This window comes from Citrobacter sp. Cpo148, assembly GCF_030332375.1.
Taxonomy (GTDB): Bacteria; Pseudomonadota; Gammaproteobacteria; order Enterobacterales; family Enterobacteriaceae; genus Citrobacter; species Citrobacter portucalensis.
Genome location: NZ_JAOWHY010000040.1, coordinates 288,357 through 346,027, shown reverse-complemented (window position 1 = coordinate 346,027; position 57,671 = coordinate 288,357). Strand labels below are relative to the sequence as shown.

The following is a 57,671-nucleotide window of genomic DNA, read 5'->3' as shown; positions in this document are numbered from 1 at the left end:
ATCCCTTTCTCGCTGGTAAACTAAACCACTTTTGTTTTGTGCCAGGCTCGTTTTGAGCCTGTTCGATCGTTCAACTGGAACCGTAACAACATGCGTACTAGCCAATATCTGCTCTCCACTCTGAAGGAGACACCTGCCGACGCCGAAGTCATCAGCCACCAGCTGATGCTGCGCGCCGGGATGATCCGCAAGCTGGCCTCCGGGTTATATACCTGGCTGCCGACCGGCGTGCGCGTCCTGAAAAAAGTCGAAAACATCGTGCGTGAAGAGATGAACAACGCCGGTGCGATCGAGGTGTTGATGCCGGTCGTTCAGCCTTCTGAACTGTGGGAAGAGAGCGGCCGTTGGGAACAATACGGCCCGGAACTGCTGCGTATTGCTGACCGTGGCGATCGTTCGTTCGTCCTCGGCCCAACGCATGAAGAAGTGATCACCGACCTGATCCGTAACGAGCTGAGCTCTTACAAACAGCTGCCGCTGAACTTCTATCAGATCCAGACCAAATTCCGTGACGAAGTCCGTCCGCGCTTCGGCGTGATGCGCTCCCGCGAATTCCTGATGAAAGATGCATACTCTTTCCACACCTCTCAGGAATCCCTGCAGGAAACCTACGACGCGATGTACGCTGCGTATAGCAAAATCTTCAGCCGTATGGGGCTGGATTTCCGTGCAGTACAAGCGGATACCGGTTCTATCGGCGGCAGCGCCTCTCACGAATTCCAGGTGCTGGCGCAGAGCGGCGAAGACGATGTGATCTTCTCCGACTCCTCTGACTATGCGGCGAACATCGAATTTGCCGAAGCCGTTGCGCCGAAAGAGCCGCGCGCGGCAGCAACCCAGGAAATGACGCTGGTAGATACGCCGAACGCTAAAACCATCGCCGAACTGGTTGAGCAGTTCAACCTGCCTATCGAAAAAACCGTGAAAACCCTGCTGGTGAAAGCGGTTGAAGGCAGCAGCTACCCGCTGGTCGCCCTGCTGGTTCGTGGCGATCACGAGCTGAACGAAGTCAAAGCGGAAAAACTGCCGCAGGTTGCCAGCCCGCTGACCTTTGCCACCGAAGAAGAAATTCGTGCGCTGGTAAAAGCAGGTCCTGGCTCGCTCGGTCCGGTGAATATGCCAATTCCGGTGGTTATCGACCGTACCGTTGCAGTAATGAGCGATTTCGCTGCCGGTGCCAACATCGACGGTAAACACTATTTCGGTATCAACTGGGATCGCGACGTGGCCACCCCGGAAGTTGCTGACATCCGTAACGTGGTCGCCGGCGACCCTAGCCCGGACGGCAAAGGTACGCTGATGATCAAACGCGGTATCGAAGTCGGCCATATCTTCCAGTTGGGTACCAAGTACTCTGAAGCGATGAAAGCCGCCGTTCAGGGCGAAGATGGCCGTAACCAGACGCTGACTATGGGCTGCTACGGTATCGGGGTCACTCGCGTAGTCGCTGCTGCTATTGAACAAAACTTTGACGATCGTGGCATCGTATGGCCAGATGCCATTGCCCCGTTCCAGGTCGCCATTCTGCCGATGAACATGCACAAATCCTACCGTGTGCAGGAGCTGGCTGAGAAGCTGTACGCTGAGCTGCGCGCGCAGGGTATTGAAGTGCTGATGGACGATCGTAAAGAACGTCCGGGCGTGATGTTTGCCGATATGGAACTGATCGGTATCCCGCACACCATCGTGCTGGGCGACCGTAACCTCGACAACGACGATATCGAATACAAATACCGTCGTAACGGCGAGAAAGAGCTGATTAAAACCGGCGACATCGTCGACTTCCTGGTCAAAGCCATTAAAGGCTAATACCAACAAAAAGGCCCTGATTATCAGGGCCTTTTTTCTATCGATTAATTACACGCTTTACCAGGGATAAATTTCGCGTCTTTATCCGCCATCAACGTTTTCACTTTCTCACCCGTATCCGGGTTTGACTCCAGCGTGAAATGTGCCTCAAGCGTCAGCAGTACGGACTGTCCGTTTTCCGCACGAGCGGCTAAATAGTCGCGTTCAAGCTGAGCGTTATTCGCCACCGGCATCCGTTTACCCGTTGCGCAGTCGGTAAAGATTGCCGCGTCAGCCATGTAGAAATACATGCCTCGCATCGGCATTGGCGTCACCGGTAAGCTGGCGGAAACCGGCTGGAGCGTGTAGTTAAACTGTGACTCAATCGGGTTACCTTCACGATCGAGCATTTCCAGCGCCTCGCCTTTAGCCCGGTAGTACGACTTTTCACCTTTGCTGTCGGTCAGCACCAGTTTGTCGGCTGTACGCGCCCATGTGCCATAAGAGGCAAACGAAGACGGTTCATCCCGCACGCCCTGATAGCGTTCGTTCATCACCCATGTGCCGTCTTTTTCCAGAAACAGAGAGGTTTCAATCCCTTCGCAGTCCGCGCAAGGTAAGATGCCACGCCAGCTTTGCTGCATCGGTTTTAATTCTGCCGCCCGCGTCGGCTGTAGTACTTCAACTTCAGTACGATTATTACAGCCAATCAAGGAAAAAAGCGTGCATGCAGCGACCACGGACAATATTGCTGTTTTCACTATCAATTCCTTATTAATTTTTATTCCCGCTCGTCAGTCTTGCGTTCGACGAACTCTCCCGCGCAGTGCTTTCACTGTGGATTTTTGCGCCTTCGATGACAACCTACGCTCTTTCGAGGCGCGCGTAGGGCGAGTTGCCTGTCGGCTTTTTTGCACCGCGGTTAATTCTTTTATCACCGCCACCAGTCGGGAGATTGCCGCTTCCCGATTGAGCTCTTGGCTACGGTATTCCTGCGCCTTAATGATAATAATGCCATCGCCGCTAATCAGATGATGGCTGGCGGCCAGCAGGCGTTCCTTGTAATACTCTGGCAGGCTCGAGGCCCGAATGTCAAAGCGCAAATGGATAGCCGTCGAGGTCTTGTTAACGTGCTGACCACCCGCGCCTTGTGCCCGAATCGCCGTGATTTCCAGCTCATTATCAGGGATAGAGACGTTTCGGGAGAGAACAATCATGAACGCGGCTGCCACGCGGTCAGATGAATTTCCAGATTGTTCTGAGAATCGGACAGCCAAATAGCGCCGTCCTGAATAGTCGCCTGCAGCGCCATTGTACGACCAGCAAAATCACTCAGTTGCGCCAGCTGTTCATCATCCAGATACCACACGGTGAGATTTTTAAACTGCGCACATTTGTTCTGGTTTTGCTGCCACCAGATCTGAGCCGCACGGCTGTTGTAGGCAAACAGAGCAACCTCACCAGACTGGGTACAGGCTTTCTTGATACGGCGCTCATCCGGCAGACCCAGCTCAATCCAAAGATCGATGCCCAGATGGTCGTTACGCAGCCATGCTTCAGGCTCGTCTTCCGCGCTCAGGCCACGCGTGAACTGCAGCCGTTCATCGGCATATTTAATCCAGGCCAGCAGGCGCAGCATCATGCGCTCCTGGGTTTCAGAGGGGTGACGCGCCAGCGTCAAGGCCGCGTCAAGAAACTGGTTGCGGTCAAGATCCGCTACGTTGACGACGGCTTTATAAATTGTCGCTTTAAGCGCCATGGGAGAACTCCTTTCGAATCAGGCGCACATTGTAGCGAAAACTGCGGCAAAAGGCTGCTAACTGCTCATCTATCAAGGCGCTGATATTGCTTGAATGAGTATGGTATAGTCACCTTGCTAAACAGAGTTTATCTTCGTAGGCTTAGACTTGCATCCACGGTTAAGTCAGAGTGCTGACAGGAGGGCATGTGGAAAAATATTGTGAGTTAATACGCAAGCGGTACGCGGAAATCGCCAGCGGAGACTTAGGGTATATCCCGGATGCGCTGGGTTGCGTATTGAAGGTGCTTAATGAAGTGGCGGCAGACAGCGCCCTTCCAGAGTCGGTCAGGGAAAAAGCGGCCTATGCTGCCGCGAACTTACTGGTGAGCGATTATGTCAATGAATGAAACGTATCAACCCATCAATTGCGATGATTACGACAATCTTGAACTCGCCTGCCAGCACCATTTGTTACTGACGCTGGCGTTAAAAGATGGCGAAGTTTTGCAGGCGAAAGCGAACGACCTGGTTTCACGCAAAAACGTGGAGTATCTGGTCGCAGATGTCGCAGGTGAAACCCGGGAGCTTCGCCTCGACAAAATTGCCAGCTTCAGCCACCCGCAGATCGGTACCGTGGTGGTCAGCGAATCCTGATTATTTTGGTGCCGGATGACGGTGCAAAGCACCTTATCCGGCCTACTTTCCACGCCAAACCAGACTCACGCCTTCTTCATCTTCCGCCGCTCCCTCACGCGTCACGAAAACACCCGCAGCCGCAATCAACGTTTCGCCGTAAAACAGCATCGGTGTGGTATCTCGTCGCCAGGGTGGAATCCCCTGCTCCTGCCAGATTTTCTTTAATTTCCGTCCACCGTTACGCCCGACAATATGCAATAACCCTGGTGCTTTGAAACGAATGCTGACAGCTTCATCCGCTTGCGGCATGCGCAATTCACCCGCAGAAATTAACTGAACCGAACCCAATCCGGCAGGCAGCGCCAACGGTGTTTTCCACTCTAACCATGGGATAACGGTTTCGCTTTGCCCATCGACTGACTTCACCCACCACAGCTGTGACTGATAACGACGGACCTCGTACTCCCCGAGGCGAAAACAGGGTGAGGCATCTTCCCGCGCCAGCGCCACTTCCTGCCAGATACGTTCCAGTCCATCACGAGAAGGCATCGGCGCATTTAACCCCGCCAGCCAGCGACGAAGCAGCGCGGCACGACGCACGTCGCTCATCATCATTAACGGTACCAGTAGCAGTGTGCCGTGGGCTGTGATGCAATCGGCTAAATCGCTGGCCAGCAGTTCATCCAGTAAACTCTCCTGCTCAGCACACAGCGCGGCGCTGCGGGCTACGGCTTGCGCGAAGTGCGGCCAGCGCTGTTGCAGCAATGGGGTAACGCGCAATCTGAGGAAATTGCGATCGTAGGTATCGTCCTGATTGCTTTCATCTTCAATCCAGCATAATTCATGCTGCCGCGCCCATGCTTCAAGCGCCTCACGCGTTTGCGCCAGCAGCGGTCGAATCAGCTGAGTTCCGGCGAACGGTGAACATTCCCCCATGGCGGAAAGTCCGGCAGGGCCGCTGCCGCGCTTAAGCGCCAGCAGAAAGGTTTCACACTGGTCATCGAGATGCTGGGCGGTCATTAGCACCTCGCCCGGTAGTAAGGTCTGCGCAAATGCCTGATAGCGCGCGCGTCGTGCCTGAGCTTCGATGCCCAGACCATCATCCTCAAGGTGTACCCGCTCAACCACCAGCGGCACCTGCCACTGCATACATACTGACTCACAGTGCTGCACCCAACTGTCTGCATGTGGGCTTAATCCGTGATGAATATGGATTGCGCGTAAAGCGACCTCAGGATGCTGCGCTCGCCACTGCACCAGCTGATGCAGGAGTACGGTTGAGTCCAGCCCGCCGCTAAAGGCGACCAAAATCGATTGAGAATTCAGCAGTGAAGTGTTCAGCGTGAGTGTCGTCATGATGGTTACTTACAATGGCATTGCCCGGCACGTTACCGGGCTAATGCCACAATGACAAGCCTTACATCTCGTACAGTTCGAGGGGCAATCCGTCCGGATCGTTGAAAAACGTAAAGCGTTTACCGGTAAATGGATCGATACGTATGGATTCACACTTCACGTGGTGTGCTTCCAGATGCGCGATCGACTTTTCCACATCCTCCACGCTGAACGCCAGATGACGCAAACCGCAGGCTTCCGGTCGGCTCGGACGGCAAGGTGGAAACGGGAAAGAAAAAAGCTCAATAACATACTGGCCGTTCAATGCCAGATCGCCTTTCCACGAGTCTCTCTCTTCCCGATAGGCTTCGCTCATCAGTGTAAAGCCAAGCACATCGCAGTAAAATGCCTTACTCGCCGCGTAGTCCGTCGCAATAATGGCAATATGGTGAACCTGTTTTAATCCCAGCATAGCGTCATCGCCTCTTTCATTTTTCTGTCAGCACGTTACTCGTACGTCTTAGGGTCAGGCAAGTCGTTATGCCATTTTTAAGACTCTCACGCGATACACACCATCCTCGCCCAGTTTAGCGCCATGGATATCGGTTTCAAATCCCGGGTAGCGCTGCCCCACTGAACACAGCATCAGAAGAAAATCGAGGACAGCCCGGCTTTTGGCAGTGATCATTTCCCCGGGCATCAAGAGCGGCACGCCTGGAGGATAAGGCAGGATCATATTGGCGGACACGCGTCCTACCAGTTGATCAAGCGCCACGGTTTCCACCTCACCTTTGATCTGCCGCTGCCAGGCCTGGTGCGGTGTCATTTTCATTTCCGGCAAGGTATCAAATGCCCGCAGCATCAGTCCGGAGAGATCGTGCTGGCGGATAAGCTTATGGATCCCCTGCGCCAGATCCTGAATACGCATATTGCGATAGAAATCGGGATCTTCAGCATACAGATCCGGCAGCATATTTTTCACGCGCAAATTCAGATCGTACGAGCGCTTAAATTCCGTCAAGCCACGTAGCAGCCCCATCGCCCGGGTTTTATCTATGCCAATACTGAACAGGAATAACAGGTTATACGGTCCCGTTTTTTCGACGACGACGCCGCGTTCATCAAGGAATTTCGCCACCAGCGCCGCGGGGATCCCCTCTTCGCTCATATTTCCCTGTTCATCCATTCCCGGCGTCAGAATCGTGACCTTCACAGGGTCGAGGAACATGTGGTCGGCATCAGCATCAACAAATCCGTGCCAGTCTTCACCTGGCGCTACCGGCCAACATTCTGCTTCATCGACCTTTTCCGGCTGCCAGATATCAAAGAACCAGCCATCCGACTCTTCGCGCAGACGCTGCACTTCTTTACGGAAATGCAACGCCCGTTCCACCGAACGATTGATTAACCGCTTGCCGGAATTGCCACGCAGCATTGCCGCCGCCGTTTCTATCGACGCCACAATCGGATAGCTCGGAGACGTGGAGGTGTGCATCATAAAGGCTTCGTTGAACGTGTCTTCATCATAGTCACCCTTAATGTGGATCAGCGAAGCCTGTGACAACGCCGCCAGCATCTTGTGGGTGGACTGGGTTTCAAATATCACCTTTCCCGGTACCCGTTCGCCGCTCATCCCGCTTTTCCCCTGATAGATCGGATGAAAATGGGTATACGGCACCCAGGCTGAATCAAAATGGATGGAGGGCACATCCAGGGTTTGCTTGATCCAGTTGGTGTTATAAAGCAGCCCGTCATAGGTGGAGTTGGTGATCACCGCGTGTACCGGCCATTGCGCCTGAGTCGTCTCTTCTACCTTGCGTTCAATACTTGCATGGGTAAATTCCCGACGGGGTATACCACCGAGGATCCCCAACGCGTTACGCGTAGGCTTCAACCAGATTGGCACCACATCGCTCATCATCAGCAAATGCGCCAGCGACTTATGGCAGTTGCGGTCAATCAGTAGCGTACTTCCTGCAGGCGCAGCATACATACCGACAATCTTGTTCGATGTCGAGGTGCCATTGGTCACCATGTAGCTCTGCTCAGCACCAAAGGTGCGAGCGATGTACTCCTCCGCTTCAAGGTGCGGACCGGTATGATCAAGCAATGAGCCCAGTTCGGTTACGGAAATGGACACGTCGGCTTTCAGCGTATTGCCGCCAAAGAAATCATAGAACAGGCAGCCGACCGGGCTTTTCTGGTACGCCGTACCCGCCATGTGCCCGGGCGTACAGAAGGTATACTTTCCTTCCTTCACATAGGTAAACAGCGCCTTGGTGAACGGAGGCGTGATGTTATCGAGGTATTCGCTGGTGTACTGGCGAATGCGGGTGGCAATGTCTTCAGACTGACCCAGCGCATACTCAAAAAACCACAGCGCCATGCGCAGGTCGTGCGCACTGACATCCATCGTCGAATGGGTATTAATAAAGGCATAGAGCGGGAGATACTCGTTGAGCTGGTTGATGTCACTGCACAGCTCCAGGCTATATTCATCCCAGTCAAAAATGACGCCGCAAATTCGCGGGTTGTGTTCGATAAACTTCAGCAGGTCGACACTATTCTGCGGCCAGATAATCTGAAATCCCTGCTGTTGCAGCGCACGCTCAAGTTCCTTGATGGGCTCATCTTTATAAAAGACGCCATGCGGTCCCATGATGGCAATGATATTCATGCGTTCCTCCTGGAAAAACCTTAGTTAATCATAGCCTGGTCAAACCGCAGGTAAAAAAAAGGGCCACAACGTAGTGGCCCTTTTCAGAATAAATGCAGTTTACGCGTAACCGTAGCTCATCAGACGCTGGTAACGACGGTTTTTCAGATCGTCTTTGCTTAACACGTCGAGATCGGCGAGATCGGCCAGCAGCTGTGCTTTCAGGGACGCAGCCATCACTTCCGGATTGCGGTGTGCACCGCCTAACGGTTCCGGAATGATAGAGTCGATAAGCTTCAGCTCTTTCAGACGCGGGGCAACAATTCCCATCGCTTCTGCGGCCAGCGGTGCTTTGTCGGCGCTTTTCCACAGAATGGAAGCACAACCTTCCGGGGAGATAACGGAATAGGTGCTGTATTGCAGCATATTCACTTTATCGCCTACACCGATCGCCAGCGCGCCACCGGAACCACCTTCACCGATAACGGTGCAGATTACCGGTACGCTCAGACGCGACATTTCACGCAGGTTGCGCGCGATCGCTTCTGACTGACCACGCTCTTCCGCGCCCACGCCCGGGTAAGCCCCTGGGGTGTCGATGAAGGTAATGATCGGCATGTTGAAACGCTCGGCCATTTCCATCAGACGCAGCGCTTTGCGATAGCCTTCCGGCGCTGGCATGCCGAAATTACGGCGAATCTTTTCTTTGGTCTCACGGCCTTTCTGATGACCAATGATCATCACCGGGCGGCCATCCAGACGCGCGATACCGCCAACAATAGCTTTATCATCCGCATAGGCACGATCGCCCGCCAGCTCATCAAATTCATCAAACGCCAGGCGGACATAATCCAGGGTGTACGGACGCTGTGGATGGCGCGCCAGTTGGGCTACCTGCCATGCGCCAAGATCGGCGAAGATTTTACGCGTCAGTTCTACGCTTTTTTCACGCAGGCGATGCACTTCTTCATCGATGTTAATATCCAGTTTCTCATCCTGACGGCTAACCGCAGTCAAAGAATCGATTTTTGCTTCCAGCTCTGCAATCGGCTGTTCAAAATCAAGGAAATTCAGACTCATAGTATTCCTGTATTAGTCAAACTCCAGTTCCACCTGCTCCGAACCAATAAGGCCACGGAGATCGTTTAGCAAACGATCGCTCGGAGAGACACGCCACGTCGCGCCAAAACGCAACCGCGCACGTGCATCCGCCCTCTGATAGTAGAGATGTACTGGAATTGTCCCCGAGCGGTGGGGTTCCAGAGACTGACGGAGTCGGTTTAAAAGCTGGTCATCAATTTGCCTGTCCGTCAGCGAGATAGCAAGCCCGCGAGCATATTTTTCCCGGGCTTCGTCAATATCCATGACTTCACGGGCCATCATTTTAAGCCCGCCGCTGAAGTCATCAAAGCTGACCTGTCCGCTGACGATAAGTATGCGGTCTTTTTCCAGCAATTGCTGGTATTTATCCAGAGCATCGGTAAACAACATAACTTCCAGACGTCCGGAACGGTCATCCAGTGTACAGATGCCGATACGATTGCCGCGCTTGGTGACCATTACCCGCGCAGCAATGACGAGCCCCGCAGCCGTGGTGACTTTACCACGTTCTGTCGGATGCATGTCTTTCAGCCTGTAGCCTCCGACATAGCGCTCAATTTCTTTTAAATACTGGTTGATGGGGTGTCCCGTCAGGTAAAGCCCCAACGTTTCACGCTCACCATCTAATACCACCTGCTCCGGCCACGGTTGGCAACTGGCATAGGATTGTTCAATTTGCTCCGGTTCTTCCGCCAGCACGCCAAACATATCGGCCTGACCGATGGCTTCGGCTTTTGCATGCTGATCGGCGGCTTTTAGCGCATCGTTGAGCGAATTCATCAACGCCGCCCGATGCGGGCCAAGGCGATCAAACGCCCCGGACATGATTAGCTTTTCCAGCACCCGGCGGTTAAGTTTTTTGATATCCGTGCGCGCACAGAGATCAAACAGCTCACGGAAGTAACCGCCTTCGTTACGCGCCTCAATAATAGCTTCAATTGGTCCTTCACCCACGCCTTTTATCGCGCCGATGCCATAAACAATCTCGCCATCATCATTCACGTGAAAATGGTAAAGCCCGGAGTTGATATCCGGCGGCAGGATTTTGAGCCCCATACGCCAGCATTCATCTACCAGCCCGACCACTTTTTCAGTGTTATCCATATCGGCGGTCATTACCGCCGCCATAAACTCAGCAGGATAATGCGCCTTCAGCCACAGCGTCTGGTAAGAGACGAGCGCATAGGCTGCGGAGTGCGATTTGTTAAATCCGTAACCGGCGAATTTCTCCACCAGGTCAAAGATTTTCATCGCCAGTTCGCCGTCTACGCCGCGCTTTTTCGCCCCTTCTTCAAAGGTGCCGCGCTGCTTAGCCATCTCTTCCGGCTTTTTCTTACCCATCGCACGACGCAGCATATCCGCGCCGCCAAGGGTGTACCCGGACAACTCCTGGGCAATCTGCATAACCTGTTCCTGATACAGGATAATGCCGTAGGTCGGCTCCAGTACCGGTTTCAGACACTCATGCTGCCATTGTACGTCCGGGTAGGAAATCTCTTCGCGACCATGCTTACGGTCGATAAAGTTATCTACCATCCCCGACTGTAGCGGACCTGGGCGGAACAGAGCCACCAGTGCGATCATGTCTTCGAAGCAGTCAGGCTGCAGACGTTTGATCAGGTCTTTCATACCGCGGGATTCAAGCTGGAAGACCGCCGTGGTCTCCGAGCGTTGCAGCATATCGAAGCTTTTCTTGTCATCCAGCGGTATAGCCGCAATATCCAGCGGTGGCTCACCGTTCTTTTCACGGCGCGCGTTGATCATTTCCAGCGCCCAGTTGATGATGGTGAGCGTACGCAGGCCGAGGAAGTCGAACTTCACAAGACCGGCATATTCCACGTCGTTCTTATCAAACTGAGTAACCGGGTGCAGCCCCTGCTCATCGCAGTACAGCGGCGCAAAATCAGTAATTTTTGTCGGTGCGATAACCACACCACCGGCGTGCTTACCAGCGTTACGCGTGACGCCTTCCAGTTTACGCGCCATATCAATCAGCGCTTTAACCTCTTCATCTGCCTCATAGATTTCTGGCAGTTGGGGTTCGGCTTCAAAGGCTTTTGCCAGCGTCATGCCCGGGTCGGGCGGCACCAGTTTCGAAATACGGTCAACGAAACCGTACGGATGCCCCAGCACGCGGCCCACGTCGCGGATAACCGCTTTTGCAGCCATCGTACCAAAGGTAATAATCTGCGAAACCGCATCACGACCGTACATTTCCGCCACGTGCTCGATAACCTGGTCGCGTTTCTCCATACAGAAGTCAACGTCGAAGTCGGGCATTGAGACACGTTCCGGGTTAAGGAAACGTTCGAACAGCAGGTCAAATTCCAGCGGATCGAGATCGGTAATTTTCAGCGCATAGGCGACAAGTGAGCCAGCGCCGGAACCACGTCCCGGGCCTACCGGTACGCCGTTATCTTTCGACCACTGGATAAATTCCATAACGATCAGGAAGTAGCCTGGGAATCCCATCTGGTTGATAACTTTAAGTTCAACTTCCAGACGTTCATCGTAAGGCGGGCGCTTCTGCGCACGAACTTCAGGGTCAGGGAACAAAAATTCGAGACGTTCTTCCAGCCCTTCGCGTGATTTCGCCACGAGGAAATCCTCGGTGGTCATATCGCCGGTCGGGAACTGCGGCAGGAAGTATTCGCCAAGACGCACCGTCACGTTGCAGCGTTTGGCTATCTCGACGGTGTTTTGCAGCGCTTCCGGAATATCGGAGAACAGCTCGCACATCTCATCTTCGCTGCGCATGTACTGCTGCGGCGAATAGTTACGCGGGCGTTTCGGGTCATCAAGGGTGAACCCGTCGTGGATCGCTACGCGGATTTCATGCGCATCGAAATCTCCGGTTTCCAGGAAGCGGACATCGTTAGTCGCCACCACCGGTAGACCACGCGTTTCGGCTAGCGCTACAGCTGCGTGCAGATAATTTTCTTCATCTTGCCTGCCGGTGCGAATCAGTTCGAGGAAATAGCAATTGGGAAAATGTTCTTCGTAAAACGCCACGCACTCGTCAACCAATGCGCTATTGCCGCGCAGCAGGCTGCGTCCGACATCGCCCATGCGACCGCCGGAGAGCAAAATCAAACCTTCTTTTAGCTCAACCAACCAGTCCCGGTCGATAACCGGTCCTTCTGCGCCATAGCCGCGCTGATAGGCTTTCGAAATCAACAACGTCAGGTTCTGATAGCCGGTATTATTTGCGGCCAGCACGGTGAGCTGCGTAAGTTCATCGCCCAACAGCTCACTGCGGACATGAAAATCTGCGCCAACTATCGGCTTGATACCCGCGCCGTGGCCCGCTCCGTAAAACTTCACCAGACCACACAGGTTGGTAAAATCGGTGATCGCCAGCGCAGGCATGCCTAACGCGGCCGCCTTTTTCACCAGCGGCCCGGTTTTCGCCAGCCCATCGATCATGGAGTAGTCGCTGTGCACCCGTAGGTGGACGAAACGTGGTTCAGACATCTTCAGATTCCTTCGACACAAGAATCAGGACGAGAGTCCCAGTGCGCGTTTGACGGGGCCAAAGCTGCGGCGATGGTGCTCAGTCGCACCATGCAGTGCCAATTTTTCCAGATGAAATGCGGTTGGATAGCCTTTGTGCTGTGCAAAACCATACTGTGGAAAAACCGTATCCAGCGCCGCCATTTCAGCGTCACGGGTCACTTTTGCCAGAATCGATGCGGCGCTGATCTCCGCCACGCGGCTATCACCTTTGACCACCGCCATCGACGGTACCGGTAATGCCGGGCAACGATTGCCGTCAATCAGCACGTATTCGGGCGCAATATGCAAACCCGCAACCGCACGCTGCATGGCCAGCATGGTGGCATGCAAAATGTTCAGCTCGTCGATTTCATGCGGTTCCGCCCGACCAAGGCTCCAGCTTAACGCTTTTTCTTTAATTTCATCAAACAGCGCCAGGCGACGTTTTTCTGACAGTTTTTTTGAGTCATTAAGACCGATAATAGGGCGAGTCGGATCCAGAATGACGGCAGCAGTGACGACCGCACCGACCAAAGGGCCGCGCCCGACTTCATCCACACCCGCCACTAAATGCGTATGCGGATACACAAATTCAATCATTGCGCTAACTCCAGGACCGCATCCGCCGCCTGCTCATCAGCATTGCAACGGATCTGCTGGTGCAGTTCACGGAATGTGTCGTGCATCGCATGGCTGGTTTTACCATTTGCCAGCAACGGCAACAGCGCTTGCGACAGCGCCTGCGGTTCACACTCTTCCTGCAACAGCTCTTTAACCAGTTCTCTTCCCGCCAGCAGGTTAGGTAGCGAAACGTAATCCGTTTTCACCAGGCGCTTCGCCAGCCAAAAGGTGAAGGGTTTCATACGGTAGCCAACCACCATCGGGCATTTTGCCAGCATACACTCCAGCGCGGCGGTACCTGAAGCCAGCAGTGCGGCATCGCTGGCCACCATTGCTTCACGTCCCATACCATTGAGCAGATGTACAGAAAGCTCCGGTGCAACTTCCGCTTTAATGCGTTCAAACTGCTCGCGACGTTTGGCATTCACCAACGGCACCACCACTTCGAGATCCGGATAATGCTGGCGTAATAGCTGCGCCGTTTTCAGAAAATCGGCGCTGAGCATCTCCACTTCTGCACCGCGGCTTCCTGGCAGTAGCGCCAGGCAGTGAGCGTCATGAGGAATACCCAGAACATCACGGGCCGCATTTTTATCCGGGTCCAACGGCATGGCATCTGCCATGGTATGACCGATAAAGCGGCACGGGACGTTAAATTTGTCATAAAACGCCTTTTCGAAAGGCAGAAAGGCCAGCACCATGTTGGTGGATCTGCCTATTTTGAAAACGCGTTTCTGTCGCCACGCCCAGACGGACGGACTGACATAATGAATGGTTTTAATGCCCTGTTTTTTCAAATTCCCTTCGAGGGTAATATTGAAATCAGGCGCATCAATGCCGACGAAAACATCCGGCTTTAAGTCGGTGAATCGGCGAGTGAGGTCGGCACGAATATGCAGTAAACGGCGCAGGCGTCCGAGCACTTCAACAATGCCCATGACCGCCAGCTCTTCCATTTCGTACCAGGCTTCACAGCCTTCGGCCTGCATCAGCGGACCCGCCACGCCAACAAAGCGCGCATTGGGAACGCGAGCCTTGAGTGCACGGATTAACCCTGCACCAAGAATATCGCCGGAGGTTTCTCCGGCGACGAGGGCAATCGTTAAAGGACGCTGTTCAGTCATTAACGAATCAGGCCACGCGTTGAGCGTTCAAAGAAGTCGCTGAAAGCCTGAACTTCGGGGTACTGTTTCGCCAGTTCCGCGATTTCTGGTTTCACTTCTTCCAGCGTTTTACCGCTACGGTACAACGCTTTGTAGGCGTTACGAATCGCGGTAATCGCTTCGCGGGTGAATCCACGACGCTTCAGACCTTCGATATTGACGCCAAACGGCGTCGCGTGGTTGCCCTGGGCGATAACGTACGGAGGCACGTCCTGGGCTACACCAGAACAGCCGCCAACCATCACATGAGCACCGATGATGCAGAACTGATGCACCGCAGTCATGCCGCCGATGATAACAAAATCATCAAGCGAAACATGTCCGGCAAGCGTGGCGTTATTCGCCAGAATACAGCGGTTGCCTACCGTACAATCATGCGCGACGTGCGCATTAATCATCAGTAAGTTATCGCTGCCCACCTTCGTCACTCCACCGCCCTGCACTGTGCCACGATGAATGGTGACGCTTTCGCGGATGCGGTTGCGATCGCCAATTTCCACACGGGTCGGTTCGCCAGCATATTTAAGATCCTGGTTAACTTCACCGATGGAGGCAAACTGATAGATCTCGTTATCGCGACCAATTTTTGTATGGCCATTCACGACAACGTGAGACTTCAGTACGGTACCCTCACCAATTTCAACATGGGGTCCAACAATACAAAATGGGCCAATGTGAGCATTGGCACCAATGCTGGCGCCCTCTTCTACAATGGCGGTCGGGTGAATAAAGGCGGATTTATCAATCACGTATCAGGCCTCCCGGCTACGGGCACACATCATCGTTGCTTCGCACACAACTTTACCGTCGACCAGCGCAACCCCTTTAAAACGGGTCAGGCCACGGCGCGTTTTCTCGAAAGTCACTTCCATGATCATCTGATCGCCAGGCACGACAGGACGCTTAAAGCGTGCTTCATCAATACCCGCGAAATAATACAGTTCGCCTGGTTCCAGTTTTCCTACGCTTTTAAACGCGAGGATACCGGTAGCCTGTGCCATCGCTTCCAGAATCAATACGCCAGGGAAAATAGGTTTACCCGGGAAGTGGCCCTGAAAGAAAGGCTCGTTAACGGATACATTTTTCACTGCGCGCAGAAAACGACCTTCTTCAAAATCCAGCACGCGGTCAACCAGCAGAAACGGAAAACGGTGCGGCAGAAGTTCTAAAATCTCTTCAATATGCAGAGTATGAGTGTTAGTAGTCAAAATACTCTTCCTGTCAAAATATACTAAAAGGCAATAATAACACGGCCTGTCGCAATCGTATGAATGGGACAGGCCGAAAAGTCAGACATGCAAAAACGGTGCTTTAGTCTTGTTGATTAACCTTGCGCTCAATCGCTTTGAGGCGCTTGCTCATATCATCAATATTCATCACCAGTGCAGCTGTTTTACGCCATACCTTGTTGGGTTGTAGCGGAATGCCTGAGGAGTAGACGCCAGGTTCAGTGATAGGACGCATCACCATACCCATGCCAGTTACCGTAACTTTGTCGCATATTTCCATATGCCCATTGATCACGCTGGCACCGCCAATCATGCAATAACGGCCAATCTTCAGGCTACCCGCCATAATGACGCCACCGGCTACCGCCGTATTGTCGCCAATCACAACGTTATGCGCAATCTGGCACTGGTTATCAATGATAACACCATTACCGATCACAGTATCGTCCAGAGCACCACGGTCAATGGTGGTACAAGCGCCGATCTCGACGCGATCGCCGATAATCACGCGACCAAGCTGGGGGATCTTCACCCAGTTACCACGATCGTTCGCGTAACCAAATCCATCAGATCCAACGACAGTGCTGGACTGGATCAGACAATTTTCACCGATCTGGATGTCGTGGTAAATCGTCACATTCGCCCACAAGCGTGAACCTGCACCGATTTTGGTATTTTTTCCGACGAAGCAACCTGCACCGATAACCACGTTATCGCCCAGTTCTACGCCAGACTCAATGACCGCATTTGCGCCCACAGAGACATTATTACCCAGCTTCGCCGTTGCATCGATCACTGCACTGGGTGCAATGTTCTGTGCAGGCTGAGGCGTGGTATCTAAAATTTGCGCCATACGTGCATAGGTCAGGTAGGGATTCTTCACTACCAGCGCCGCACTCTTAGCAAAAGGAAGATCGTCCTGCGTCATCACAACGGCAGACGCCTGGCATACGCCTAAATGTTCACGGTATTTAGGATTCACCATGAACGTGATATTGCCAGTTTGCGCAGATTGCATGGACGCTACGCCGGTGATGACGATATCGCCATCACCGTGTAATTCTGCATCCAACTGCTCTGCTAAATCAGCCAGTCGAATTGAAGGCATTACTTATTTAACCTGTTTCAGTACGTCAGCGGTGATGTCTTTTACATCGCTGCTGTTGTATGCAACGGTGTTTGCGTCAACGACCAGATCAATGCTCTGGCTGCTGGCAACAGATTTCACAGCTGTCTGGATACGAGTAACCAGTTTGCCACGTTCTTCGTTGGAACGACGTGCACGATCCTGCTCGAAAGCCTGAGCTTTCTGAGAGAAAGTCTGGCGCTGAGCCATGACGTCTTTTTCCAGCTTGGTACGATCGCTACCTGCTTTCATTGATTGCAGACGCTGCATTTTAGATTGCAGATCGGATTCCATACGCTGCAGTTCGCTGGCACGGCCTTTGAACTCGTTTTCCAGCGTAGCAGAAACACCCGTCTTCTGTGCAACCTGTTGGAACAGGCTACCCATATTGACGATTGCAATTTTGTCAGCAGCCTGTGCGGACGTTGCCATCGCTAAACCGAGACCTGCAGCTAATAACCACTTTTTCACAATTAACTCCTTACCATCCCATTTGCACCCGAAGGTGCAGTTCTTTGCGTGGCCAGGCGATCCCATGCAAGATCGCCTAAAGTCATCGCTACACTACCACTACATTCCTTTGCGAAGAACAGTTACCAGGTTTTACCAATGTTAAACTGGAACTGTTCCGCTTTGTCTCCATCGTACTTCTTGAACGGCTGGGCGTAGGAGAAAACCAACGGCCCCAATGGGGACATCCATTGTAACGCGATACCTGCAGACATACGGATATTGCTCGGATCACCGTAATCTGGAACCCCAATAGCGCGAGTTTGATCGCTATCCTGCCAGTTAGTATCCCAAACGGTACCCATATCCCAGAAGAAGGAGGTACGGACCGAGTTAGCATACTTATCGCTGATAAACGGCGTCGGGGTAATAAATTCCAGGCTGGCTACGGCCATGGCGTTACCACCGACCGCATCGTCTGATTTACAGTACGAACCGTCTTTATTGGTACACTCTTCGTAGCTGTCAGTATCGCCGGCGTAAGCCCCAGGTTTATAGACCGCTTTCGGACCGATGGTATTAGACTGGAAACCACGCACGGTGCTGGAGCCACCCGCATAGAAGTTCTCGTAGAACGGCAACTCTTTGCTGCCTATACCGTCTCCATAACCTACCTTGGTACGACCCAGGACGACCCATTTATGATCGTCATCGATCGGCACATAGGTCGCGGTATCCATCGACAGCTTGTAGTATTCGTTGTCTGAACCCGGAATGGTGACTTTACCGTTCAGGTTGACGCGCGTACCTTCCGTTGGGAAGTACCCACGGTCAAGCTTGTTATATGTCCAACCATAGTTAAAGGTGAAGTCATCTGCAGCAAAGCTGTTGGTATTGCTCTCACCCATTGACTCAAGATAACGATCCATCGCAACCTGCGGCTGCATATTGGACAGTTTGTTATGTACATAACCCAGGCCCGCACGCAACGTGTTGTATTCGTTGACCGGGAAGCCCAGCGTCACGTCTGTACCATAACTTTTGTTGGTATAGTCGGACAGGTCTGCATCATCCGCTTCAAAGTCGTTATAGAAGACGCGGCCACCAAGGCTCACACCATCAACGGTGAAGTACGGGTTAGTGACAGACAACTCAGTATAGGTCTGGTAGTCGTTTTTGGTGCCGTTAATCCCGACAGAATAACCGGTACCTAACCAGTTATCTTGCTGAACGCCAGCCTGGAAACTCACGCCGCTCTCGGTACCGTAACCGACGCCGAAGTTAAAGCTACCGGTGTTACGCTCTTTAACCTTGTAGACCACATCAACCTGATCTGGACGGCCCGGAACACGCTGAGTATCGGTATCAACGGTTTCAAAGTAACCCAGACGGTTCAGACGCTCTTTACCCTGGTCGACCAGATCGCTGCCCAACCATGCGCCTTCCATCTGACGCATTTCGCGACGCAGAACGGAGTCTTTAGAAGTGTCGTTACCTTCAAAACGGATCTTACGCACATAGAAACGGTTACCCGCATCCACGTTTACACGTAATTTAACGGTTTTGTCGGCGTCGTTGATTTCAGGCTGCGACTGAACGCGCGGATAGGCATAGCCATAGCGACCCAGAAGCTTCTTGATGTCATCTTCCATTTTGGTCACTTTGGTGCCGTTATAGAGTTCACCTGGCTCGATCTTCGTCAGGGTCTCAATTTCGGCGGAGTGCCCGGCCAGGTTACCGCTCACCTGAACCCCAGAAAGCTTGTACTGCTCGCCTTCAGTGATATTAACGGTGATGTAGATGCCTTTTTTATCCGGCGTCAGGCTGACCTGAGTGGAATCAATATTGAAGCGAGCATAACCGCGATCCAGATAGTAGCTACGCAGGGTTTCAAGGTCGCCCGCCAGCTTCTGTTTCTGGTATTTACGATCGCCCACCACGTTCCACCACGGCACTTCGTCACGCAACTGGAAGTGAGAGATAAGTTCGTCAGTCGAGAAGGCATGGTTGCCGACGATATTGATCTGTTGGATCTTCGCCGAAACACCTTCCTGGAAGACCAGCTTGAGGTCAACGCGGTTACGCGGCAACGGCGTCACCACCGCTTTCACACTGGCGCTGTACTTACCGACGCTATAGTAGAAATCTTCCAGGCCCTTTTCGATATCGGCAAGCGTTGTGCGATCCAGAGACTCGCCAACACGCACGCCAGACGCCTCGAGGTTTTGCTTCAGCATGTCATCTTTCACCGATTTGTTACCGGAGAAAGTGATGCTGGCAATCGTCGGACGTTCTTTTACCTGAACCAGAAGGGTATCACCATCGCGCAGGACGCGGACATCCTCAAAGTTTCCGGTGGCGAACAGAGCACGAATGGTATTACTGATGTCTTCATCATTAACCGTGTCGCCTGTGCGCACCGGCATACTGAGGAGAGCCGCACCAACGGCGACTCGCTGTAGGCCTTCGAAATGAATGTCCTTCACTACGAACCCTTCAGCACCGTATACGGTGGCGCTGCTAAACAGCAGCGACGCTATGAGCAACTTTTTCATCGCCATCGTTATTATGCGTTCTTCCTAACACTCTCTTACAACCGAGAGAAATCATTGAAAAGTGCAAGCCCCATTAACAACACCAGCAAGATAGAGCCAATGCGATAACTAAAGTCTTGAACCCGCTCGGATACCGGACCGCCCTTCAGCTTTTCAATCGCCAGGAACAGCAGATGCCCCCCGTCAAGAACGGGCAACGGAAACAGGTTGATTATCCCTAAGTTCACGCTGATAAGCGCAAGGAACATCAGGTAATAAATAATCCCGAACTCCGCTGACATCCCAGCCCCCTGGGCGATAGAAATCGGCCCACTGAGGTTGTTCAGTTTTACATCACCGGTAATCAATTTTCCCAGCATACTGACCGTCAGCTTCATCAACTGCCACGTTTTATCCGAGGCTTCGAGGATGGCGCTGAATGGCCCATACTGGCGTACAGTCTTATACTCATCAGGCAGAGGAATAACTTTAGGCACCACGCCCGCAAACCCTTCTGCCTTACCGTTAACCTGTTTTGAATCTGGGGTTAACGTTAAAGACAAGGAACTTCCTTGTCTTTCAATATCTAGCGCTAACGGCGTATCCGGATTATCGCGCACCAGCGTCACGAACGTCATCCATTGCGTCAGCGACTGACCATTGACTTTAACGATCCTGTCGCCAGCTTGCAAACCTGCCTTACTTGCAGCGGAATTAACCTGCACTTCTGACAGTACCGGTTCAATCTGCGGACCACGCGGACGCATGCCCAAACTAGAGACAGGATCCTCTTTGTCTGGCTCAAATGCCCAATGGCGTAAATCCAGCGTTTTGTCCTGTCGCTGGTTACTGCCAAACTGCGCCACGCTGAGGGTCGTATGCTCATCGCCAATTTTGGATACCAGTTGCAATCGCACGGCATCCCAATCAGGGGTTTCGATGCCATCAACCGCTTTTAGTTCCGTACCCGGCTGAATTTGCGCCTGTGCAGCAATCGAGTTGGGTGTTATTTCACCAACAACCGGACGAACGCCAGGGACACCAATGATAAACACCAGCCAATAAGCAAAAATAGCAAAAAGGAAGTTTGCAATCGGACCCGCGGCGATAATGGCAGCACGTTGTCCAACCGTTTTATTGTTGAAGGCGTAATGGCGCAATTCCGGTGCGACCGGTTCAGCGCGCTCATCCAGCATTTTGACGTAACCGCCGAGGGGAATCATGGCGATGACGTATTCCGTACCTGATTTATCGGTACGCCGCCAAAGCGCTTTTCCAAAGCCAATGGAAAAGCGTTCGACGCGGACTCCGCAGCGCCGCGCAACCCAGAAATGACCAAATTCATGCACGGTGATAAGCACACCAAGTGCGATGATGAATGCAGCCAAATTCCAGAGAATACTCAGCATAAGACCATCCGTTAGAGCGTCCTGAACACCAGTAACAACAGGCAGGCAAAGACCGGCACCGCAGCCGTCAGGCTATCAATACGATCCAGAATACCGCCGTGTCCTGGAATTAAGTGACCACTGTCCTTAATACCTGCTTCACGCTTAAACATACTCTCGGTCAGGTCACCCAGCACGGAGGCCAGGGCTGCAACGATGGAGCAAATGAGCAAGGTGACAGGCGCAACTTCAAGATTCGCCCACATGCCATAACCCCATGAGATTACGGCCGCAGTGGCGAGTCCGCCAAAAAAACCCTGCCAGGTTTTTCCAGGAGAAACCTTCGGCGCCAGCTTATGTTTGCCAAATAGTTTACCAAACATATACGCACCAGAGTCCGCTCCCCAGACGAGGATCATGACATACAGCAGCCATAGCGCGCCACTATAATGATTCTCATCATAGTGCCATGCACGTAACGCCAGCATTCCCCAAAAGAACGGGACAATGGTTAACACGCCGAAAATTATGCGTAATGTTTTGGAATTACGCCAGACCGACGCAGACCCTGGGTAAAACAATACCAGTAACAGCGCTACGACCCACCAGCCCAGCGACGCCCACAGCGATACTTCAACCAGCGGTTGATGGATATCGCGATGGTACTCTGGCAGCAAAAATAGCATCAGTGCCAGCAATAGCCCGCACAAAACCGCCAGCCAGACTCGCTGCGTACGCGTGGTAAAACCGCTTAACTGTCCCCATTCCCAGGCGGCCAACATACAGACGACCAACGTAACAATGGCGAACCCCACCGGCGGCAGCAAAAACAGCGCCGCGATGACAACGGGTATTAAAACAAAAGCAGAAATCAGGCGATACTTCAGCAAAAGCGACCCCCATCAGGCTTTTTCATCACCGGGTTCGGTGCCGCCGAAACGACGCTCACGATTAGCAAAGGCATGCAGCGCACCTTCAAAGTCTTGTTCATCGAAATCGGGCCAGAGAACATCGGTAAAGTAAAGTTCGGCATAGGCAATTTGCCACAACAGAAAATTACTAATTCGGTGCTCTCCCCCAGTCCTTATCACTAAATCCACAGGAGCCAGCTCATGCATACAAATTTGCTGCCCAAGCATCTCTTCATCGATTTGCTCAGGATGCAGCACACCGTCCTGCACCTGTTGTGCCAGTTGCCTGACTCCCTGGACAATATCCCACCGTCCACCGTAATTCGCTGCAATATTCAGCGTCAACCCGGTATTCTGGGCGGTAATCGCTTCTGATTTGCGAATCCGTTCTTGCAAACGTGAGTTAAATCGACTGATATCCCCGATAATACGCAGGCGTACGTTATGGCGATGCAGGTTTTTCACTTCGCTATCAAGTGCCCACACAAACAGTTCCATTAACGCGCTCACTTCCTGCGCAGGTCGGTTCCAGTTCTCACTGCTAAAGGCATACAGCGTTAACGCATCAATACCGTTATTTGCAGCAAAAGAGACAGCCCGGCGGACGGATTTTGCTCCAGCCTTATGCCCAAAGGCGCGAATCTTCCCTTGCTTTTTCGCCCAGCGGCCATTGCCATCCATGATAATTGCGACATGGCGACAACCATGTGCTGGCAAATTTTCGCTTAATGGTTTAGTTGCAGACAACATAACGCGTTATTAGTCCCTGAAAGGATTTACGGTACTCAGGAATACTGAAGCCTATCCACAAAAAAGCCGTGTCAAACCACGGCTTACCCGACCGAAAAAAAGCAAATACCCGCGATCGGGTGGCGCAGACTATATCACTGAAGCCCAACGCTAACAAATAGCACGATTCTCCGTAGAGGGATTATCATCAGCTTGAGAGTCGCATCACTTCTTTTCTGGCGACTTCCCGCGCGATGGCATCGACCTTCAACACGTCGTCAACGCTCTGCGGTTCCTGCAAATCCATCTTATCCAGTACAGATAAATTGAGATCGGCAATATCGGTAAATCGGATCTGCTGCGCCAGGAATGCGGCAACGGTAATTTCATTCGCGGCATTGAGTGCGGTCGTCGCCGCCTGACCTTGCTCAAACGCGTCCATCGCCAGTTTCAGGCACGGATAACGCTGGTAATCAGGTGCGGAAAACGTCAACGCACTGAGTTTGCAAAAGTCGACAGGCTTAACACCGGACGTCACACGTTCTGGCCATGCCATCGTATGGGCAATAGGTGTACGCATATCAGGTTCACCCAACTGCGCCAGAACACTACCATCCTGATAACGGACCATCGAATGAATAACCGACTGCGGGTGAATCAGCACTTCCATCTGGCTTGCACTGGCATTAAATAACCAACGCGCTTCAATGTATTCCAGACCTTTGTTCATCATGGTGGCGGAATCGACAGAGATTTTTCGTCCCATCGACCAATTCGGATGACGGCATGCCTGATCGGGGGTCATAGAGACCAGATCGCGCAATGGCGTTTCACGGAATGGGCCACCAGACCCGGTAAGCAGAACTGACATGACGCCGTTTTGCTCAAGGTCAGCGTATCCCAGATTGTGTTGGATAGGTTGCGGTAAACTCTGAAAAATCGCGTTATGCTCGCTATCTACCGGCAAAAGCTGCGCTTTGTGGCGTTTCACGTCGTCCATAAACAGACGACCGCAGGTCACCAGAGATTCTTTATTCGCCAGCAAAATGCTTTTGCTCGCACGAATTGCCGCCAGCGTCGGCAGCAAACCCGCTGCGCCGACAATCGCCGCCATGACCTGATCAACATCATCCAGCGCAGCCATATCACAGGCAGCCTGCTGCCCGCTCATCACCTCGGTACGGCTACCCTGTGCCAAAAGAGCAGCTTTTACCTGTGCCGCGCTTTTTTCATCATCCATTACCGCATAGCGAGGCGCAAACTCCAGGCATTGCTCTACCATACGGGCAACATTTTTACCCGCCACCAACGCAGCAACACGAAATTTTTCCGGGTTATGGCGTACTACATCCAGCGTACTGCAACCAATGGAACCGGTTGATCCCAGGATGGTTAATTGCTTCATCGGACATCCAGAAGAATTTTACTCGTCATACTTCAAGTTGCATGTACGTTGGCTTTACTCGACCTTTGGCGTCACCGCCTTCCTGCAACTTGAATTATTTAGAGTATGTAGACAGAAAAAAGCAAAACGCCGCCATCCAGCCTTCTCAGGCCTTCTAAGCGGCGTTTTTAGCGTACAGGCGAATCAGAACTGCATCAGTTCTGCTTCTTTCTCTGCCAGCGCCGCATCAACTTTCTTGATTGCTGCGTCAGTCAGTTTCTGTACGTCGTCCTGAGAACGGCGATCGTCATCTTCGCTGATCTCTTTTTCTTTCAACAACGCTTTCACTTTGTCGTTTGCATCGCGGCGTACGTTACGTACCGCAACACGCGCGCCTTCAGCTTCACCACGTACGATCTTGGTCAGATCTTTACGACGTTCTTCAGTCAGCGGCGGCAGCGGAACGCGGATGTCAGAGCCCGCAGAGCTTGGATTCAGACCGAGGTCGGAAGCCATGATTGCTTTCTCAACGGCTGGACCCATAGAACGGTCAAATACGTTGATTTTCAGGGTACGGGAATCTTCAACCGTTACGCTTGCCAGCTGGCGCAGCGGAGTCGGCGTGCCGTAATATTCCACGACAATACCATCCAGCAGGCTAGGAGAAGCACGACCCGTGCGAATTTTGCTGATTTGGTTTTTGAACGCTTCGACGCATTTGTCCATGCGTACTTCAGCATCTTTTCTGATATCGTTGATCACGTTACGAATCCTTGAAAGCTTGTTTCAGTCAGACCATACCCGCCACGCAAGATGTGACAAGTATAGTCTTGATTAATTTTGAGGGACGTATCCCGCGACATTAAAGCGGAATATTACCTGCATTTAGCCGCAACGGGAATTATTCCGTGATTAACGTGCCTTCTTTTTCACCCATAACAACACGGCGCAGTGCACCTGGTTTGTTCATGTTAAAGACACGAATCGGTAATTTGTGGTCACGAGCCAGCGTGAACGCGGCAAGATCCATTACTTTCAGCTCTTTATCCAGTACTTCAGTGTAGGTCAACTGTTCGTACATAGTCGCCGTTGGATCTTTAGCCGGGTCGGCAGTAAATACGCCATCGACTTTGGTGGCTTTCAGAACCACATCCGCTTCAATTTCAATACCGCGCAGGCAGGCTGCAGAATCGGTGGTGAAGAACGGATTGCCGGTACCCGCAGACAAAATAACAACGCGGTTGTTACGCAGCAGGCTGATAGCTTCGGCCCAGCTGTAGTTATCACACACGCCGTTCAGAGGAATTGCGGACATCAAGCGAGCGTTCACATAGGCGCGGTGAAGCGCATCGCGCATCGCCAGACCGTTCATTACGGTGGCTAACATGCCCATGTGGTCGCCCACAACGCGGTTCATCCCCGCTTTCGCCAGACCAGCGCCACGGAACAGGTTACCACCACCAATCACTACGCCAACCTGAATACCCAGCTCAACCAGCTCTTTGATTTCCTGAGCCATGCGGTCGAGGATGCTTGCATCAATACCGAAGCCTTCTGAACCTTGCAGAGCTTCGCCACTTAACTTAAGCAGAATACGTTTGTAGACGGGTTTTGCATTGGTAGCCATGTTTCTTTCCTGAGACTGTCAACGAATGAGATGAGTTAATTCCGGCGACATTGTATGTCGCTTTTCAGCATGACCACTATAGCGGTTCGCTGAATTTACAAGCCAGACACAAAAAGAAGCCGCCCTCAGGCGGCTCCTTTAAAAATTAAGACTGCTTGGACATCGCAGCAACTTCTGCTGCAAAGTCAGTCTCAACTTTCTCGATGCCTTCACCCACTTCAAAGCGGATGAAACCAGTTACGTCAGCGTTATGCTCTTTCAGCAGCTGACCAACAGATTTGCTCGGTTCCATGACGAAAGGCTGACCGGTCAGAGAAACTTCGCCGGTGAATTTCTTCATGCGGCCTTCAACCATTTTCTCTGCGATTTCTTTCGGCTTGCCAGACTGCATAGCGATGTCCAGCTGAACCTGGTATTCTTTTTCTACCACTTCAGCGGAAACGTCTTCCGGTTTAACGAATTCTGGTTTGCTTGCAGCAACGTGCATTGCCAGCTGTTTAACCAGTTCTTCGTCAGCGCCAGTTGCAGCAACCAGAACACCGATACGAGCACCGTGCTGGTAGTTACCCAGAACTTCGCCTTCCTGGGAAGCAACGCGACGGATGTTGATGTTCTCACCGATTTTAGCAACCAGAGCAACACGTTCTTCTTCGAACTGTGCTTTCAGAACTTCAACGTCAGTGATTTTGCCAGCAACGGCAGCGTCCAGTACTTTGTCAGCAAATGCCTGGAAACCAGCATCTTTAGCAACGAAGTCAGTCTGGCAGTTAACTTCCAGAATGAAAGCGATGTTGCCGTCGATTTTGGTTTTGATTACGCCGTCAGCAGCAACGTTGCCTGCTTTTTTCGCCGCTTTGATTGCACCGGACTTACGCATGTTTTCGATTGCCAGCTCGATGTCGCCATTAGCTTCAGTCAGTGCTTTTTTGCAATCCATCATGCCTGCGCCAGTACGCTCACGCAGCTCTTTTACCAGGGATGCGGTAATTTCAGCCATTCTAAAATCCTCGGAAGATTTGATCTGCCCGGCATGAAACCGCACAGATTTAAAAGTGAAAAAGGGGGCCATATACAGGCCCCCTAACCAAACGTGATACTACCTGGCCTATATCCGTCATTCTTCCAGCTGCAGGTGCGTTGTTTTCCTTACTCACCCCAACTCACCCCAGTCACTTACTTATGTAAGCTCCGGGGGATTCGTTGCGTCAACGCCTTCCTGCAACTCGAATTATCTTGGATATATAAGGGGTCGCTCTAACGAGCGTGCCTTATTATTCAGCTTCTACGAAGCTTTCTTCCGCCTGGGAAGCCAGATCCTGAGAACGGCCTTCACGAACGGTAGTAGCTACAGCGCCCAGGTACAGGGTCACAGCACGGATTGCGTCGTCGTTACCCGGGATAACGAAGTCAACACCGTCCGGATCAGAGTTGGTATCAACGATAGCAAATACTGGGATACCCAGGTTGTTTGCTTCTTTGATAGCAATGTGCTCGTGGTCAGCATCGATTACGAACAGAGCGTCCGGCAGACCGCCCATGTCTTTGATACCGCCCAGGCTGTTTTCCAGTTTCTCAAGCTCACGAGTACGCATCAGCGCTTCTTTCTTGGTCAGCTTTTCGAAAGTACCGTCCTGAGACTGAGTTTCCAGATCTTTCAGACGTTTGATGGACTGACGAACGGTTTTCCAGTTAGTCAGCATACCGCCCAGCCAGCGATGGTTCACGAAGAACTGGTCGCAGCTGTTAGCAGCTTCTTTCACCGCTTCGCTTGCAGCGCGTTTAGTACCAACGAAAAGGATTTTACCTTTACGAGCAGAGATCTTGTTCAGTTCAGCCAGAGCTTCGTTGAACATCGGTACAGTTTTCTCAAGGTTGATGATGTGAACTTTGTTACGCGCACCGAAGATGAACGGCTTCATTTTCGGGTTCCAGTAACGGGTCTGGTGACCGAAGTGAACACCAGCCTTGAGCATGTCGCGCATGGAAACAGTTGCCATGATTAAAACCTCTATATATAAAAGTTGGGGTTAAGCCTCCACGCATCCCATATTACCGACCCCAAAGGGCACCCCGGAATATGTGCCGATACGTGTGTGTTGTTACACAAAGTGAGATTTGTCGCTCCCGTCCATCGTGTGTAGTCTTCGAATGGATCGGAAGTCCGGCGCGCTTTATACCACAAATACGCCACCGACACCAATAATTGTTGGCGGTCTGTGCTGAATGAACGATGAATTTCGTGTTACAGGAAGGCGGCAAATTTTTGAATCCCCGGGAGCTTACAACCAGTAAGTGACTGGGGTGAAAAAATGTAGCCAACGCATCTGTGGCACGAAAGGCGAAGTTCAGAATGATTCTCAATTTGGCAGGGTACACCCCAGACTGATACCATTGACAGCACTTACACAATTATTGTCGAAATAATCGACACTGATGGACAGAATTCATGGCTATCTCAATCAAGACCCCTGAAGAAATCGAAAAAATGCGCGTCGCTGGCCGCCTGGCCGCTGATGTACTGGAAATGATCGAACCGTTTGTTAAACCGGGCGTCAGCACCGGCGAGCTGGATCGCATCTGTAATGACTATATCGTGAATGAGCAACAGGCTATTTCCGCCTGCCTGGGCTATCACGGCTATCCGAAATCCGTATGTATCTCTATTAATGAAGTCGTGTGCCACGGGATCCCGGACGACGCTAAACTTCTGAAAGACGGCGACATCGTCAACATCGACGTAACCGTGATTAAAGACGAGTACCACGGCGATACCTCCAAGATGTTTATCGTCGGCAAACCTACTATTCTGGGCGAGCGTCTGTGCCGCGTCACACAGGAAAGCCTGTATCTGGCGCTGCGAATGGTAAAACCGGGAATTCGCCTGCGCACGCTGGGCGCTGCAATTCAGAAATATGCGGAAGGCGAAGGTTTCTCTGTTGTTCGTGAATACTGCGGTCACGGTATCGGTCGCGGCTTCCATGAAGAGCCACAGGTTCTGCACTACGATGCAGACGACGGTGGTGTGGTACTGCAGCCGGGCATGACGTTCACCATAGAACCGATGCTGAATGCCGGTGATTACCGCATCCGCACCATGAAAGACGGCTGGACGGTGAAAACCAAAGACCGGAGCTTGTCTGCACAGTACGAGCATACTATTGTAGTGACGGAAAACGGCTGTGAAATTCTGACGTTACGCAAGGATGACACCATCCCGGCGATCATCACACACGGCGAATAATGTTTTGCCTGATGGCGATGCATTCGCATCTTATCAGGCCTACAAATTGTACTACTTAGTAGGCCGGATAAGGCGTTCACGCCATCATCCGGCTTTTTAATGGGTGGCGCATAATGAATACTCTTCCTGAACAGCACGCAAATACTGCCCTCCCCACCCTGCCTGGCCAACCGCAAAACCCAGGGACATGGCCACAGCAAGATCTCAACTGCTCCGGCATTAAAGCGCATATCGACACCTTCCAGAACTGGTTAGGCGAAGCGTTTGACAGTGGAATTTCCGCAGAACAGCTCATTGAGGCCCGCACCGAATTTATTGACCAACTGCTACAGCGTTTGTGGATAGAAGCAGGGTTCGGGCAAATAGCCGATCTGGCGCTGGTTGCCGTTGGAGGCTACGGACGAGGCGAATTGCACCCGCTTTCCGATATTGACCTGCTGATCCTGAGTCGTAAAAAGCTGCCTGATGCGCAGGCCGAGAAAGTCGGTGAGCTGTTAACGCTGCTATGGGACGTGAGGCTGGAGGTTGGGCATAGCGTGCGTACGCTGGAAGAGTGTCTGCTGGAAGGATTGTCAGATTTAACCGTCGCCACCAACCTGATTGAAACACGCTTGCTGATCGGCGATGTGGCGCTGTTTCTGGAGCTGCAAAAGCATATTTTTAGCGAAGGTTTCTGGCCTTCCGACAAGTTTTACGCCGCTAAAGTGGAAGAGCAGAATCAGCGCCACCAGCGCTATCACGGCACCAGCTACAACCTGGAGCCGGACATCAAAAGCAGTCCCGGCGGCCTGCGCGATATCCATACCCTGCAATGGGTGGCGCGTCGCCATTTTGGCGCCACCTCACTGGACGAAATGGTCGGCTTCGGCTTTTTGACACTGGCTGAACGCGCCGAGCTGAATGAATGTTTGCATATCCTGTGGCGGATTCGCTTCGCCCTGCATCTGGTCGTTAGTCGTTACGACAACCGCCTGCTGTTTGACCGCCAGCTCAGCGTGGCGCAAAGGCTAAACTACGGCGGCGAAGGCAACGAGCCTATCGAGCGGATGATGAAAGACTATTTCCGCGTCACCCGACGGGTCAGCGAACTGAATCACATGCTGTTGCAACTGTTCGACGAGGCGATCCTCGCCATGCCCGCCGATGAAAAACCGCGCCCGATTGATGACGACTTCCAACTGCGCGGCACGTTGATCGATCTGCGCAACGACGATCTGTTTATCCGCAAACCCGAAGCGATACTGCGGATGTTTTACATCATGGTGCGTAACAGCGCGATCAGCGGAATTTACTCCACCACGCTGCGCCATCTGCGTCATGCCCGCCGTCATTTAACTCAACCGCTGTGCTACATCCCGGAAGCGCGATCGCTGTTTCTCAGTATGTTGCGCCATCCGGGTGCGGTGAGCCGCGGTCTGCTGCCGATGCATCGCCACAGCGTGTTGTGGGCCTATATGCCGCAATGGTCGCATATTGTCGGCCAAATGCAGTTTGACCTGTTTCATGCCTATACGGTGGATGAACACACCATCCGCGTAATGCTCAAGCTGGAAAGTTTTGCTAACGAAGAGACCCGTCAGCGCCATCCGCTGTGTGTGGATCTATGGCCGCGTCTGCGACAGCCGGAGTTGATTCTGATTGCCGCGCTGTTCCACGATATCGCCAAAGGTCGCGGCGGCGATCACTCGGTGCTCGGCGCTCAGGACGTGCTCAAGTTCGCCGAACTGCACGGCCTGAATTCCCGCGAAACGCAGTTGATTGTGTGGCTGGTGCGCCAGCATTTGCTGATGTCGGTGACCGCTCAGCGCCGCGATATTCAGGATCCCGAAGTGATCAAGCAATTCGCCGAAGAGGTACAAACGGAACACCGTCTGCGCTTTTTGGTGTGTCTGACCGTCGCGGATATTTGCGCCACCAACGAAACGCTGTGGAATAGCTGGAAGCAAAGCCTGCTACGCGAGCTGTACTTCGCAACGGAAAAACAACTCCGTCGTGGCATGCAAAATACGCCGGATATGCGCGAGCGCGTACGCCACCATCAGCTTCAGGCGCTGGCGCTACTGCGAATGGACAACATTGATGAAGAAGCGTTGCACCACATCTGGTCACGCTGTCGCGCCAACTACTTCGTGCGTCACAGCCCAAATCAACTGGCCTGGCATGCGCGCCATCTGCTGCAACACGATCTCAGCAAGCCGCTGATCCTGCTCAGCCCACAGGCCACGCGCGGCGGGACAGAAATTTTCATCTGGAGCCCTGACCGCCCTTACCTGTTTGCCGCCGTCTGCGCTGAACTGGACAGGCGTAATCTTAGCGTCCACGATGCGCAGATTTTCACTACCCGCGATGGGATGGCGATGGATACGTTCATCGTGCTGGAACCGGACGGCAGCCCGTTGTCTTCAGATCGACACGAAGCGATCCGTTTTGGACTGGAACAGGCCATCACGCAGCGCAGTTGGCAGCCACCGCAACCGCGTCGCCAGCCGGCAAAATTACGCCACTTTACCGTCGATACTGAGGTCACCTTTTTGCCGACCCATACCGACCGAAAATCATTCCTGGAGCTTATCGCTCTCGACCAGCCCGGCCTGCTGGCGCGGGTCGGGCAGATTTTTGCCGATCTGGGAATTTCGCTGCATGGCGCCCGAATTACAACCATTGGCGAGCGAGTAGAAGATTTATTCATAATCGCCACCGCCGACCGGCGCGCCCTTAATAATGAGCTGCAGCAGGAAGTACATCAACGGTTGACAGAGGCCCTCAATCCAAACGATAAAGGGTGATGTTTTTATTTATTATGGAAAGAGTTTAACAATGCAGCAGTTACAGAACGTTATTGAGTCCGCTTTCGAGCGCCGTGCCGACATTACTCCGGCAAATGTAGATACCGTAACCCGCGAAGCGGTGAATCAGGTTATTTCTTTACTGGATTCCGGTGCACTGCGCGTCGCAGAGAAGATTGAGGGTCAGTGGGTCACGCATCAGTGGCTGAAAAAGGCGGTCCTGCTCTCTTTCCGTATTAACGATAATCAGGTCATCGAAGGTGCGGAAAGCCGTTACTTCGATAAAGTACCGATGAAATTCGCCAACTACGACGAAGCGCGCTTCCAGAAGGAAGGTTTCCGCGTGGTTCCGCCTGCGGCCGTGCGTCAGGGTGCGTTTATCGCCCGTAACACCGTGCTGATGCCATCTTACGTAAACATCGGCGCTTATGTTGATGAAGGTACGATGGTTGATACCTGGGCGACAGTCGGTTCCTGTGCGCAAATCGGTAAAAACGTACACCTGTCCGGCGGCGTTGGCATCGGCGGCGTACTGGAGCCGTTGCAGGCTAACCCAACCATCATCGAAGACAACTGCTTCATCGGCGCACGCTCTGAAGTGGTTGAAGGCGTGATCGTCGAAGAAGGTTCTGTTATCTCCATGGGCGTGTACATCGGTCAGAGCACCCGTATTTACGATCGCGAAACTGGCGAAGTGCATTACGGTCGCGTTCCGGCAGGCTCCGTGGTCGTCTCCGGCAACCTGCCGTCGAAAGATGGTAAATACAGCCTGTACTGCGCGGTGATTGTGAAGAAAGTCGATGCCAAAACGCGTGGCAAAGTGGGAATCAACGAACTGTTGCGCACTATCGACTAACAGCGATTTGAAAAAGCGGGCTTAGCCCGCTTTTTTTACATCTGCGAGTGGCATAAACAAGGCTTTTCGTTAATTATTCAATGGTTATAGTGAGCTTAAGGGTACCGCTATGTATGACAATCTGAAAAGTCTGGGCATTACTAATCCTGAAGAGATCGATCGTTACAGCCTGCGGCAAGAAGCCAACAACGATATCCTGAAAATCTATTTCCAAAAGGATAAAGGCGAGTTTTTTGCCAAGAGCGTGAAGTTCAAATATCCCCGTCAGCGCAAAACGGTGGTAGCTGATGGCATCGGCCAGGGTTACAAAGAAGTGCAGGAGATCAGTCCCAACCTGCGCTATGTGATCGATGAACTGGATCAGATCTGCCAGCGCGATCGCAGCGAAGTCGATCTTAAACGCAAGATCCTTGATGATTTACGTCATCTCGAAAGCGTCGTGACCAACAAGATCAGCGAAATTGAAGCCGATCTGGAAAAACTGACGCGTAAATAAGCCGTTTGTTGCCGGATGGCGGCGTCTTACGCCTTATCCGGCCTACAGGTATATCCTCGTAGGCCTGATAAGCGTAGCGCCATCAGGCAATTAATCAATGCTGTTCATCCAGTTGTAACGCCACATACAGCAGCAGTCGGTCGTCAAAATTCCCCAGATCCAGCCCGGTCAGTTCTGAAATACGATTCAGGCGATATTCCAGCGTATTGCGGTGAATAAACAGTGCCTTTGAGGTGGCCAGCGGCTGGACGTTATGACGAAACCATGCCGCCAATGTCCGACGCAGCAACCCATTGTTATCCATCGCTTTCAGCCTCACCAACGGACGCGCCAGTTCATTGGCCTGCCAGCCGCCGCGCAGGCTGTCCAGCAGTACTGGCAGCATCAAATCCTGATAGAAATAGCTACGGCTTTCCGGCATCCGCTGTTTACCGACCATCATGGTGGTGCGCGCCGTACGATACGAACGGGCAATGCTACCAGGCCCGGTAAAATAGTTGCCCAGCGACACGCGAAAACGCAGCTGTCCGTTCTCTTTCATGCGGGCAATAAGCTGCTCAACCCGCTTACGATGATCTTCAGCGTCCCAGCGGCCAAACTGATTGAGCGCCGGTTTCAGCACCACCATCTCGGTCAGGGAAACAATCGCAATCAGATTATTACGTTCGGGTGTGGTCAACGCATTCTGCAATTGCTGTAACTCCGCCATCGCACTGTCAACGCCAAGCTGGCCACTATCGACCTCCAACACCGCCACCACGCGTGGCTGGTTCAAATCAATGCCTAAACGCTGGGCCCATTCCATCAGCGCTGGCGTATTCTCTTCCGCCTGAATCAGGTTCATCACCAGCTCTTCACGCAGACGGCTATCCTGCGCTAACAGATGCATCAAGCGCGACTGTTCCAGCATCATTTCGGCGGTCATACATACTAACTCGCCGTATTTGCGCAGATGCTCCGGCTCGCCGGTAAGGCCGATAACGCCAACGATTTCGCCTTCCAGACGCAGAGGCAGGTTTATCCCCTGTCGTACACCGTGCAAGTGACGTGCCACCGCATCGTCGATATCGACCACCCGACCCTGCGAAAGCACCAGCAGCGCGCCTTCGTGCAATTCACCAATACGTTCGCGATCGCCGCTGCCGATTATCCGCCCACGGGCATCCATTACGTTGATATTGGTATCAATGATGCGCATGGTACGCGCCACGATATCCTGCGCCATTTTGGTATCAAGATGCCAACCAGCCATAAACCCCTCCTGTGAGCAGAGCTCAAGCATAGGGAAGATAATAAGCGGCGACATTGTGCAAATGCACAAAGCGAAAGGGAGAAGTATGGAGTTGTGGGAAGTATCACAAAAAGAAACCCCTTCCTGTGCAGGAAGGGGTTGAGGGAGATTACTGCATCAACAGATAGATGGAGCTGTCACCACGCTGAATGTTCAGCGCCAGTACAGCCGGTTTGCTGTCGAGGATTTTGCGCAGTTCAGCGATGTTTTTCACCGGCTGCTGGTTCGCGCCGATAATCACATCCCCCTTCTTCAGGCCAATCTGTGCAGCCGGAGAATTCGGTTTCACGTCGCTTACCACGACACCTTTGTCCTGGCCTTTGTTGCTCATATCGGCACCTTCGATGCCTTTAAAGATAGAGCTGGAGTCAACCTGAGTCTGGCTGCTCTGCTGCAATTCCAGGTTCACGGTGACCGGCTTACCGTCACGCAGCAGACCCAGGGTGATTTTGCTGCCAACCGGCATCGTACCGACCTGCGCACGCAGGGCGGCGAAGCTGCTGATAGGTTTGCCGTTCAGGGAGGTAATCACATCCCCGGCTTTAATCCCCGCTTTCGCTGCGGAAGAGTTCGGCATCACCTGGCTGACGAATGCGCCACGCTGGGCGTCAACTTTCATCGCTTTCGCCAGCTCAGAGCTCAGCTCGGTACCCATAATGCCCAGCTCACCGCGTTTAACCTGGCCAAACTCAACCATCTGCGAGGTCAGGTTTTTCACCATGTTGCTTGGGATCGCAAAACCGATACCGATGTTACCGCCGTCCGGTGCGAGGATCGCGGTGTTAATACCGATCAGCTCACCGTTCAGGTTGACCAGCGCACCACCAGAGTTACCCCGGTTGATCGCAGCATCCGTCTGAATAAAGTTTTCGTAGTTCTCCGCGTTCAGGCCACTACGTCCCAGCGCAGAAACAATACCGGAAGTCACCGTTTCACCGAGGCCAAACGGGTTACCAATTGCCACGGTGTAATCACCCACGCGCAGCACATCGGAATCTGCCAGCTTAATCGCCGTCAGGTTTTTCGGATCCTGAATTTGGATCAGCGCGATATCGGAGCGCGGATCTTTACCCACGATCTTCGCGTCAAATTTACGACCATCGCTCAACTGAACTTTAATCACCGTGGCGTTATCTACCACGTGGTTATTGGTCACGACATACCCTTTCGCGGCATCAATAATTACGCCGGAACCGAGTGCCATAAATTTCTGCTGCTGGCCGCCGCCATTGTCAGCGCCCGGTGCGCCGCCCTGGCAGAACGGTGAACTCTGGAACGGAGAACCGTCCTGGCAGAACGGTGAATTATCACCGAAGAACTGCTGGAAATTACGCGGCATGCGCGGCGTATTTACCGTCGTGCTCCCCTCGACGTTAATACTTACCACCGATGGCATCACTTTTTCGAGCATCGGGGCCAGGCTTGGCATCTGTTGGGCGGTCATTGCTGAAGACGACGTCTCAGCCGCTGTAGCAGACAGGGGGGACAACGCCAAACCTAAACTCAGAGCCAGTGCACTCATTGCTAATGTGGTTTTTTTCATGTGTTTCGTTCTCGATTAACAGGTAACGCAAAATTGCTGTATACGTCAGAGTCGTTTTATAGCGCTAAGTTCCAGAATTAAGTTTAAGGAAAAAGTAAAATTTTATTGTCCGTCTTTACAAATGAGTATTTATTGTTCTACGGCCATCAAGCGACGATATTCATCCCAGGCATACAAATCTGTCATTCCGCTGATATAATCCTGAATCAGCCGACAGCGATAATAATATTCCAGAACCGAATACTCGGCGCACCCCGTCGATATTTTACTAACCGCCTCAACATACGCAAGACGATGGCGGGTAGACAACTTCTGAAATAAACGGGACTCGATAGGAAAACGTTTTACTCTTTCATTGTCGACCAGTTCAGAAAAATCTGACTGAGACATTTTTAATAACGGCTGATAGATCTCCAGCAACCCGCTGATCACCCGATAGCCCTGTAGTTCCAGTTGTTCAACATCCGGATGGCTAAACACATGTTTTACCGCCACATTTTTATAAACACCCAGTAACTGGCTGAAGCTACTTGCATCTTCTAGCAGCGCATGATTAAAGCTGCCTTCATAAATCTGCGGCAAATTATCAATAAACCGCTGGGCCGCATATGGCACCAGTTTATTCAGCGTATTGACGCGTAAATACATAAAGAACTGATCTTCGGTACTCCGGCTTAATGTATTTGAACGTGACTTCTCCCAGGCGTTCTCAACAACCTGGCTAAACAGGGAACCTTTTTCATGCTGCCCCCACGCCTCATACAGGTGGTGATAAAGTTGCTCGACGCTAAAGATTCTTTTCTCAACGGCATCTTCCAGATCCGCCACGCAATAAGAGATATCATCGGCAGCTTCCATAATCCAGGTTAATGGAAAGCGACTGTAAGGCGCTAATGATAATTCTTTACGCAACCGCTCAATATACGGTTCTTCAGAAAGGTAATAACCCGGCTTCTTCATTAAATAGTTGTGTGTCTCGGGTGCACTGCCGCGCCACCACGCCGGACGGGTATATTTTAAAATACCGCCAACCTGCGCCCAGGTAAGGTTCATACGCATCAACGTATGCACAAGGCGAATACCCTGCGCATTGCCTTCAAAATGGCACAGGTCCTGGCGTACCTTACGGCGAATATCATTCAGCGACTCTTCGCCTTCACGCAACCGTAATGCCGTCACCTGGCAACGGTCATCACTTAGGGGCTGACTTTCTGCGTCTGCGGGATACAGCCGCTGGCGGAACCAGTCATTAATTGCCGCCTCCCCAAAATGGCCAAACGGCGGATTACCAATGTCATGCATCAGGCAGGACATTTCGACAATACTCTCAAATGGCCCTGTCAGTTCATCCAGGCCATACAGCTCCAGCAGCTTTAGTTCTTTCAGTCGGCTGAGGATCTCTTTCGCGATATAGCGCCCAACCTGCTGAACTTCCATCGAGTGCGTCAAGCGCGTGCGTACTGCCGCATTACGCTCCAGCGGAAAGACCTGCGTTTTTTGTTGCAGTCGGCGAATGGCCGGTGAATTGATAATACGTCCGCGATCGCTTTCGAAAATACGCAGGATCTCATGCTCAGTCTTCACGCCCTGCGGCGAACGGTAACGACGATGCCAGTTTATTTTTTTTCGGAAATCGATCTGTGCCATGTCCTCTCCCGCCTGAGAAATGCGCTACCCCTTAAGCGCATGATAGACTATGCCCTCAAATCTGGCTTATCGCGAGTAAATCTATGAAAATCGGCATCATTGGTGCAATGGAAGAAGAAGTTACGCTGCTGCGTGACAAAATCGAAAACCGTCAGACCATCGCGCTCGGCGGTTGTGAAATTTACACCGGCCAACTGAACGGTACAGAGGTTGCGCTGCTGAAATCGGGTATCGGTAAAGTGGCTGCGGCACTGGGCGCTACGCTGCTGCTTGAACGCTGCAAGCCGGACGCCATCATTAATACCGGTTCTGCGGGTGGCCTGGCCTCTACGCTGAAAGTCGGAGATATCGTAGTTTCTGACGAAGCGCGCTATCACGACGCCGACGTCACTGCCTTTGGCTATGAATTTGGTCAGCTACCGGGATGCCCGGCTGGTTTTAAAGCCGATCCTGCGTTGATTGCTGCCGCAGAGTCTTGCATCGCCGAACTCAATCTGAACGCCGTTCGCGGACTTATCGTCAGCGGCGACGCATTCATTAACGGTTCCGTGGGGCTGGCTAAAATTAAGCATAACTTCCCACAGGCGATTGCCGTTGAGATGGAAGCGACCGCAATTGCGCACGTTTGCCACAACTTTAACGTGCCATTTGTCGTGGTTCGCGCTATCTCTGACGTTGCCGATCAGCAGTCCCATCTCAGCTTTGACGAATTCCTGGTGGTTGCCGCGAAGCAGTCAAGCCTGATGGTTGAAACGCTGGTACAGAAACTGGCGCATGGCTAAATTACTCTCCAGGGCGCTGGTCGCCCTGCTTTTCACTCTCCCGGCGTTCCTTTACGCCGCGCCGCGTGTTGTGACGCTTTCTCCTGCCAATACTGAACTCGCTTTTGCCGCTGGCATTACCCCCGTTGGCGTCAGCAGCTATTCAAACTACCCGCCAGAAGCCAAAAATATTGAGGAAGTCTCAACCTGGCAAGGGATGAATCTTGAACGTATTGTGGCGCTGAAACCTGATTTGGTCGTCGCCTGGCGCGGGGGAAATGCTGAGCGGCAGGTGAATCAACTGACCTCTCTGGGAATTAAGGTCATCTGGGTGGATGCCGTTACCATTGAGCAGGTTGCCGATGCGCTACGCCAATTAGCAGCATGGAGCCCCAAGCCTGAACAAGCTAAACAGGCGGCGCAAACCATGCTTGATGACTATGCTTTACTTAAATCTCAGTATGCCAACAAACCGAAAAAACGCGTGTTTCTCCAGTTTGGTGCCAATCCTCTGTTTACCAGTGGAAAAGGTTCTATTCAGCACGAAGTTCTTGAGGTCTGCGGCGGAGAAAACATCTTTGCCGGTAGTCGGGTTCCCTGGCCGCAGGTTAGCCGTGAGCAGGTCCTGGCACGAGCCCCCCAGGCTATTGTTGCCACAGGCGGTCCGGGCGAAACTCTGAAAATTGAGCAATACTGGGGAAACCAGCTAAAAATACCCATTATTACACTTAATAGTGACTGGTTCGAACGCGCGAGCCCGCGTATTATCCTCGCCGCAAAACAACTCTGTAATGCGCTTTCACAGATAAATTAGCGCCTGCCCCCACCAGGTCTGTTGTGAGGATTTAAAAATGCTCGTCTATTGGCTTGATATTGTCGGCACCGCGGTATTTGCAATCTCTGGCGTATTACTGGCCGGAAAATTACGTATGGATCCGTTTGGCGTCCTGGTACTCGGCGTGGTTACTGCCGTTGGTGGTGGAACGATCCGCGATATGGCGCTGGATAATGGACCGGTTTTTTGGGTTAAGGATCCGACCGATCTGGTGGTGGCGATGATCACCAGCATGCTGACGATCCTGTTGGTACGTCAACCAAGACGCATACCGAAATGGATCCTTCCGGTGCTGGATGCCGTTGGTCTGGCTGTGTTCGTGGGTATTGGGGTCAACAAGGCATTTCTCGCAGGAACAGGGCCGCTGGTGGCGATTTGTATGGGGGTGATTACCGGCGTTGGTGGTGGGATCATTCGCGATGTGTTAGCTCGTGAAGTCCCGATGATTTTGCGCACCGAGATCTACGCCACAGCCTGTATTATCGGCGGGATCGTGCATGCGACAGCGTTTTATACCTTTGATGTTTCACTGGAAAACGCCAGTATGATGGGGATGATTGTCACCCTGCTGATTCGGCTTGCCGCCATTCGCTGGCATCTGAAATTGCCGACGTTTGCGCTGGATGATAACGGGCGTTGATAGGACGATACAGAACATGTAGGCCGGATAAGGCGTTTACGCCGCTATCCGGCACATTGCCCGGTGGCGCTACGCTTACCGGGCCTACAACATCAGACCATCAGTATTACAGACAGCAATCAGATGCTGAAAGAAGAACCACACCCGCAGGTGCTTTTCGCATTCGGGTTAGTCACAACGAAGCGGGAACCTTCCAGACCTTCGGTATAGTCAACCGCGCCGCCCACCAGATATTGCAGACTCATCGGATCAACGACCAGACCAACACCTTGTTTCTCAATGGTCATATCACCTTCATTGATCTGATCATCAAAGGTGAAACCGTACTGGAAACCGCTGCAACCACCGCCAGTGATATACACGCGTAATTTCAGATTCGGGTTATCTTCGTCAGCGATCAGGCTTTTAACTTTATTGGCTGCTGCTTCAGTAAATTGCAGTGGCAGCGCTACGTCATCACTCATATTTTGCTCCAAACGACATCGGCAATTGGGTAAATTTCAACCCAATATTTTGGGCCATTATCTAATACCCTGGTATTTCGTTCAAGTATTCTCGCCAGCGGCAGTACCCTGGCTTTTTGCCGCCTGCTCCGCTTCCTGTTTTGCCAGCGTACGAGCCAGGATAGTCGAGTATAGCGGCTTTCCGCCCATAAATTGGGCTAATAGTGTTGCGCCAAGACAGGTAATAATCATTGGCAAAATGAGCTGATAGTTATCGGTCATCTCCAGCACCAGTACAATACCCGTTAGCGGCGCACGCACCGAAGCAGCCAACAAAGCCCCCATTCCGGCAATGGCAAAGGTTCCGGCCTCCAGGTGATACTGCGGAAAAGAGGCCGCCGCAGCCATACCGAACGCCGTACCAAGCAACGTCCCCAACGCCAGCATCGGGGCAAAGATCCCACCGGGCGCGCCGGACGAGAAGCACAGCAGCGTGGTGACGACCCGGGTGATAAATATAAACAGCAGCAGACCAACGCTAAAATTGCCTGCCGCGGCGATAGGAATCAGGTTAAAGCCACCGCCTGCCGCTTCCGGTTGAATTAACCCGAGGATCCCGCACAGACCGCCGATCGCGCCGCCCATCAGCACCCATTTTTTAATTTCACCACCGTGGAAGCGCTGGAACATATCCTGGGTGCGCAACACCATGGTGTTGAACAATGGCCCGACACAGCCAAAAATAAGCCCGAGCACCAGATACAGCCACAGCGTATTTACCGGCGCATTGGAGAGCTTCCCAACTTCAATAATCGGCGCTTCGCCGTTGAACACGCGAAACACAATGCTCGACATAATAACGCCGGTAAACACGGCTTTGATCGACACAAGGTTATAGCGAAACTGCGGGCGCATCTCTTCAATAATGAACAGGATCCCCGCCAGCGGAGCGTTAAACGCCGCCGAAAGGCCCGCAGCCGCACCGGTAGCCAATAAGGTATGCCGCGCTTCGGCGCTACGCATGCGGAAAATATCCAGCACCATGCGCCCGAGGTTACCGCCAATCTGCACGGTCGGACCTTCACGCCCAAGCACCATGCCAGCACCCAGCGTGCCCATGCCGCCGATAAATTTCACCGGCAGGACACGCCACCAACGCACAGGTCGCAGCTCTTCCAGTGCACCTTCAATCTCTGGGATCCCCGAACCACCGGCTTCCGGCGCAAATTTACGCACCAGGAAATAGCCGACCATCGCCAGCAACGCCGAGAGAATAAACGCCAGCGGCCACAGCAGAATGTCATGGTCCGCAACCTGAGCCAGCGTGCCAATGCGCTGATTCTGCACCCAGGTCACCGCTTTCTCAAATGCCACGCCAACAAGCCCTGTCACAGTACCCACTACTGCAGCCATCAACAGGATCGCCAACGGCGTTTTGTCTCGTTCCAGGAGACGACGAATTTGATCCCTGCGGCGTAAACGCACAATTTGCTGTGCTTCAAAAGAGGGAGTGTCTGTCTTCATCAGATGATCATTAATTGGTAATACAAATACGGAATCGGCATTCTACTCGCACATTTCGCGAAAATCCCCTGCAAATCGCATTGTTTCAAATGCGTAAAACTTTCATAACCTTCTCTGAATAACTAGAATAGCGGGCATTTACTTTTTCTACGAACCAGGACCCCATCCATGAGTAAGTCTGAAAATCTCTACAGCGCAGCACGCGAACTTATCCCAGGCGGCGTTAACTCCCCCGTTCGCGCCTTTACTGGCGTGGGTGGTACTCCGCTGTTTATCGAAAAAGCGGACGGCGCGTATCTGTACGATGTCGATGGTAAAGCCTATGTCGATTACGTCGGTTCCTGGGGACCGATGGTACTGGGTCACAACCACCCGGCAATCCGTAATGCGGTGATTGAAGCTGCGGAGCGCGGTTTAAGCTTCGGAGCACCGACCGAGATGGAAGTGAAAATGGCGGCGCTGGTCACCGAATTAGTGCCGACCATGGACATGGTGCGCATGGTGAACTCCGGTACGGAAGCGACAATGAGCGCAATCCGTCTGGCGCGCGGTTTCACCGGTCGCGATAAAATCATCAAATTTGAAGGCTGCTATCACGGCCATGCCGACTGCCTGCTGGTTAAGGCTGGTTCAGGCGCATTAACGCTGGGCCAGCCGAACTCCCCAGGCGTTCCGGCCGATTTCGCGAAACACACCCTGACCTGCACCTACAACGATCTCGCTTCAGTACGTGCGGCATTTGAACAGTATCCGCAGGAGATCGCGTGCATCATCGTTGAGCCGGTTGCCGGCAACATGAACTGCATCCCGCCGCTGCCGGAATTCCTGCCGGGCCTGCGTGCGCTGTGCGATGAGTTTGGCGCACTGTTGATCATCGATGAAGTGATGACCGGTTTCCGCGTAGCGCTGGCCGGAGCACAGGATTATTACGGCGTCGTGCCGGATCTGACCTGCCTCGGTAAAATTATCGGTGGCGGAATGCCCGTTGGCGCATTCGGCGGTCGCCGCGATGTGATGGACGCACTGGCGCCGACCGGTCCGGTTTACCAGGCGGGGACGCTTTCCGGTAACCCGATCGCGATGGCGGCAGGTTATGCCTGTCTGACCGAAGTCGCCCAACCGGGTATTCATGAAACGCTGAACGAACTGACGACGCGTCTGGCGGAAGGTCTGTTGGAAGCTGCCGAAGAAGCGAATATTCCGCTGGTGGTTAACCATGTGGGCGGGATGTTCGGGATTTTCTTCACCGATGCAGAAACCGTAACCTGCTATCAGGATGTGATGGCATGCGACGTCGAACGCTTCAAGCGCTTCTTCCACATGATGCTGGATGAAGGAATTTATCTGGCGCCGTCTGCTTTCGAAGCGGGCTTTATGTCCGTGGCGCACAGTGAAGACGATATCAATAACACCATCGACGCTGCGCGCCGGGTGTTTGCGAAGTTGTAAAAAAGAGAACGTGCAGAAATGTAGGCCGGGTAAGGCGAAGCCGCCACCCGGCTTTTTTATTGCCGGATGTCGACTAAAAGTGTCTTATCCGGCCTACATGAAAGGGGTCAGCCTCAGCGGCTCTGCTTTCTCAGCAGATAGATAAAGTACGGCGCACCAATAAACGTCGACAATAATCCCGCCGGGATCTGATACGGAAACAGCACCATCCTGCCGCACCAGTCAGCAAAGACCAGCAACACGCCACCCGCCAGCGCCGAAATCAGCATATGCGGCATCGCCCGACGAAAACCCATCATACGGGCAATATGCGGAGCCATCAGCCCGACAAAGCTCAACGGTCCAATAGTCATGGTGGCTGTCGCCGTCAGCCCTGCCGCCAGCAGCAGTAACCCCACGCGTGATGGCGTGATAGCCATACCTACAGCCCGCGCCGTATCGCCGCCGAGCGGTAAAATTGTTAGCCAACGGCGGCACAGCGGCGTCATCGCCAGCAGAATCACCATCACAATCCCGGTACGCAGTACCTGCTCTCCGCTCGCGTTATAGGTTGAGCCGGAAATCCAGGTCAACACGCCCGCCATGCGCGGATCGCCGCTGGCCTGCAGCATCATCAGCAGCATAGTAAAGGCCGTACTGAGCGCCATGCCGGCCAACAGCATACGATGCGGTGAAAAACCACCGCGCCCGGCGGCAATCATAATGATAAGCAGAGTAGCCGCGGCCCCGAGGCTTCCGGCAGGCAGCAGCCAGCCAAAAGCATTTCCGGGGACCAAAAACAGCATGAGCACCACGCCAAATGCCGCACCGGAGCTAATGCCCAGCACTTCCGGGCTGGCCATCGGGTTGCCCGTCAGACGTTGAATAATACAGCCCGCTACCGCCAGCATCACCCCGGCAATCAGGGCCGCCAGAATGCGAGGCCAGCGCCAGGGCATCAGCTCATCCAGCATCGCGCCGCTGGCCCATGTCCAGCCATGTGCGTCGCGGCCAAACGACAGCGCCACCACGAGGGTTAGCAGCAAGATAACGCCACCTGCCAGCGCAAACATCAGCACATTCTGACGCTCAGCGGCGATGCGATTACTGGCGTTCATATCCGGGGCGCTCATACTCCTCAAGCGCGGCAACAACCACAGTAGCAACGGTGCGCCAATCAACGCCGTCACTGAACCGGTGGAGACTTCCATCCATACGCGGGTCAGCCACAGAATGATTTGGTCGGAGAGCCAGAGGATCAACGCACCAATCAGCGGGGCCAGTACCAGACGTGCCAGCAAACGACGCGCACCGAGCATTTTCGCCAGCAGCGGTGCAAACAGGCCAATAAAGCCGATAATCCCAACCGCGTTAACCAGTAAGGCGCTGATGACAATGGCCAGCGATAACGCCGCCAGACGTGCCAGCGACAGCGCCAGACCGAGGTTGCGCGCCACGCCGTCATCCAGTCCCATCAGCGTCATTGGGCGTAATAACAACAGAGTCAGCATCACACCGCCCAACAGCTGCGGCCACAGACGCTGTACGCCGCTCCAGTCGGTTTGCGTTAACGTGCCGCTGCTCCATAAAAACATGCTTTGCAGCTGATCGTGATGGAAGATAACCATCAACTGGTTAATCGCCCCGCAGTACAGGCTGACCACCAGCCCGGCAAGGATTAACGTCACCGGAGAAAGACGCTTGCCCCAGGCAACGCCAAACACCAGCGCCCCAACGACACATGCTCCCGCCAGCGCCGCAAATTGCGTGGTCAGCGCACCAGGAATAGCCCACAGCGTGGTAACCGTAATGCCCAACTGCGCACCAGTCGCAACGCCCAGCGTGGTTGGCTCCGCCAGCGGGTTACGCAACACCTGCTGAAACAACACGCCGACCAGGCCCAGCCCGGCGCCGACCAATAGCGAAATCGCCAGCCTCGGCAGCAGGCTATAGTGAAAAACCATCTGCTCAATGATGTCGATATCCGGTGACCAGATAGCCTGTTGCCACTGACTGCGCGGTAGCGCAACGGAGAAGTTAACCCATGTCAGCCAGCAGGCAGCAACAAACAGCACCAACAACAGCAACGCCGGATGGCGGCTTCGCCTTATCCGGCCTACAAAGCGCCCAAACCGTAGGTCGGATAAAGCGCTTTTCGCGCCGCCATCCGGCATTTCAAGTTTCCTGCTCACGCTTTGCCTCCCAACGCATTATCCAGAATACGGGCAAAATGCATGGCCGATAGCGTTGCGCCATAGAACCAAACGGCAGGCACACGTTGAAAACGTCCGTCACGGACAAACGGCATCGCCTGCCATAATGGCGTAGACATCAGCGCAGCCATCTCTTTATCGTTGCCGTGATCAAAGCACAGCACATCGACATCCTTATAAGCAGCCAGACGGTCAATACTCACGGCAGTACTGCCCCAGAAGTTTGTTTCTCCCTGCCAGGCGTTAGGGATCCCATATTCGTCCAGTACGTCCTGGAACAGGCTGTTTGAACCAAACACCAGCATATGCCGCGAATCAAGCAGGGATGTCAGGAGCACGGGACGCGCGCCGCGTTGCATAAAGCGCGGTTTCAGGCTGGCGATAAAACGATCGTACTCAGTCAAATGGCGTTCAGCAGAGGCTTGCAGATTGAACAATTGCGCCATTTCCTGCAGCGACTGTCGCGCAACGGCCAGCGGCTTTTTGCCATCGCTGAAATTAAATCCCCGGCCTGGTGCAATCCGCGCCAGCTTTTCAGGAGAAGGACCGTAACCTGCCGACCAGAGCAGAAATGAGGGCTTCATTTCGGTCAGCAGTTCGAGATTGGGTTCCGTACGTAGCCCGACATCAATTACCGAGTCCGGTAGAGGAGGCTCACTGACCCACAGCTTGTAGTTAGGGATGTCTGCGATGCCATACGGCGTAATACCCAGCGCCAGCAGCAGCTCTACCGGCAGCCATTCCAGCGCTACAATGCGCTGGGGATCAACCGCCGCGGCGTGCGCCGTATTCATCCGCCACAGCAGAGGCGACAGCGCCATCGCCGTAAGCAGCCGCCGACGAGTAATATGATGTAATCCGATCATTAATAGACAAAACTCACGGGTGCGGCACCGGCCGGATGCGGCAAAATGCCCATCGGGATACCGTAAATTTGTTCCAGAGTTTCACTGCGCATCAGTTCAGCAGGCGTTCCTTGAGAAATCATCTCACCGCCGCGCAGCGCAACGAGGTAATCGCAGTAACGGGCCGCCATATTGATATCATGCAGCACCGCAACCACCGTCAGCCCGCGCTGCTGGCTTAAGCGGTGCACCAGCGCCAGCACGTCAACCTGATGGGCAATATCCAGCGCGGAAGTCGGTTCATCAAGCAGCAGACAGCGGCTGTCCTGTGCCACCAGCATGGCAATCCACGCGCGTTGGCGTTCCCCACCGGACAGGCTATCGACCAGACGGTGCGCCAGCGGCTTTAAACCTACCAGCGAAATTGCTTCTTCTACCTTCTCTCTGTCGGCAACGCCAAAACGCCCCAGCGCCCCGTGCCACGGATAACGACCAATCGCCACCAGTTCGCGTACGGTCATCCCTTCTGCCTGCGGCAGCTGTTGCGGCAGATAGGCGACCTTGCGGGCAAACGCTTTACTACTCCAGCTCTCCAGCGGCTGTTCGTCGAGCAGGATTTCACCTTCTGACGGCGGCTGATGACGTCCCAGCATTTTCAATAATGTCGATTTACCGGAACCGTTGTGGCCGATAAGACCAGTCACTTTCCCTACAGGAAAAGTTAATGAGAGAGGATGCAAAAGCGTGCGACCAGGCACACGAAAGGAGACATTACGCAACGCAAAAGTGGTGTCGGGATGGGATCTGTTTTCCTGCATAGCAGCCAACTTGTAAAACGGGCACGCAAAGCGTGCCCAAAGAGAAATTAGAAACGGAAGGTTGCAGTTGCAACGACCTGACGTTCTGCGCCCCAGTAACATGCGTATTCGCTGTAGCAACTGGAAACGTATTCGCGATTAAACAGGTTGTTAACGTTCACCGCAACAGACGAACCCGCCATGCCGAAACGAGCCAGATCGTATTTCACCATCGCGTCGGCAACAGTATAGCCACCAACGTTAAAGGAGTCGTTCTTCTTCGCCGCATCGTTTTTGTAGTAACTCACCGTTGAACCGGTGTAACGCACCCCTGCGCCAAGAGTCAAACCGCTAAGTGCCGTTTCATAGAACGTATAATCGGTCCATAAAGAAGCCTGATTACGAGGTACTTCTGCCGGACGCTTGCCTTTGAAGATGGTGTCCTCGGTATATTCCGCATCCGTATAGCTGTATGCCGCCGTAATGTTAACGTTGGCATTGACCGCAGCTTTAGCCTCCAGCTCAACACCACGAGAACGAATTTCGCCGCTCTGAACGCTGTACAGCCCAGTTGGATCGTTCGGGTCTGCGGTCAGATTTTTGTCTTTCGTCAGCTGATAAACCGCAGCTGTCAGCACGACAGGCATATCCTTCGGCACATATTTCACGCCAGCTTCGTACTGCTTACCGCGTGACGGATCAAACGGTTTTCCTTCTTTCGTTGAACCTGATGTCGGTTCGAAAGATTCGCTATAGCTGAAGTATGGTGAAATTCCATTATCAAACAGGTAGTTAACACCACCGCGCCAGGTAAACTGTTGATCGTTAACTTCGGCCAGAGTATTACTGGAGCGAGTCAACGTAGAGGTTGTTGCGTAATCATAACGACCACCCAGCGTCAGCACCCACTTATCCCATTCCATCTGGTCCTGGGCGTAAAGTCCGGTCTGCTCCATACGGTTCAGCACGGCGTACTTCGCATACGGTCCGCTGACATCAATATTCGGATTACCGTACTGCGGGTTATTCATATCCAGTGGATCTGCGGAGCCATAAAGTGCATTCACGTCGTTACGCATGCGCGAATAATCAACACCTGTCAGCAGAGTATGTTCCACATCGCCGGTGGCAAAAGCAGACTGAAGCTGGGTGTCGACAGTGAATGCACTGAGATCTTCGTCAGAACGCACATACTGGCGATTAATTTTGCCAGGGGCAATGTAGCCGTAGCCATACACGGAACGGTAGAGTGTTTTCACTCGGTCATATCGCAGATTCTGGCGCACAGTGAAGGTATCGTTCAAGGCATGCGAGAAGTTGTAGCCTACCATTTTCTGACGACGCGCCATCTTGTTATCGTCTTCGCCTTCATTGAAATCAGTTGGCAACTTGTGCGGATTACCGTTCGCATCGTAGTAAGGGACAAGCGTACCTTCACGCGGCAACCAACCGTAATAACCCGCATACGGATCGTTTTGGAAGTTACTAAGGAAGGTGAAATCTGTTTTATCATCAGGACGCCAGCTAAACGCAGGCGCAACAGCGTAACGCGTTGATTTTGACATTTCCTGTTGAGAATTCTGGCTGTTGCCTAATCCCGTTAAACGGTATGACCACACACCGTCATCATCAATAGCATCGCTGAAATCGAAACCGGTTTGCCAGAGGTTGTTAGTCCCCATTTTGAACTGAATTTCTTTCAGAGGTTCAGTGGTCGGACGCTTGCTTACCATGCTTACAATGCCGCCAGGGTTACTGTTACCGTACAATACAGATGTTGGCCCACGCATGACTTCTACGCGTTCCAGAAAATATGGGTCCATTGATACTTCAGAGTAGTTATTTCCCTGAAGTTTCATCCCATCAAGATACTGGTTGGTATTGACGGTGGTTGGCGCAGTGAAACCTCGAATTGTCACCACATCATAGGTAGTTGAACTACCACGCGTGGCAAAAACACCCGGCGTGTAAGCAATCGCTTCTTTCACCGTCGCGGGCTGTTTGGTGTCCATCTCTTCACGCGTCACTACCGAAACAGATTGCGGGGTCTTTTCGATAGGTGTATCGGTCTTGGTTGCAGTGGCAGACCGCTTCGCAGCGATGGTTGGGGACGGTCCCCATGCGCTTTCTTGTGCGGCAGGTGCAGCAGTTACGGTGATGGTTTCTTCTTTCGGGTCAACCGCCGCCTGTGCATAGACAGACATGCCGCTAACCGCTGTGGCTACCACTACTGCGATTTTACGCAGTGATGAACTTGGCTGAGCAGTTTTAAGACGCGCCATTGGTATTTCTCTGATGAAAGTGAATGATAACGTAAACGAGAATTATTATTATAACGGCAGCATAATATTCGAAACTCTGGCGAGATAGCAAGCAATACACGTCCCTACTAAAACTGAGGGGTTAAGAAATAACCAGATGAAAAGAAAGGGTTAATAAATTAGGCTGGAATGTTGAAAAGAAAAGCCTGCAAATACACAGGCTATTTTTGGCTAGCGGTAAAAAACGTTAAATGTCGCAACAGAGTCAACCTTTCCCGCTTTTACAGTTCCTGTTTGTACATATCTTGCTTTCAAAGGGATAGTGACAGACTGCCTATCGGTTGTTTGCGCTACCGCGTTGTAATCTTGATCAAATTTCAGCACATTATTGTTGCTGTCGAGAATTTGTAATCCGACCCCTTCGGCTGCGTCATTACCACTGGCGATCTCCAGGATGTCGCTATTGCCACTCACGCCAGTTGAACCGGCAGTGGTGAATTTATAATCAAGTTTGATGCCCGCGACACACTGTTCCAGCTGAATCTTGAAACTATCATCAGACACAACATCGGAATAACCGTCCACAATATCGCTAGTCATGATTCTCTTAAGTGGCACAGTGATATTTTTTTCAACCAAATTGCAGGTGTTAGCAGTAACGTTAATCGCTATTGGCGCAAAGCGAATTTGAGCAATAACCTGCGAATCATAAATCCAGTCCGCATTGAGCATGTTGACGTCAATAACTCCTGACTGCACAACACCAGTGACGACAAATTCAGCTCTCGCACGTGATTGAATACTATAGTCACTTAAGTGGGTTGTTTTTGCCGTCCCTAGATGCATAGGGGTAACCACCGAACCTTCTGTTAGGGCGGAAGCGTTATCTTTAACCCAGGCGACCCGAAAACCTATTCCCGGAACATTTGTTTGATAAACGCGGCTAAGGGGATTATCCGTGCGGGCATCGCTACTCGTGAATACGGTATAGCCTGTATAGATATCGCCATTATCTGTACAGTCCACGACTTTAATAAGATCGCCAGTCACTTCCTGGGTTGCAATGATCGTACCTGGAGCAGCGTCCGCATTTACCGTAAACGACGGCATATTGAACGTAGAGGTTGACGGCGACGCATCATTCTCAATTTTGCAGGATGCCTGAACTGATTGCTGTGCGAACAATAGACCGCAACATAGAATCAATCTAAAAATCATATAATTATTCATATTCCCACAGTCCATTTTATGTTTTCCCTTTACACTATCGACACTCAACCGCAGCCTGGTAAATAGAGGACTCGATATCGTCTGGGATCTGCGCATTTCCTTCACAGCGCTGTTCTGGAGCACTACCCCACTGTACTTTAAACGGTACATTACCTTTCAAACCGGTCAGATAAACTTCGCCACCATCTCCGACTATTGAGGAGCCCCCCTCAATTGACAGTACCGCGCCGAAAGGCACAAAACTCGATCCATGGTGAAGTGTTAATAAGGCGCGAATACCCTGGCGGGCAGAGAAATTAGCTGCGACAACTGCCCCTTTCGTAGGTACGACATCTTTGGCCGGTTTTTCGATATCCAGATCGTCGCGTTCCCCGCTGTTCACCGTGACGGTATTACGACGATAATTAGTTAAATATGGTACGACCGCATTTCCCCAGTAGTCAGTATAAATACCTTGCATATTCTGGACTTTAACATCTGCTCCCTCGTCAATATGGACAATAGCAAAAGCATCCTGGACAGATTGCCCCAGCGTAATACCATAAGGATGTGCGACGACGGATCCTTGCGCGCTGTAGTTCCACTGTTTGCTATCTTTGGCATAGCTATAGTTCGCCCCAATTTCACCGTATGAGCCACGATAACGCCCCGTCATGCTCGCACCATATCCAGTATCGTGATCGGTATAGCTTTGCTGCAGGTTATAACTTAAGTTGTTATCTTCCAGCGCAGTCCCGCCAATCCCAACCTGATGCACGGTATTGCCATTTTTAGCGCTGTTTAGGTTGTAGGTCGCCCAACTGTTTGACAGCCAACGTGACAAAGGAATATTGACGGAAAATGCAACCTGCTGGTCATTATCGCTGTTTGGTGTTTTTGTCAGGCTATAGTTCACGGACCAGGTGATGTCCTGCCAACTGGAGCTGAACCCCATACTGGCACTGCGTTCATGCCCACTCATATCCCAGTAATCTTGTTGATAACCATTGATATACACAGACCCTACAGAGCCCAATGATTGCGACATACTCAACTGTAAACGGCTACGACGATTGTTTGTTTTACGGTAATTGTAAATTCCATCATCTTCGCCTCTATCACGTTGATCGAGTGCTTCCTGGAAGGTATAAAAACCAGAAGTAGAATAACGGTAACTGGCCAGCGTCACCGTGGTATCTGTTGCAGAAAAGTCTTTGGAATATTGTGCGCGCCAGGATAAACCATTGGCATTACCACGCCCGTCGTCAAACTGAGTTCTGGCCGCAGTAACATCTACAGACACAGAACCAAGCTCACCGAGATCGGCCCCCGCCCCGACCAGACCGGCACGGTAAATTGATGCGTCGAGCGCTCCGCCATACAGCGTAATGCCATGAGGCATGCCGTAGATTACCGTCGCCTGACCAAACCCAGGTTCCTCGCCGTTATCGCTATCGCGGTATTTTCCACCAGCAAGGCTATATTTCAGCGCACCTTCACGCTGTAAGATGGGTACCGAAGCACTTGCCTGAATAAACGAATGCTCGCTTCCATCAGCTTCTTTAACGGTAACTTGTAAATCTGACCCTGCTGTTACCTGACTGAGATCTCTGATTTCAAAGGGGCCGCTGGAGACATAAGTCTGATATATCGTGTAGCCATTTTGCTTAATCGTTACTTTTGCATCGCTATTGGCAATTCCGCGTACAACAGGCGCAAACCCTTGTAAGCTATTGGGTAACATGCTGGTATCGGTTTCCAGCTTCACTCCTGTCATCTGTACGCTGTCAAACAGTTCGCCGTTGGTATATGTCTGGCCGATTTCAAGCTGGCTTTGCAGAAATTTAATATCCCGCTCCAGCGTGGTGCTGATCGCATCCCAGCCATCCGAATTGCTGTAGGTACTTGAATTACGAAGCCGCCAGGCGCCAAGATTTAGACCGGAATTAAGGCTTGCCCAGTTCGAGTTATCGTTCTCGCCATTTACTTGCTGGCGGTTACCGCTAATGTAATAGCTGCTCCATGCCGCAGGAATGCCATCGTCCCAGTCTTTAATAGGGATAGCGCCAGCGACTTGCTGGTCGCGATAAATTTGCGGGATCCGCATGAAAAGAGTTTGGCTATCGAGTTGAAAATCAAACTTTGCTCCCGATATGTACTGGGCGATGTCGCCAACTGGAGCCGTATCAGCCAATGATTTCAAGCCGGGAAGGCTATCGACCTTCACCCCCAGCTCTCTGAGATCCCCTTTGCTGAACTGCGGGAGTAACTGCGTCTTATCCTGCGATAGTACGTATGTAATATTTCGCTTATCAATGCGATCATAATCCCACATAACTTCAGTCAAATAAGTCCCTGGTTGTAACCCATTATTTTGCAAAAAGGTTTCCAGTGTTGACGTATTCTCTAACGGTGTACCGAGTTCCAGAATATGCAAATTGAATTCATCTTCAGCACTCGCTGGGTGCAAAAATGAGCATAATGCCAGCGTAATGCTGTTGAGCAAAAAGAGTCGGCAAGATCGCAAAGGATAAGGCTGCATATAATAAAGTCCCTTTAATTTTTACCCATACGCGTCATTGCGTTTATAGTTGTTGGTGCTTTTTCACCGTTGCAGCACCATAGTCATTCACTGCAGCCCATGACACATCACCTACTGCTGCTGCAGGTATTGAAAATATTTGTTCCCCAAAGGGAGGAATCGTCATTGACAATGACTCAGGTACAGAACTGTCTGCGAGAGGTTTTACCCGCTTTCCACCAACAGAGAGTTCTAATAACGAAATATGAAATGGCGTTGGATTCTTTGCGGTTAATTGAGAACCCTGACGGCTAAACCGTAATTTTTCCCACGCACCGGCAGCGGCCGATTCTTTAAGACTCACTGGCCGCCAAAAAAGTTTCAGCTGTGTTTTCATCGCAAACTGCAGCGTATTTTTATCTTTTAATTCATCAGGCATAGCCGAAACAGATTTAAAGTTGGCAACAAACATCGATTCACGGTCTTGTGGTAGCGATCCTTTATCGCCAATAAAGACGATATGCAGCAGAGCCTGACCATTAGCGTCCATTTTATAAATCGGCGGAGTGATAATAAAAGGCGCTTTTGTGTTATCTGTCTTTGTTGCCCAGCTTTGTATCAGATATTTATTGGCATCTTCTTTATTCTTAATAGATATCTGTACTTCTTTTTTATTCTCCGGGTAAATGATTCTAGTTCCCCCCAGGACAATGCTGGCCTGTGCATTTATGGCAATAAGCCCAATGATGGCAAAACAAATTCGCGCATATAATTTCACCCGCAATACTCCCTGGTCAGGCAGCCCTGTAGGGCTGCCTGTCATACTTAACGATAGAACACGGTAAAATTCGCGGAGGCGTGATATTTACCTGCAGTCGGTTTGTCATTACCAATCTGAATCACTTTCGCGGTATAGTTGAAAATAGAAGGCGTTGCTTCATCGCCAGTATTCGCCACATCAGTGGTTGATACCGGAACGGAGTCATCAAACACAACATCAGTATTACCACCATTATTATTGGTTACGGTAATACCTACATTTGTTGCAGCACTCGCATCACTAAGGTCGTTCTTCAGGCGTAAATTCTCGCCGTCAGTAGTGTCACCACTGAACCTCAGGTTTAAACTTGCTATGGCAGGGTCACATTTAGCCAGAGAAATCTGGAAATCTTTTGTCGGGCCAGGGGTCCCATCACCATCAAAATTATCCGGATAAGCATCCGCAAAAGTAACCACGGTATTTGCTCCTGCGCCATCGACATCAATAACGCAAGTGTCGGCAACAATACGGCCAGAAAACTCTACCTTACCCGTATCTTCTGCAAATGCAGAAGTATTTACAGCGGCAATCAGGCTTCCGGCCATCAGCACAGTAAGAAGCTTTTTATTCATTAGAATCCCTTAATCAGAACGATTGAATGACAAAGTCCCATTGCCAATAATAAATTACTGGCGAGAAATATTGAGGGTGAGCACGGAGAGAAAAGAATAAAGATATGCAAAAAACATGATCTTCTGAAATCCCTTCATCAAATCAATACAATGAATCGTGTATAGTGTTCACTCGCGGATTAAATCAAACCACCGGAGAGACTGTCTATAGCCTGCAATTTTTCACACATCATAAAAGAAGTTAACTATTTAATTTCCAATGTTTTTTGCAAACATTTATTTTACTTAATCTGTTCTTAATTAAAATTAAATCAATACAATTACATCATGGAAAAATAAAACTCATTTTACCCAGAAATAAAAACACCCGCTAATAGCGGGTGTTTAGGTCTAATTTATTACTGAATTAATTACTACCAAACATCTCTTTAATCCAACCGGCTACGCCATCGCCGTCCTTCTTCTCTTGCTGCGGCGGTTGCTGCTGTTGAGGCTGCTGTTGCTGCGGCTGCTGAGAAGATTGATCGAACGGATTGCCCGACTGCTGCAGCATCTCACCTTGCTGACACAGTGAATCCGGATCGGTGGTCCATACAGGAAGCGTGCGCATCCCGCCGCTACAAACGAAGTTACCGTCGTAGTCTACGCCCATATCCACCACATCCTCCGGCGGCGTCAACACCAGCGGTGTTGGCGTCTGGTTGGCCAGATAACGCTGATAAATCGACATCGCGCCGCTGGCACCGTACAGCTTGGTTGGCTGGTTGTTATCGCGGCCCACCCAGGTGATGGTCACCTGGCTGCCGTCGATCCCGGCAAACCAGGTATCCACGTTGTTGTTGGTGGTCCCGGTTTTCCCTGCCAGATGCAGACCCGGATACTTCGCGCCAAGCTGGCGACCCGTACCACGCTGAACCACCTGCTGCATAGTCCACAGCGTCATATACGCTGCCTGCGCCGGAACGGCACGCTCGGCCTGTGGGAAACTCTGGTACAGTACGGTTCCATCTTCGGCAATCACCGAACGCAGCGCCGACAGCGGCGCGCGGTTCCCGCCGCTGGCGATAGTCTGGAATGCCTGCGCCACTTCGATTGGCGTCAGGTTCAACGCCCCCAGCAGCATGGCCGGAACCGGGTTAAGCTGATCTTTCGGCGCCCCCAGCTTCAACCAGGTATCGGTTACAGCAGGCAGGCCCAGCGCCATCCCCAGATTTACCGTTGGCACGTTCATTGAACGCGTTAACGCATCCACCAGCATCACTTTACCGCTTTCGCTATAGCGACGGTCATCGTTCTGCGGTGACCACACCTGGCCGTTCGGCTGACGCAGTGCAATCGGCGCGTCGGCAATCCAGGTATTCAGGCGGTACAGTTTCGGCTGGCTGAGCGCGGTCAGATAGGTCGCAGGCTTGGCCAGAGAACCAATCGAACGACGCGCCTGCATCGCACGGTTATAGCCCGCAAACTGCGGTTCTGCTCCGCCGACCATGGCGCGAACTTCACCACTAAAGCGGTCAACGACCACAATCGCGGTTTCCAGATCGCTCAGCTTACGCTGTTTCTTCAGTACCGGAATGCCTTCCACCGCCGCTTTTTCTGCGGCATCCTGCGCCACGGAATCAAAGGTGGTGAAAATCTTCACGCCGGAGAGATCTTTAACTTTATCGCCCAGCTTCGCCTGGAGCTCCTGACGCACCATCTGCATAAAGGCAGGCTGCGGGGAGATCACCCCACCACGCGGCTGTACGCCTAACGGACGCGCACTCAGCATGTCATACAGATCCTGGTCGATAATCTGCTGCTGTTGCAGAAGACGCAGAACCAGGTTACGACGCTCCAGCGCCAGTTTCGGGTTACGCCACGGGTTGTAGATCGACGCCCCTTTAACCATCCCCACCAGCAGCGCCTGCTGGTCGAGGCTCAGCTCTTCTACCGGACGACCGAAATAATAAAGGCTCGCCAGCGGGAAGCCGCGAATCTCGTTATCACCGCTTTGGCCGAGATAGACTTCGTTCATGTACAGCTCAAGAATGCGGTCTTTGCTGTAACGCGCATCCATGATCAGCGCCATATAGGCTTCGTTGGCCTTACGCCAGTAGGAACGTTCGCTGGACAGGAACAGGTTTTTCACCAGCTGCTGAGTCAGCGTACTGGCCCCCTGTACCGTACGACCCGCCGTCAGGTTCGCCAGCACCGCACGACCAATGGAATAGAGACTGATACCGTCATGCTCATAGAAGTGACGGTCTTCGGTCGCCAGCAGCGTGTCCACCAGCAGATCCGGGAAGCCGCTACGCGGAACAAACAGGCGCTGCTCACCGTTAGGTGAAGAGAGCATGGTGATCAGACGCGGATCGAGACGGAAAAAACCGAACTGGCGGTTGTTATCCATATTCTCGATGGTATCCAGATGATCGCCGTCAAAGGTCAGACGCGCACGCACCTGCCCTTCTTTACTGTCCGGGAAGTCAAACGGACGGCGAATCATCTCGATGCTCTTCGCCTGCACGGTAAATTCGCCCGGACGCGTCATCTTCGTCACCTGACGATACTGCGTGGCCTCCAGCAGCTTCACCATCTCGTTTTTGCCGATAGGCATTTCTGGCTCAAGGTTAACCATACGGCCATAAACTGCCGCAGGAAGCTGCCAGACTTTGCCATCAATACGGCTACGGATTTTTTGGTCCAGATAAACGCCGTAAATGGCAATCAGCACCAAAAAGACAATCGACAGTTTTACCAGCAGCCAGAACCAGCCGCGCTTACCACGAGGCTTACGCCCTTTGCCTTTACCCTTACGCGGCATCGGTTCTTCATCCTCATAGTCATCATCATCATAATCGTCGTCATACTCATCATCTCTGAGTTGACGACGGCTCACCTTTTGTTTCACCGGACGCGAGGGTTTTCCTTTACGTCCAATTGGCTCGCGGTCATTCCCCGCCATGCTTTTTCTCCGCAACATTCAGGCGCAAGGGCCCGATTCTCTGTTCTTCCGTCCTGCGACAGAAGAAGAAATCTCTCAATT

The 57,671-nt window shown here is 52.3% G+C and carries 49 protein-coding genes; 11 read left to right on the top strand and 38 right to left on the bottom strand.

What is annotated here, in order from left to right; translation table 11 throughout:
* Positions 1 to 90 precede the first annotated feature (90 nt).
* On the top strand, positions 91 to 1,809 hold the full coding sequence (gene proS / locus OGY10_RS05820; RefSeq protein WP_003829149.1) for a proline--tRNA ligase: 1,719 nt from the start codon (positions 91 to 93) through the stop codon (positions 1,807 to 1,809).
* A gap of 44 nt (positions 1,810 to 1,853) precedes the next feature.
* On the opposite strand, the gene nlpE is transcribed toward proS, so the two are convergent.
* From nlpE to OGY10_RS05805, 3 genes are read right to left on the bottom strand one after another with little or no spacing between them, the layout of a single operon-like run.
* Entirely contained in the window at positions 1,854 to 2,552 is a 699-nt protein-coding gene (nlpE, locus tag OGY10_RS05815) for an envelope stress response activation lipoprotein NlpE (protein WP_085951559.1), read from the bottom strand.
* Positions 2,553 to 2,582: 30 nt separating this feature from the next.
* Positions 2,583 to 3,005, bottom strand: coding sequence for an alternative ribosome rescue aminoacyl-tRNA hydrolase ArfB (arfB, locus tag OGY10_RS05810; RefSeq protein WP_032942412.1), 423 nt, complete (start codon positions 3,003 to 3,005; stop codon positions 2,583 to 2,585).
* Positions 3,002 to 3,547, bottom strand: coding sequence for a YaeQ family protein (locus tag OGY10_RS05805; RefSeq protein ID WP_003018497.1), 546 nt, complete (start codon positions 3,545 to 3,547; stop codon positions 3,002 to 3,004). The genes arfB and OGY10_RS05805 overlap by 4 nt, the downstream gene beginning before the upstream one ends.
* Before the next feature lie 188 nt (positions 3,548 to 3,735).
* Here OGY10_RS05805 and OGY10_RS05800 point away from each other — a divergent pair, with 188 nt between their 5' ends.
* Together OGY10_RS05800 and rof are read left to right on the top strand one after the other, a co-directional pair.
* Positions 3,736 to 3,936 carry a YaeP family protein gene (locus tag OGY10_RS05800; RefSeq protein WP_003018499.1) on the top strand — a complete coding sequence of 67 codons (201 nt, stop codon included), beginning with the start codon at positions 3,736 to 3,738 and terminating at the stop codon, positions 3,934 to 3,936.
* Positions 3,923 to 4,183 (top strand): Rho-binding antiterminator, encoded by a 261-nt coding sequence (rof, locus tag OGY10_RS05795; RefSeq protein WP_003018503.1) that lies wholly within the window; start codon positions 3,923 to 3,925, stop codon positions 4,181 to 4,183. Before OGY10_RS05800 ends, rof begins: the two co-directional genes overlap by 14 nt.
* Before the next feature lie 42 nt (positions 4,184 to 4,225).
* On the opposite strand, the gene tilS is transcribed toward rof, so the two are convergent.
* From tilS to rpsB, 20 genes are all read right to left on the bottom strand, one after another.
* Positions 4,226 to 5,521: a tRNA lysidine(34) synthetase TilS gene (gene tilS, locus OGY10_RS05790; protein ID WP_191226404.1), complete on the bottom strand. Its 1,296-nt coding sequence runs from the start codon at positions 5,519 to 5,521 to the stop codon at positions 4,226 to 4,228.
* A 61-nt stretch (positions 5,522 to 5,582) separates the two neighbouring features.
* Complete coding sequence (locus OGY10_RS05785; RefSeq protein WP_008786273.1) at positions 5,583 to 5,972, bottom strand: VOC family protein; 390 nt, start codon at positions 5,970 to 5,972, stop codon at positions 5,583 to 5,585.
* 66 nt (positions 5,973 to 6,038) lie between these two features.
* A complete protein-coding gene (gene ldcC / locus OGY10_RS05780; RefSeq protein ID WP_100271477.1) occupies positions 6,039 to 8,177 on the bottom strand; it encodes a lysine decarboxylase LdcC in 2,139 nt (712 codons plus the stop codon).
* A 99-nt stretch (positions 8,178 to 8,276) separates the two neighbouring features.
* Positions 8,277 to 9,236, bottom strand: a complete 960-nt coding sequence (gene accA, locus OGY10_RS05775) for an acetyl-CoA carboxylase carboxyl transferase subunit alpha (RefSeq protein WP_003829164.1) — start codon at positions 9,234 to 9,236, stop codon at positions 8,277 to 8,279.
* A 12-nt stretch (positions 9,237 to 9,248) separates the two neighbouring features.
* Positions 9,249 to 12,731 (bottom strand): DNA polymerase III subunit alpha, encoded by a 3,483-nt coding sequence (gene dnaE, locus OGY10_RS05770; protein ID WP_008786271.1) that lies wholly within the window; start codon positions 12,729 to 12,731, stop codon positions 9,249 to 9,251.
* A gap of 24 nt (positions 12,732 to 12,755) precedes the next feature.
* Complete coding sequence (rnhB, locus tag OGY10_RS05765; RefSeq protein ID WP_079934971.1) at positions 12,756 to 13,352, bottom strand: ribonuclease HII; 597 nt, start codon at positions 13,350 to 13,352, stop codon at positions 12,756 to 12,758.
* Entirely contained in the window at positions 13,349 to 14,497 is a 1,149-nt protein-coding gene (lpxB, locus tag OGY10_RS05760; RefSeq protein WP_003829168.1) for a lipid-A-disaccharide synthase, read from the bottom strand. Before lpxB ends, rnhB begins: the two co-directional genes overlap by 4 nt.
* On the bottom strand, positions 14,497 to 15,285 hold the full coding sequence (gene lpxA, locus OGY10_RS05755) for an acyl-ACP--UDP-N-acetylglucosamine O-acyltransferase (protein WP_003018525.1): 789 nt from the start codon (positions 15,283 to 15,285) through the stop codon (positions 14,497 to 14,499). The genes lpxB and lpxA overlap by 1 nt, the downstream gene beginning before the upstream one ends.
* A 3-nt stretch (positions 15,286 to 15,288) precedes the next feature.
* Entirely contained in the window at positions 15,289 to 15,744 is a 456-nt protein-coding gene (gene fabZ / locus OGY10_RS05750) for a 3-hydroxyacyl-ACP dehydratase FabZ (protein WP_003018528.1), read from the bottom strand.
* A gap of 103 nt (positions 15,745 to 15,847) precedes the next feature.
* Complete coding sequence (gene lpxD / locus OGY10_RS05745) at positions 15,848 to 16,873, bottom strand: UDP-3-O-(3-hydroxymyristoyl)glucosamine N-acyltransferase (protein ID WP_003018531.1); 1,026 nt, start codon at positions 16,871 to 16,873, stop codon at positions 15,848 to 15,850.
* A gap of 3 nt (positions 16,874 to 16,876) precedes the next feature.
* Positions 16,877 to 17,362: a molecular chaperone Skp gene (gene skp / locus OGY10_RS05740; protein WP_003018533.1), complete on the bottom strand. Its 486-nt coding sequence runs from the start codon at positions 17,360 to 17,362 to the stop codon at positions 16,877 to 16,879.
* A gap of 122 nt (positions 17,363 to 17,484) precedes the next feature.
* Positions 17,485 to 19,902, bottom strand: coding sequence for an outer membrane protein assembly factor BamA (bamA, locus tag OGY10_RS05735; RefSeq protein ID WP_191226405.1), 2,418 nt, complete (start codon positions 19,900 to 19,902; stop codon positions 17,485 to 17,487).
* 29 nt (positions 19,903 to 19,931) lie between these two features.
* On the bottom strand, positions 19,932 to 21,284 hold the full coding sequence (gene rseP, locus OGY10_RS05730; RefSeq protein ID WP_003829173.1) for a sigma E protease regulator RseP: 1,353 nt from the start codon (positions 21,282 to 21,284) through the stop codon (positions 19,932 to 19,934).
* A gap of 11 nt (positions 21,285 to 21,295) precedes the next feature.
* Positions 21,296 to 22,153 carry a phosphatidate cytidylyltransferase gene (cdsA, locus tag OGY10_RS05725; protein ID WP_008786267.1) on the bottom strand — a complete coding sequence of 286 codons (858 nt, stop codon included), beginning with the start codon at positions 22,151 to 22,153 and terminating at the stop codon, positions 21,296 to 21,298.
* Positions 22,154 to 22,165: 12 nt separating this feature from the next.
* Positions 22,166 to 22,924, bottom strand: a complete 759-nt coding sequence (gene ispU, locus OGY10_RS05720; RefSeq protein ID WP_008786266.1) for a (2E,6E)-farnesyl-diphosphate-specific ditrans,polycis-undecaprenyl-diphosphate synthase — start codon at positions 22,922 to 22,924, stop codon at positions 22,166 to 22,168.
* Between the two features lie 187 nt (positions 22,925 to 23,111).
* Entirely contained in the window at positions 23,112 to 24,308 is a 1,197-nt protein-coding gene (gene ispC / locus OGY10_RS05715; RefSeq protein ID WP_003829176.1) for a 1-deoxy-D-xylulose-5-phosphate reductoisomerase, read from the bottom strand.
* 183 nt (positions 24,309 to 24,491) lie between these two features.
* Positions 24,492 to 25,049 (bottom strand): ribosome recycling factor, encoded by a 558-nt coding sequence (gene frr, locus OGY10_RS05710; protein ID WP_003018547.1) that lies wholly within the window; start codon positions 25,047 to 25,049, stop codon positions 24,492 to 24,494.
* A 139-nt stretch (positions 25,050 to 25,188) separates the two neighbouring features.
* Positions 25,189 to 25,914, bottom strand: coding sequence for a UMP kinase (gene pyrH / locus OGY10_RS05705; protein WP_003018549.1), 726 nt, complete (start codon positions 25,912 to 25,914; stop codon positions 25,189 to 25,191).
* A 145-nt stretch (positions 25,915 to 26,059) separates the two neighbouring features.
* Positions 26,060 to 26,911 (bottom strand): translation elongation factor Ts, encoded by an 852-nt coding sequence (gene tsf / locus OGY10_RS05700; RefSeq protein ID WP_286576424.1) that lies wholly within the window; start codon positions 26,909 to 26,911, stop codon positions 26,060 to 26,062.
* 274 nt (positions 26,912 to 27,185) lie between these two features.
* Entirely contained in the window at positions 27,186 to 27,911 is a 726-nt protein-coding gene (rpsB, locus tag OGY10_RS05695) for a 30S ribosomal protein S2 (protein ID WP_003018553.1), read from the bottom strand.
* A gap of 449 nt (positions 27,912 to 28,360) precedes the next feature.
* Here rpsB and map point away from each other — a divergent pair, with 449 nt between their 5' ends.
* The 4 genes from map (at position 28,361) to OGY10_RS05675 (ending at position 33,293) form a co-directional block, all read left to right on the top strand.
* Positions 28,361 to 29,155: a type I methionyl aminopeptidase gene (gene map / locus OGY10_RS05690; protein ID WP_008786263.1), complete on the top strand. Its 795-nt coding sequence runs from the start codon at positions 28,361 to 28,363 to the stop codon at positions 29,153 to 29,155.
* Positions 29,156 to 29,268: 113 nt separating this feature from the next.
* Complete coding sequence (glnD, locus tag OGY10_RS05685; protein WP_003829184.1) at positions 29,269 to 31,941, top strand: bifunctional uridylyltransferase/uridylyl-removing protein GlnD; 2,673 nt, start codon at positions 29,269 to 29,271, stop codon at positions 31,939 to 31,941.
* A gap of 31 nt (positions 31,942 to 31,972) precedes the next feature.
* Positions 31,973 to 32,797 carry a 2,3,4,5-tetrahydropyridine-2,6-dicarboxylate N-succinyltransferase gene (gene dapD / locus OGY10_RS05680; protein WP_003829186.1) on the top strand — a complete coding sequence of 275 codons (825 nt, stop codon included), beginning with the start codon at positions 31,973 to 31,975 and terminating at the stop codon, positions 32,795 to 32,797.
* 109 nt (positions 32,798 to 32,906) lie between these two features.
* Positions 32,907 to 33,293 (top strand): DUF3461 family protein, encoded by a 387-nt coding sequence (locus tag OGY10_RS05675; protein ID WP_005132126.1) that lies wholly within the window; start codon positions 32,907 to 32,909, stop codon positions 33,291 to 33,293.
* A gap of 94 nt (positions 33,294 to 33,387) precedes the next feature.
* On the opposite strand, the gene cdaR is transcribed toward OGY10_RS05675, so the two are convergent.
* The 3 genes from cdaR to dgt form a co-directional block, all read right to left on the bottom strand.
* On the bottom strand, positions 33,388 to 34,545 hold the full coding sequence (gene cdaR, locus OGY10_RS05670; protein WP_003829189.1) for a DNA-binding transcriptional regulator CdaR: 1,158 nt from the start codon (positions 34,543 to 34,545) through the stop codon (positions 33,388 to 33,390).
* A 148-nt stretch (positions 34,546 to 34,693) separates the two neighbouring features.
* Entirely contained in the window at positions 34,694 to 36,127 is a 1,434-nt protein-coding gene (gene degP / locus OGY10_RS05665) for a serine endoprotease DegP (RefSeq protein ID WP_286576422.1), read from the bottom strand.
* A gap of 129 nt (positions 36,128 to 36,256) precedes the next feature.
* Positions 36,257 to 37,774 (bottom strand): dGTPase, encoded by a 1,518-nt coding sequence (gene dgt / locus OGY10_RS05660; protein WP_111466094.1) that lies wholly within the window; start codon positions 37,772 to 37,774, stop codon positions 36,257 to 36,259.
* 83 nt (positions 37,775 to 37,857) lie between these two features.
* Here dgt and mtnN point away from each other — a divergent pair, with 83 nt between their 5' ends.
* Genes mtnN through OGY10_RS05645 form a run of 3 tightly spaced genes read left to right on the top strand, consistent with a single transcriptional unit; the run spans position 37,858 to position 40,010 of the window.
* Complete coding sequence (gene mtnN, locus OGY10_RS05655; RefSeq protein WP_003829195.1) at positions 37,858 to 38,556, top strand: 5'-methylthioadenosine/S-adenosylhomocysteine nucleosidase; 699 nt, start codon at positions 37,858 to 37,860, stop codon at positions 38,554 to 38,556.
* A complete protein-coding gene (gene btuF / locus OGY10_RS05650) occupies positions 38,549 to 39,349 on the top strand; it encodes a vitamin B12 ABC transporter substrate-binding protein BtuF (protein ID WP_003829197.1) in 801 nt (266 codons plus the stop codon). The genes mtnN and btuF overlap by 8 nt, the downstream gene beginning before the upstream one ends.
* Positions 39,350 to 39,386: 37 nt before the next feature.
* Complete coding sequence (locus OGY10_RS05645; RefSeq protein ID WP_003829199.1) at positions 39,387 to 40,010, top strand: TRIC cation channel family protein; 624 nt, start codon at positions 39,387 to 39,389, stop codon at positions 40,008 to 40,010.
* A gap of 119 nt (positions 40,011 to 40,129) precedes the next feature.
* On the opposite strand, the gene erpA is transcribed toward OGY10_RS05645, so the two are convergent.
* Genes erpA through clcA form a run of 3 tightly spaced genes read right to left on the bottom strand, consistent with a single transcriptional unit; the run spans position 40,130 to position 41,977 of the window.
* Positions 40,130 to 40,474: an iron-sulfur cluster insertion protein ErpA gene (gene erpA / locus OGY10_RS05640; protein ID WP_032942401.1), complete on the bottom strand. Its 345-nt coding sequence runs from the start codon at positions 40,472 to 40,474 to the stop codon at positions 40,130 to 40,132.
* Positions 40,467 to 40,532, bottom strand: coding sequence for a small protein YadW (yadW, locus tag OGY10_RS05635; protein WP_122973801.1), 66 nt, complete (start codon positions 40,530 to 40,532; stop codon positions 40,467 to 40,469). Before yadW ends, erpA begins: the two co-directional genes overlap by 8 nt.
* Before the next feature lie 23 nt (positions 40,533 to 40,555).
* Positions 40,556 to 41,977: a H(+)/Cl(-) exchange transporter ClcA gene (gene clcA / locus OGY10_RS05630; protein ID WP_008786259.1), complete on the bottom strand. Its 1,422-nt coding sequence runs from the start codon at positions 41,975 to 41,977 to the stop codon at positions 40,556 to 40,558.
* A gap of 168 nt (positions 41,978 to 42,145) precedes the next feature.
* Here clcA and hemL point away from each other — a divergent pair, with 168 nt between their 5' ends.
* On the top strand, positions 42,146 to 43,426 hold the full coding sequence (gene hemL / locus OGY10_RS05625) for a glutamate-1-semialdehyde 2,1-aminomutase (RefSeq protein WP_008786258.1): 1,281 nt from the start codon (positions 42,146 to 42,148) through the stop codon (positions 43,424 to 43,426).
* A gap of 113 nt (positions 43,427 to 43,539) precedes the next feature.
* Here the strand turns inward: hemL and fhuB are convergent, their stop codons facing one another.
* The 9 genes from fhuB to mrcB all read right to left on the bottom strand — a co-directional run bounded on the left by fhuB (position 43,540) and on the right by mrcB (position 57,590).
* Entirely contained in the window at positions 43,540 to 45,579 is a 2,040-nt protein-coding gene (fhuB, locus tag OGY10_RS05620; RefSeq protein WP_156183268.1) for a Fe(3+)-hydroxamate ABC transporter permease FhuB, read from the bottom strand.
* A gap of 14 nt (positions 45,580 to 45,593) precedes the next feature.
* Complete coding sequence (gene fhuD / locus OGY10_RS05615) at positions 45,594 to 46,484, bottom strand: Fe(3+)-hydroxamate ABC transporter substrate-binding protein FhuD (protein ID WP_125362713.1); 891 nt, start codon at positions 46,482 to 46,484, stop codon at positions 45,594 to 45,596.
* Positions 46,484 to 47,281 (bottom strand): Fe3+-hydroxamate ABC transporter ATP-binding protein FhuC, encoded by a 798-nt coding sequence (gene fhuC, locus OGY10_RS05610; protein ID WP_003829206.1) that lies wholly within the window; start codon positions 47,279 to 47,281, stop codon positions 46,484 to 46,486. Before fhuC ends, fhuD begins: the two co-directional genes overlap by 1 nt.
* A 47-nt stretch (positions 47,282 to 47,328) precedes the next feature.
* The gene (gene fhuA / locus OGY10_RS05605) at positions 47,329 to 49,542 is read right to left on the bottom strand and encodes a ferrichrome porin FhuA (protein ID WP_008786254.1); all 2,214 of its coding nucleotides are present in this window, start codon (positions 49,540 to 49,542) and stop codon (positions 47,329 to 47,331) included.
* Between the two features lie 210 nt (positions 49,543 to 49,752).
* Positions 49,753 to 50,751, bottom strand: coding sequence for a fimbrial protein (locus OGY10_RS05600; protein ID WP_239693058.1), 999 nt, complete (start codon positions 50,749 to 50,751; stop codon positions 49,753 to 49,755).
* Positions 50,752 to 50,785: 34 nt separating this feature from the next.
* Positions 50,786 to 53,272: a fimbria/pilus outer membrane usher protein gene (locus OGY10_RS05595; RefSeq protein ID WP_032942394.1), complete on the bottom strand. Its 2,487-nt coding sequence runs from the start codon at positions 53,270 to 53,272 to the stop codon at positions 50,786 to 50,788.
* A gap of 43 nt (positions 53,273 to 53,315) precedes the next feature.
* Positions 53,316 to 54,029 carry a fimbrial biogenesis chaperone gene (locus tag OGY10_RS05590; RefSeq protein WP_191226407.1) on the bottom strand — a complete coding sequence of 238 codons (714 nt, stop codon included), beginning with the start codon at positions 54,027 to 54,029 and terminating at the stop codon, positions 53,316 to 53,318.
* 47 nt (positions 54,030 to 54,076) lie between these two features.
* Complete coding sequence (locus tag OGY10_RS05585) at positions 54,077 to 54,643, bottom strand: fimbrial protein (protein WP_191226408.1); 567 nt, start codon at positions 54,641 to 54,643, stop codon at positions 54,077 to 54,079.
* 406 nt (positions 54,644 to 55,049) lie between these two features.
* Positions 55,050 to 57,590 carry a bifunctional glycosyl transferase/transpeptidase gene (mrcB, locus tag OGY10_RS05580; protein ID WP_008786249.1) on the bottom strand — a complete coding sequence of 847 codons (2,541 nt, stop codon included), beginning with the start codon at positions 57,588 to 57,590 and terminating at the stop codon, positions 55,050 to 55,052.
* Positions 57,591 to 57,671 lie beyond the last annotated feature (81 nt).

Coding starts and splice junctions, on each gene's coding strand:
- proS (WP_003829149.1), top strand. CDS start 91: ATGCGTACTAGCCAATATCTGCTCTCCACTCTGAAGGAGACACCTGCC.
- arfB (WP_032942412.1), bottom strand. CDS start 3,005: ATGATTGTTCTCTCCCGAAACGTCTCTATCCCTGATAATGAGCTGGAA.
- OGY10_RS05805 (WP_003018497.1), bottom strand. CDS start 3,547: ATGGCGCTTAAAGCGACAATTTATAAAGCCGTCGTCAACGTAGCGGAT.
- rof (WP_003018503.1), top strand. CDS start 3,923: ATGTCAATGAATGAAACGTATCAACCCATCAATTGCGATGATTACGAC.
- tilS (WP_191226404.1), bottom strand. CDS start 5,521: ATGACGACACTCACGCTGAACACTTCACTGCTGAATTCTCAATCGATT.
- OGY10_RS05785 (WP_008786273.1), bottom strand. CDS start 5,972: ATGCTGGGATTAAAACAGGTTCACCATATTGCCATTATTGCGACGGAC.
- ldcC (WP_100271477.1), bottom strand. CDS start 8,177: ATGAATATCATTGCCATCATGGGACCGCATGGCGTCTTTTATAAAGAT.
- accA (WP_003829164.1), bottom strand. CDS start 9,236: ATGAGTCTGAATTTCCTTGATTTTGAACAGCCGATTGCAGAGCTGGAA.
- dnaE (WP_008786271.1), bottom strand. CDS start 12,731: ATGTCTGAACCACGTTTCGTCCACCTACGGGTGCACAGCGACTACTCC.
- rnhB (WP_079934971.1), bottom strand. CDS start 13,352: ATGATTGAATTTGTGTATCCGCATACGCATTTAGTGGCGGGTGTGGAT.
- lpxB (WP_003829168.1), bottom strand. CDS start 14,497: ATGACTGAACAGCGTCCTTTAACGATTGCCCTCGTCGCCGGAGAAACC.
- lpxD (WP_003018531.1), bottom strand. CDS start 16,873: ATGCCTTCAATTCGACTGGCTGATTTAGCAGAGCAGTTGGATGCAGAA.
- bamA (WP_191226405.1), bottom strand. CDS start 19,902: ATGGCGATGAAAAAGTTGCTCATAGCGTCGCTGCTGTTTAGCAGCGCC.
- rseP (WP_003829173.1), bottom strand. CDS start 21,284: ATGCTGAGTATTCTCTGGAATTTGGCTGCATTCATCATCGCACTTGGT.
- ispU (WP_008786266.1), bottom strand. CDS start 22,924: ATGTTGTCTGCAACTAAACCATTAAGCGAAAATTTGCCAGCACATGGT.
- ispC (WP_003829176.1), bottom strand. CDS start 24,308: ATGAAGCAATTAACCATCCTGGGATCAACCGGTTCCATTGGTTGCAGT.
- pyrH (WP_003018549.1), bottom strand. CDS start 25,914: ATGGCTACCAATGCAAAACCCGTCTACAAACGTATTCTGCTTAAGTTA.
- tsf (WP_286576424.1), bottom strand. CDS start 26,911: ATGGCTGAAATTACCGCATCCCTGGTAAAAGAGCTGCGTGAGCGTACT.
- rpsB (WP_003018553.1), bottom strand. CDS start 27,911: ATGGCAACTGTTTCCATGCGCGACATGCTCAAGGCTGGTGTTCACTTC.
- map (WP_008786263.1), top strand. CDS start 28,361: ATGGCTATCTCAATCAAGACCCCTGAAGAAATCGAAAAAATGCGCGTC.
- glnD (WP_003829184.1), top strand. CDS start 29,269: ATGAATACTCTTCCTGAACAGCACGCAAATACTGCCCTCCCCACCCTG.
- dapD (WP_003829186.1), top strand. CDS start 31,973: ATGCAGCAGTTACAGAACGTTATTGAGTCCGCTTTCGAGCGCCGTGCC.
- OGY10_RS05675 (WP_005132126.1), top strand. CDS start 32,907: ATGTATGACAATCTGAAAAGTCTGGGCATTACTAATCCTGAAGAGATC.
- cdaR (WP_003829189.1), bottom strand. CDS start 34,545: ATGGCTGGTTGGCATCTTGATACCAAAATGGCGCAGGATATCGTGGCG.
- degP (WP_286576422.1), bottom strand. CDS start 36,127: ATGAAAAAAACCACATTAGCAATGAGTGCACTGGCTCTGAGTTTAGGT.
- dgt (WP_111466094.1), bottom strand. CDS start 37,774: ATGGCACAGATCGATTTCCGAAAAAAAATAAACTGGCATCGTCGTTAC.
- mtnN (WP_003829195.1), top strand. CDS start 37,858: ATGAAAATCGGCATCATTGGTGCAATGGAAGAAGAAGTTACGCTGCTG.
- btuF (WP_003829197.1), top strand. CDS start 38,549: ATGGCTAAATTACTCTCCAGGGCGCTGGTCGCCCTGCTTTTCACTCTC.
- OGY10_RS05645 (WP_003829199.1), top strand. CDS start 39,387: ATGCTCGTCTATTGGCTTGATATTGTCGGCACCGCGGTATTTGCAATC.
- erpA (WP_032942401.1), bottom strand. CDS start 40,474: ATGAGTGATGACGTAGCGCTGCCACTGCAATTTACTGAAGCAGCAGCC.
- clcA (WP_008786259.1), bottom strand. CDS start 41,977: ATGAAGACAGACACTCCCTCTTTTGAAGCACAGCAAATTGTGCGTTTA.
- hemL (WP_008786258.1), top strand. CDS start 42,146: ATGAGTAAGTCTGAAAATCTCTACAGCGCAGCACGCGAACTTATCCCA.
- fhuB (WP_156183268.1), bottom strand. CDS start 45,579: ATGCCGGATGGCGGCGCGAAAAGCGCTTTATCCGACCTACGGTTTGGG.
- fhuD (WP_125362713.1), bottom strand. CDS start 46,484: ATGATCGGATTACATCATATTACTCGTCGGCGGCTGCTTACGGCGATG.
- fhuC (WP_003829206.1), bottom strand. CDS start 47,281: ATGCAGGAAAACAGATCCCATCCCGACACCACTTTTGCGTTGCGTAAT.
- fhuA (WP_008786254.1), bottom strand. CDS start 49,542: ATGGCGCGTCTTAAAACTGCTCAGCCAAGTTCATCACTGCGTAAAATC.
- OGY10_RS05600 (WP_239693058.1), bottom strand. CDS start 50,751: ATGAATAATTATATGATTTTTAGATTGATTCTATGTTGCGGTCTATTG.
- OGY10_RS05595 (WP_032942394.1), bottom strand. CDS start 53,272: ATGCAGCCTTATCCTTTGCGATCTTGCCGACTCTTTTTGCTCAACAGC.
- OGY10_RS05585 (WP_191226408.1), bottom strand. CDS start 54,643: ATGAATAAAAAGCTTCTTACTGTGCTGATGGCCGGAAGCCTGATTGCC.
- mrcB (WP_008786249.1), bottom strand. CDS start 57,590: ATGGCGGGGAATGACCGCGAGCCAATTGGACGTAAAGGAAAACCCTCG.